Here is a 57,671-nt window from a genome sequence, read left to right on the forward strand (position 1 = left end):
TGGCCATAAAACACACAATTATTAAGCGTTTATTAATTCAGCCACAGCTAAACTATTCCTCACTGATGGAGAGGAGTGATTTACCAATCACTGCAAGAGCAAATGGAAATTAACTAATAAAAACAATCAGGTGTATCGTTATGGATATTGAATATAAATTTATTTTAATACTAATCTCAGTGGCAATGATCAATCTAATGGTGGCATACCACCTCATCTAATCATTACGCCAGCAATAAAAAAGCCCCATAACGGGGCTTCTTTATTGCATCAAATCAAAGGAGTCATTACTTTGATTGTGCAACCATGAAGTCAACGGCTGCTTTCACTTCTGCATCAGACAACGCTGGGTTGCCACCTTTTGCTGGCATCGCGCCTTTACCATTGATGGAAGTAGCATACATCGCATCATTACCAGTAGCGATACGTGGTGCCCATGCAGCTTTATCGCCTAACTTAGGTGCGCCAGCAATACCCATGTCATGGCAACTGAAGCACAGACCTTTGTAAATTTTTTCACCATCAACCGCACCTGCCGCTACTACCGCGCCGGTTGCCGCTGTAGCTGTAGCATCAGCCGCTTTATTAGCAGTATCACCGACTGCTTTAGCAGCATCGCCCGCTGCCGCCGTCGTAGCGTCAGCCGCCTTAGTGGCTGCATCGCCTGCTGCTTTAGCGGTATCACCGACTGCTTGAGTCGTCGCATCAGCCGCTTTTGAAACCGCGTCACCGGCTGCTTTAGTAGCATCAGTCATGGCAGTCATTGGATTAGCCATTGCTGGTGCAGTCTCCGCCGCTGGGGCTGGCGCTGCTGCTGGAGCAGTTGCTGCTGCTGGAGCTGCTGGTTCAGCAGGTTTTTGTGCAGCCGCAGGCGCTTCAGCTTTTGGAGCCTCAGCTTTTGGCGCTTCTTTTTCGCCACAGCCGCTCAGAACGCCCAGCGTTAAAAACAGAGCAGAAATACTGATGGTGATTTTTTTCATGACTAGCGATCTCCTGATTTGTCGTATAGGACTTTGAATTACATTATTGTGAAAAGAATATCAATGGTCGGGCATCGTAATAGACGCTCATAGCGATGTCAATTAAGTGTATTCAAAAACGTTTTCTGGCTTGAGTATCCCCCCGCTGCGAATTATGCTGACATTCTTTAAAAGAGCGGCAAGTCAAAACATCATGAGCGAAACACACCCTTTTTTACAAGCCTTCCGGGGCAGTTTTTTCGGCGTATTGCGCTGGCATCAATTGGATGAACTCTGGCTACGGGTGCTCATGACCAAACAAGAGGGTTGGTATATTTACGCAGTGGGGGAAACACCACCCAGCACCCCGCAAACTGACACCGCGTTAGAAACCATCATCCACGAGCTGAACATCTTGTTGCACCGCGAACACCAAGAAGATTATTGCGGCATTGTGTATACCGATGATATGCAACAACCCCGTTATATTAAGGTGTTTGATCCGAATCATCTGGGGTCTGTGTGTGGCTCCAGTGGCAACCCACCGTTGCCGGGCTGGATACTCTCTAAAATGCAGCCAATCGACCTACCTGCCGCACTCCCACAACCCACTAACCGCCGCCACTGGTGGCAAAAGCTGTTTACCCATGCCCACTAAAAACCCGATTACTGTTATTGGCGTGCTGACCTCACTCCTATTGCTTGTGGGGGGCGTCATGCTGTATTTACCACCCGCCGAGCCAATCCATCAAGAACAGGCACAGGTGCTAACCAGCCCCTTCAAAGAACCAGACCCCGCGCCAAAAGCAGCACCTGAACCCGCAGTAACTGCTGCCCCGACAGTAGCGACGGAACCTACCGCATCACCGTTCAGCATTCCCGACATGACACCGGAGGATCTGGCAAAGTTGCCCCCGGAGGAACGCACCCGCTACGACAAGATGCGCGAATCCCTGCAAGAAATCGTGCAGCAAGTACAAGCGCTGGAGCAAGAAAACACGCGCCTGCAACAAACCCTGATTGAAGGTCAGGCCAGCAATCAAGCGCTCGATACAGAGATCGACAAATTGCGCCCACCGCAACACGTCGCCAAGCCCGCCGAACCTTAACCGCGTTTCAGCGCACGCATCAGAAACCGTGCCGGATGCAAATGGCGATACAAGGTTGCCTGCACCGGCAACGGTTCCCCCGTCAGCAACGCCGCCAACAATTCCGCACCCAAACCGCTGGTGGTAAGACCACGCGAACCGAAACCCGCTGCTATCCACACACCCGACTGATAACGCGCCAGTGGAAACGACTGGTTCGCCCGACCATGCCGTAACTCGGCGTAGGTTTGCTGGAAAAATGCCGTATCCGGCAACGCTCCCACCACTGGGTAACGATCCGGCGTTGTCATGCGAATTGCCGCGTGGCTGGACACCACCGTACCGAGTGAGGCGGCAAACTCAGGCAGATACTGCGCCAATTGCTGGTGATTCACGGTATCGGCGGCAACATCCAGCTTCGGTTCGCGCACATGGCGCACAAACGTTGCCCCGAAAATATGTTGCCCCGCCAACGCTGGGGTCAGGTAGCCTTCGTGCCCTAAGGTGGTTTTCAATTGCTGGCTAAACGCTGAAGCGCTCGCTACGCTGGTTTGCCCCAATACCGGCATAAAGGGCAGAAACTGACTCGCGGCAAATTGATCCGCCTCACGCCCGCTGGCAATAATCGTCACACCATCCACCGGCAACGTGTTGGCATCGGTCAGGGTGCGCACGTCAATATTGGGGTGCGCCACCAACGCCGCACACAAACTGGCAGGATTCAGCCAACCTGCTTGCGGGAAATAACTCGCGCCGCTCGGCAACGGAATCCCCGCCACTGCGGAAGCCTCCGCCTGATCGAGAATCTGGATGAAATCGGCAGGCAATTCACGCGCCTGAATCGCCTGCTGACGCGCCGCTTCACGCGGTTCGTGTGCCAGTTGCAACGCGCCGCATTGCGCCCAGTCGATCACCTGCCCCGCTGCTTGCAGTTGGCGAATTTGCTGCATGGCAAACACAAACGCTTGGCGGTAAAAGGTTTCGCCCCAGCCTGCTTCCGCTGTCATTTTCGGGGTTAGCACGCCTGCACGGTTGCCGGATGCTTCCATCGCAAGGCGGGCGTGGCGTTCGTACACGGTGACTTGCCAGCCACGTTGTGCCAGCGCGTGCGCGATTTGGCAGCCTGCGATTCCACCGCCAATGACGGTGGCGTGAGTGGGTGTGGCGGGTTCTGGCAGGGCGTACCAAGGTTCAAGGTCAGCGCTGAGGTGTTCCGCAGGCAAGGTAGCGGTGAGCATTTCGCGTTTTTTGCCAAAACCTTTGCACTTGGTGACGTGAAAACCGGCGGCTTGCAGGGTGCGGCGTACTTCACTGGCGGCGGTAAAGGTTGCCAACGTGGTGTCAGCATGGCTAAGGCGGGCAATGCCTTGCATGACAGGTAATGCCCACATCGCGGGGTTGCGGGCGGGGGCAAAGCCATCCAGATACCATGCATCGACGCGGGCGACGAGTTCGGCGAGGGCGGCTTGCACGTCCATAAAACACAGGGTCAACGTCAGGCGACCTTGCGCGAAATGCAGGCGATGGAATCCGGCAAGCAGTGGGGGGTAATGGGCGAGGAGTTCGCGGGCGTAACCCTGTAATTCTGGGTAGTTTGCCAGTAATTCACGCAAGGTCGCGGGTTGAATCGGGTGCTTTTCAATGGAAATGAAATGCAAGCGGGGGCAACGCTGTGGGTCGGCTTGCCATGCCTGCCAAGTGGCGAGGAAGTTTAAACCCGTGCCGAAGCCGGTTTCGGCGATGGTGAATTGCGCCTTGCCTTGCCAACGTTGCGGGAGTTGGTTGCCTTGCAGGAAGACATGGCGGGTTTCTGCCAAGCCGTCTTGCAGGGAACAGTAGCAGTCGGCGAAGGCGGGCGCGTAGGGTGTGCCGTTGGGGTCGCGTTCGATGTGGGCGGGGGTTAGTTCATGCATAGGAGTAATGTTACGGGCTAAACAAGTCAGCCATGAGGAAACAATAGGTTAGTGAAGGGTTGGTAGTTCTTCCAACGGTATGTGTTGAAATCACGCTGATCGGTGGAAAGGATGTGCCCATGCCCCAGCTCTTCTGCCAGAATCACCAGCGAAGCATCCGCCAAATCCATTGGAAGGTTTTGATATTTGTACATCAATTCGCGAATACGTCGCAGATGCCAAGGCTCGACCAAATGAAAAACATCCGAGCCTCCTTGCTCAATATTGTGCAAAAACAACATCTGTGCATCAAAACCGACCCGCCCATACAGCAAATGACTGGCTTCCGCCAACACAGGCCACGTTGTCAGGAATCGATACTCTTCATAACGATCCAGTGCATCCAAAGCCTCCGCATGGAATTTGTCTTTCTGGTTATGCAGAGCTACCCAAAAACCGCTATCGGCGATAATACTATTTCTCGGATGGGTATTTTGCATCGAGCATACTCGCCAAATACTGTTTGTAATTGCTCGACAAGTCTTCAGGCCCATCAAACGCACCAATGAAACCGCTGTCACGCCAAATCTGCTTCTGACGCTTTGCTTCCGCCCGATCACGCAAATCTTGCGCCACCTGTTGCAGCGAATATTTCAGAACTTCGGTAATGGATTTATCACCCAACATTTCGCGCAAAAACTGCAAATCGTTAGCCGTTTGTTCATCCAATCGTGCACTGATTCTTAGCTCGTTCATTTTGTCATACCATTAGTGATAACACGTCATACATCATAACATGACCATTACCACCTGTCACCGTCCAGCCAAAAATCCCCAATCCCCCGCCAAAACCATCTACACTCCCCCCAACAAAACAGGAATCCCCCATGCAAACCACCTACAAACCCCGCAAACCCCTCCTCGCCGCACTCTTATCCCTGCTATTACCCGGTTTAGGGCAGCTTTATAACGGCGAATGGCACAAAACCGTCTGGTTGTTGCTAGGTTTCGGGCTGCTAAGTGTGTTGGGCATTGTGGTAATCGGACTATACCTGCCCATCAGTTGGACACTGCCCGCGCTCATCATCGGGGTATTTTCGCTCCTAATACTCTGGCTCTATAGCATTACAAATGCTTTCCGCAGCGCTCGCTGTCAGCGTGAATACACCCTCAAAAGCTGGCAAAGCGCAGGCGTATACGGTTTGGTGTGGGTGGTGTGCAGCCTAATCGCCCTGCCAATGCTCAGTGATTACGTGCAACGACACCGCGTCGAAGCTTTCCTTGTCCCCTCTAACAGCATGAATCCCACTGTGCTGAAATACGATCTATTGTTTGCCGACAAGCGCTACAACCGCATCGGTGCAACGCACCCCGTGCAACGCGGCGACATTGCCATTTTCATCTACCCCGACAGCCGCAATACCTATTTCATCAAACGCATTATCGGACTACCGGGGGATAAGGTGAAAATCAAAGGCGCGGATGTTGCGGTGAACGGCAAATCGCTGCGCCAACACATCACCACGGGCGCACACGGTTTACTCGTCACCGAAACCAGCGGGGAACACAGTTGGCAAGTTTTCTGGAATAATCAGCAGGCGCAACTGCCCCAAACGGATCTAACAGTTCCGCACGGAAAAGTGTTCGTATTAGGGGATAATCGCACGGATAGCAACGATTCACGCTTTTTCGGCACAATCCCCTTGCAGGACGTAATCGGCAAAGCGCGGCAAATCTGGTTTTCAGCCGAAGGCAATACGATACGCTGGGAACGCATCGGCAAAGCGCTGCATTAAAACGGCATGAACGACTTAAACACTTTCATAAACGGGCTGACCGTCGCAGCGGCTTCCCCCATCGGCGCGGCGGCTTGCGCCAATGTGCCCACTTGCTGGTTCATTTGCGCCACATTGCCACTCATATAGGCGACATTATTATTCATGTAATACATCGACTGGTTCATCGACTGGGTGCTGTACGCCATGGTTTGCGTATCGGTTGCCATCGTGCCGATGTGACCGTTCATGGTGTTGATATTGCCCGACATCGTGATCATCGAAGCTTGCATACTGCTCATAATGTACATCATATAGCCACCTGCCGCCCCTGCCACCAATACCAGCGGCACTAACCAGACTTGGCGTTTGGTTTTGGTCGCTGCCAAGGTTTGCTGTACGTGCTGCAACTCATGCATTTTGGCTTCGAGTTTTTGCTCACGTTCATTGAATTCGTGGTGCAAGCGTTTGAAAGCGTGTTCCAAACGTTCGTTTACCCCATCGACCGCTGGCGGGTGTTCAAGCGCTGGCTTGGCTTGCACCCACCAAGGCACTAAACGTTCCAACAGATTGGGGGTAACGGCTATCAAGGCTTTGGAAGTGGATTTTTTTACCCGCGTCGCTGCGCGTACCCGTTTCGGGCTAGGCTTCAGCACCATGTCTTGGCGTTTGACAATGCGCATGGCGATAGCTTTGCCCGTCCCTTCCACCTGTGCGGATTTTATTTCAGGAATGGCATTGCCGAAGACATCCAGTCCAACATTCACGTGGTGAGCTGATTTGCTCTTGGTGTTAGTATGTTTCATGCCGTGAGTATATAAGTGGTTCCTGATACACACAAGCAACAGAGCGGGCAAATTTAGCCCACTCTGTCAGACTGCGGTTTAACCCAGCATGTAAGACACCACGCCATCCGCCAGTTTCGGCTCAAACCAAGTGGACTTGGGCGGCATTACATCATTGTTATCGGCTACCGCCATCAGGTCTTGCATACTGGTCGCGTAAAGCGAGAAAGCGACTGCCATTTCACCACTATCCACGCGCTTTTCCAAACCAGCCAAACCGCGAATTCCGCCCACAAAATCAATGCGGTCATCGCGACGCGGGTCGCTAATGCCCAAGATCGGGTCGATTAAATAACGCGCCAAGCGGCTTACATCCAAACGCGCTACCGGATCGTCATTGGGCATCAGTTCAGGGTTAAGCGTCAGTTTGAACCACTGCTTATCCATGTACATCCCAAAAATACCGGGTGCATCCGGCTTAACCGGCGTGGCAGAAGGCTCTAGCGCAAAATGTTCCTCAACCGCCGCCAAGAATTGCGTGGGGTCAAGCCCGTGCAAATCCTTAATCACGCGGTTGTAGTCGAAGATTTTCATCTGATGCGCGGGGAAAATCACCGAGAGGAAGAAATCAGACCCTTGCTGATTGTTACGCATTTTCGCAATCCGCGACGCTGATGCCGAACGGTGATGCCCATCCGCAATATACAGCGCGGGCATCGCATTAAACGCCGCCGTCAATTGCGCAATGGCTGCCGCATCATCAATCACCCACAGCGTGTGTTGAATACCATCATCAGCCGTCACGTCCAACGCCGGTTCCGCTTGCGAAGCCGCCGCCAAAATTGCGTCCACTTCAGGGGTATCCGGGTAAGCCAGCAATACCGGCCCGGTTTGCGCATTCACCGCATCAATCTGGCGTACCCGATCATCTTCTTTCACCGGGCGGGTAAATTCGTGCTTGCGAATTCGATTGGTATCGTAATCCGCCACCGACGCACCTGCCACCAAACCGGTTTGCGAATGCCCGTTCATAATCAAGCGGTAAGCGTAATAGCAAGGCTGTGCGTCCCGCACTAACAGGCCCGCATCAATGGTACGCGCCAGATTTTCAGCAGCTTTGGCATACACGACAGGGCTATACGGGTCGGTATCTACCGGCAAATCAATTTCCGGCTTAGAGACATGCAAAAAACTCCAGGGTTTGCCTGCTGCCCGCTCGCGTGCTTCCGCAGAATTCAGCACATCATACGGCGGGGCAATCACTTCAGCGGCACGACCCGGTGCTGGGCGCAAGCCTTTAAATGGCGCAATCAGATTCATCTTGGAACACTTCCTACAACGCTAAAAGATCGCCGCATTATAACGGTCATTGCCAGTGGCGGCTATGCAATCGCAACGTTACCGTCATTTCACTTGAGGCTATCCATCAGGTTGGCTAGACTCTGGCGCTTATCTTATGGATTTGACCGGATTGAGGAACGCAGGGTGAAACAACCTATTGTCATTATCGGAATCGGCGAAATCGGCAGTGTTTTCGCACAAGGTTTACTGCGTATAGGGCACCCGGTTTACCCGATCACCCGCAGCATGGATATGTCCGTCGAAGCCGCGCAAATCCCCGAACCCGCGCTCGTCATCGTTGCCGTGGGCGAAACCGATTTACACCCCACTTTGGCACAACTCCCAGACGCTTGGAAAACGCGGGTAGCCTTGCTCCAAAACGAACTGTTACCCCCAGACTGGGAACGGCATGGGCTAACTGACCCCACCGTGATTTCTGTCTGGTTTGAAAAAAAACGCGGACAAGCAGTGAAAATTGTGGTTCCCTCACCGCTATACGGACATAATGCCACGCTATTGGCTTCCTGTCTGAATGCACTGGATATTCCCCATTATCTGATGCATGATCACGCGGAATTATTATTCGAGCTGGTACGCAAAAACTACTATATTCTGGTCAGCAACATTGCGGGGCTACGTGTTGGCGGAACAGTAAGCACACTTTGGGCGCAACACCCCGCCTTGGTTGAAGCAGTGGCGCGTGATGTACATGCCCTGCAAGAATATCTAACGGGCAAAACCTTAGATCATGCGGAACTGTTACAAGCCATGCTGGTCGCATTTGCAGGCGACCCCGAACACCAATGCATGGGGCGCAGTGCTCCAGCACGCTTGCAACGTGCTTTAGAGATTGCGGATACTGCGGGGCTTGCCGTACCAACCTTGCGGGACATTGCCGCCAGCCGATCGTAAACGGATACAGGTTTTTAATGAAATCGCACAACAACAAACGCAGTTCCTTTTTTTCCGGCAGTCTACTGGCTTGCTCGCTGTGGCTATTAACCACCAGTGCTGCATTAAATGCCGAAGACGCCACCCGCATTAATCTGCAAGACACGGAAATCCGCCAATTGATTGACATTGTTGCCAAGACCACCGGCAAGAATTTCATAGTCGATCAGCAAGTGCGCGGCAAAGTCACCTTCATTTCCGGCAACGGTCTGGACAAAGACGGGCTGTATGAAGCCTTCCTGTCGGTACTGCAAGTCCACGGTTTTGAAGCTGTCGAAACAGGCGACCTCATCAAAATTGTTCCCGCTGGAAAAGCACGCGGCAATGTCGCGCCGATGGTTGCCAACCCTGCGGAAAGTGATGCCGATGCGACGATTTCCCAAGTGGTTAAACTGGAATACATCCCCGTTACCACCGCGATTCAAACCCTGATGCCACTCAGCGGTCAGGGCGAAACCAGTATTCTGCCCAACCAAGCGAGTAACACTATCGCCTTAAAAGGCAAAGCCCAAAACGTTGCCCGCCTGATGGACGTGATTGCCAGCGTCGACAAACCCAATAACGAAGACTTTGAACTTGTGCCACTCGAATACGCGGTGGCTTCACAAGTTGCCTCCACCTTACAGGGCTTAGTCGGTGGTAACGCTGCTGCCGCAGCAGCGGGCGGTATGATGCCTGCTGGCGGCAAAATTTCAGCCGATGAACGTACCAACAGCGTATTGATTTCCGGCGACCGTCAAACCCGTGAACGCATGAAAAGCGCCATCGCCAAACTGGATGTCAAACGTGCCATTGAAGGTGACACCAGAGTCATCCAACTGCGCTACGCCAAGGCTGAAGATGTTGTCAACGTACTCAATGGCGTTGCACCCAATCTCCAGCAATACGGCGGGAGTGCTTACTACAATTATATGCCCCCCGGTTCAGACGGAAGTGTCTCCCCCGATGGCACACAGCCCTCCAGTGGCAGTGGTAGCAGCAATGTCAAAGTTCTAGCCGATAAAAGCAGCAACTCCATTATCATTAGTGGTCCGCCGACTTTGCAGAAAAACATGATCGCCGTGATCAACCAGCTTGACCGCCGCCGCGCCCAAGTCTTGGTCGAAGCCGTCATCGCTGAAGTCTCCACCGACCTTTCCAACCAACTTGGCGCAACCCTGCTGGCTAATGGTGCAAATGACGGTAGCGGCCCGGTTGGCTACAGCAATTTTGGTGGCATTGGCACACTTGCGGGCATTATTGGCGCGGTTCAAACCAGCACTATCCCCAGTGTTCCTAACGGTCTATTGCTGGCGGGGGGAAATAACAGCTTCGGTGCGATTGTCGAAGCGCTCAAAGGCGATGCTGCCACCAATATCCTTTCCACCCCAACGCTGGTGACGATGGATAACGAAGAAGCCGAAATCACCGTCGGACAAGAAGTCCCCTTCATCACTGGGCGTTCCACCAATGCCGCGAACGACACCACCAACCCGTTCACCACGATTGAACGCAAAGATGTCGGTTTGAAATTCAAAATCACCCCACAAATCAACCGGGGCGAAACCGTTAATCTCAAAATTGAACAGGAAACATCCAACGTCGCCTCCAGCAGTTCCGGCGCATCGGATTTAATCACCAACAAACGCCGCATTACCACCAATGTCATGGTCGAAGACGGGCAAATTCTGGTACTGGGCGGATTGATCGAAGACAATTACCGCGATTCTGAAAGCAAAGTGCCGTTATTGGGCGATATACCCGTGATTGGTGGCGCTTTCCGCAATAACACCACCAATAAAACCAAAAACAACCTAATGGTGTTCATCCACCCCATTATTATGCCAGATGGCAAATCCGCCGATGCTTACACCCGCATGAAATACCAAACCATGCAGCAACAGCAGCAGCGCAGTAAAGTATTGCAACGTGATCGCCTCTCCGAAGGTGCTTCCACCCTGCCACCGGATATGAATCGCGTCATCAATGGCTCGGCTGACAGCTTGCACAATCCGCCGCCACGCCCCCCTGCTCCCGTGAAAAAAGTGACACAAGGTCAAGGCACATGCAACAAATCCGACCCATTCTGTAGCGGGGCATTATGAGCGGGCAGGATGCACTAGCCACTGCCGAAGAGCCACTCAGCCTTGCGCTGAGCTTGCCGTACAGCTTTGCCAAACGCCACGGCATTTTGCTGCAAACCAGCGGGCAACAACCGCTGGTGCTGTGCCGAACTGGGGTCACGCCGTTAGCCTTGGCAGAAGTGCAACGCCTAAGCCCAGCCGATTTGCAATTTCAAACGGTTGACAACGCCACTTTTGACCGCTTGCTGGCAGCGCATTATGACCGCAGCCAAGTTGGCGCGTCGATGATGCAAGACATTGGTGACGATGCCGATTTGCAAGACATTGCCGGGTCATTACCCGAACCGGAAGACTTGTTGGAATCCGAAGACGATGCCCCCATCATCCGCCTGATCAATGCGCTATTGACCCAAGCGGTGAAAGAAGGTGCATCCGACATCCACATCGAAACCTTTGAAACCCGTATGTCGGTACGAATGCGCGTCGATGGCATTTTGCGCGAAATCATCGAACCACCGCGCAAACTCGCGCCGGTGATTATTTCGCGGATCAAAGTCATGGCACGCTTGGATATTGCCGAAAAACGCCTGCCGCAAGACGGACGCATCTCCCTGCGCGTTGCCGGACGCGGCGTCGACGTGCGGGTTTCCACCCTGCCCTCCGGTCACACCGAACGGGTGGTATTGCGCTTATTGGACAAGCAAGCCGGGCGCTTGAATCTGTCGCATCTGGGCATGGATCCCAAAATTTATGACCGCCTGCAAGCCCTGATCGAAAAGCCACACGGCATTATTCTCGTCACCGGTCCCACGGGTTCAGGAAAAACCACCACGCTGTACGCCGGTCTGACCCACTTAAACGACCAACGCCGCAATATCCTCACCGTCGAAGACCCTATCGAATATTACATTGACGGCATTGGGCAAACCCAAGTCAATAGCAAAGTCGACATGACCTTTGCACGCGGCTTACGCGCCATTTTACGCCAAGACCCGGATGTGGTGATGGTCGGCGAAATCCGCGATCTGGAAACCGCTGAAATTGCGGTGCAAGCCAGTTTAACCGGGCATTTGGTGTTTTCCACGCTGCACACCAATACTGCTGTGGGTGCTGTCACCCGACTGCAAGACATGGGCGTCGAACCTTATTTGCTCGCCTCCAGCTTGCTCGGTGTAGTCGCACAACGGCTGGTACGGGTGCTTTGCCCCGAATGCAAACAAGCTTCGCCTGCAGATGACGGTGAAATGCAAATCCTCCGCGCCGACCCGCACACTGCCCGCCCGATTCTCTACAAGCCGGTCGGTTGCCCTGCCTGTAACCATCGCGGTTTCGTCGGGCGCTTGGGGATTTACGAACTGGTGGCGTTGGATGACGGTTTGCGTCAAATGATCCACGACCACAAAAGCGAAATGCAACTCGAAGCCTATGCCCGCCAACACAGCCCCAGCATCCGCGAAGACGGTATTCGCTTGGTCTTGGAAGGTCGCACGTCGCTGGATGAAGTCTTGCGCGTCACCCGTGAGGATGCGCAGTAATGCCCGCGTTTGAATACCTCGCCCTGAATGCCGCCGGTAAAGAAGAGCGCGGCATTATGGAAGCGGATACCCCGCGCCAAATACGCCAGTTATTGCGCAATGGCGATTTGATTCCGCTGGAAGTCAATGAAGTCGCGCAAAAGCAGAAAAAAACCGAAGGTCGTTCCCTGTTCGGTGGCGGGCGGCTCAATCCCGCCGATCTTGCACTGATGACGCGCCAACTTGCCACTTTAGTACGTGCGGGTTCACCGATTGAGGAAGCTTTGGGTGCGGTCGTGCGCCAGACCGAACGCAATTCATCACGGCGCATTTTTTCCGCCATCCGCTCACGGGTCATGGAAGGTCACACGCTGGCAGGCGCGTTAGGCTTGTTTCCCGGTGCGTTTCCGGTGTTGTATCGCGCAACGGTGGGCGCGGGCGAACAATCTGGGCATTTATCCGAAGTCTTGGAACGCTTGGCGGATTACACCGAAAATCGCCAGCACAACCAGCAAAAAGTCACCACAGCGCTGGCTTACCCCTTGATTTTATTGCTGGTTGCGATTGGTGTGGTATCCGCCTTGCTGCGCTTTGTTGTCCCCAAAGTCGTGGAAGCGTTTTCGACGTTGGACATTGAGCTACCGCTGCTCACGCGAATGCTGATTGCTGCCAGCGAATTCCTGCAAAATCACGGTTTGACCTTGCTCATTAGCATTATTTTGGTGATCGCGGGAATCGTGTGGCTATTGCAACGCCCCGTGTGGAAAGCACGTTACCACCGCCTGCTATTGCGCTTGCCGGTCATCGGACGCATTACCCGTGGCATTAACACCGAAAACTTTGCCCGCACCTTCAGCATACTCAGCAGCAGTGGCGTAACGGTATTGGATGCGATGAAAATTTCGGCGGAAGTCGTCATCAGCATTCCCATGCGCCGCTCGGTGCTGGAAGCGGCTGAAAAAGTGCGCGAAGGGATGCCGATTCACAAAGCGCTGGAACGTTCCGGCTATTTCCCGCCGATGATGGTCTACCTGATTGCCAGCGGCGAAGGCAGCGGCAAACTCGATGAAATGCTGGAACGTGCCGCCATCCAGCAAGAGCGCGAAGTGCAAACCAAAATTGCCACCATGCTCAGTTTGCTCGAACCCGGCTTAATTTTGGTGATGGGCGGTATCGTTACTTTAATTGTCCTTTCTATCATGCTCCCGGTCATGGGCGGCATGTCGCAGATCATGCGTTAATTCCCATTAATTTTTCTCATTAAGCATTTCGTCAGCTAAATAGCCGCGATTATAGGTCATGGCGTTGAGGCACACCTGCGCCCGTCGCATAGTATCCACAAGCAAGAAATATTTCGTATTAACCAATATTAAAAATAATGACCTGTGGAAAAGTGTCCCCGCACGGTCTTTGTGGAGCAAGCGTCATGCCAGATACTACTAGCCTAGAATTTCGGGCAACAGTGCCTAGATTTTTTCAAGACAGCACCCGCACCGCAGCAGATACATCGGTTAATACTGCCAATCTACTGTATGTGTACGCGCCTGCCCATGATGTCGAGGCCATTCAAGCCGTGCTCGAACGCAATGCAATACCACACGTTATGAATCATTACGGTATCCGTGATTATCAACATAAAACCCTGTGTTTTTGCGGATTGTCCGCGCTCAGTGACATCCAGCTCAGCTTTTTAGTCAACGCAGCGAATAGCGGCGCACGGGTAGAAGCTTTACTGGATCGCCTGGATAAACGCCTTAACTTTGTGGAAGTCGACTTATTAAATGCAGACTATTTATTGGACAATGACAAACACCAATATGCTACTGGCTACCAACACCTACTGAAACGCGGTCTGGATGTGGGCGTATCCTTGTTATTGCTAGCCCTGACCCTGCCCATTTGGTTGATCACGGCTATCGCGATCAAATGGGAGTCGCGCGGTTCAATATTTTTCCAGCAGCGTCGCACTGGATTATTTAATCAGGAATTTAATATCCTCAAATTCCGCTCCATGTGTGAAGATGCTGAAAAAGACGGGGCGCGTTGGGCATCCAAAGAAGACAGCCGCGTGACACGGGTGGGCAAGTTCATTCGCAAAACCCGCATTGACGAGTTACCCCAACTGCTCAATGTGCTCAAGGGTGAAATGTCAATCGTCGGGCCACGCCCAGAACGTGAAGTGTTTATTCGTGATTTGGAAAAGCAAATTCCGTTTTACCGCTTCCGCCACACGGTCAAGCCCGGTGTGACTGGCTTGGCACAAGTACGTTATACCTATGGCGCATCGGTGGAAGATGCGATGCATAAACACCGTTACGACATTTATTACATTAAGCACCAAAGCGTGTGGATGGATATGCGGATTCTGTTCGATACCGTGCGGGTCGTGCTGACGGGTCAAGGGGTCTGATGTATCATGCACTCCTTTGTTTCGCCAAGGATTGCCCCACATGGACACCCCCATCCGCATGACCGAATACAGCCACGGCTCTGGTTGTGGCTGTAAAATCGCCCCCGCTGTACTCGATGTCATCTTACACAGCCAATTGCCACCCGATGTCTGCGATGCTTTGCTGGTCGGCAACAGTTCCCGCGACGATGCCGCCGTTTACGATTTAGGCAATGGCACGGCGGTTATCAGCACCACCGATTTTTTCATGCCGATTGTGGATGATCCGTTCACGTTTGGGTGCATTGCCGCCACCAATGCCATCAGCGATGTCTACGCGATGGGCGGCAAACCCATTATGGCAATTGCAATTTTCGGCTGGCCGCTCGACAAATTGCCGCCGGAAGTCGGGCGCGAAGTGGTCGAAGGCGGGCGCAAAGCCTGTCAGGATGCCGGTATTCCCCTCGCAGGCGGACACAGCATCGACGCCCCCGAACCCATTTTTGGCTTAGCCGTGACCGGCATTGTGCAAACCCGCCACCTCAAGCAAAACAGCACCGCACAAGCCGGATGCAAGCTGTACCTCACCAAACCGCTCGGTATCGGCATCCTCACCACCGCTCAAAAACGCAAAGTCTTATTGCCGGAACACAGCAATCTTGCGATTGATACCATGTGCCAGATGAACAGCATCGGCGCACAATTCGGAGAAATGCCAGCCGTCACCGCGCTTACCGATGTTACCGGCTTTGGGCTGGGCGGGCATTTGCGTGAAATGTGCGAAGGCAGCGGCTTGCAAGCAGTCATCCAATTCGATCAAGTACCAGTTTTGCCACACATCCCGCAATATCTGGAACTGGATTGCTCACCGGGCGGCGCAAAACGCAATTTCGACAGCTACGGCTACGCGCTCGGTGCAATGACAGAACGCCAACGGCAAATCATCTGCGACCCCCAAACCAGCGGCGGCTTGTTGGTAGCACTTGCGCCTGAGGGCGAGGCGGAATTCTTAGCCGTGTGTCGACAGGCGGGCATGGACTTACAACCGATTGGCTATTTGCGCGAACCCGTTGCCGGTAGCCCTCTGATTACGGTGGAATAACCCATGTCACTGCTGAACGCTGATAAAGACTTACCTGTCATCGACGATTTATTGAACTTGTTTTTGCAAGACGTGCCGCTCTTGGATGTACGCGCCCCCGTGGAATTTTTTGAGGGTGCGTTCCCGTGCAGCACCAACCTACCCTTAATGGATGATGCGGATCGGGTCGCGATTGGCACACGTTACAAACAACAAGGGCAAGATGCGGCTATCGAACTGGGCTTGCAGCGGGTAAGCGGTGAGATTAAGGCGGCACGGGTGGCAGCATGGCAGCAATTCGCCGAACGACACCCAGACGGAGTGCTGTATTGTTTTCGGGGTGGGTTACGCTCACGCACGTCGCAACAATGGTTGTATGAGCAAACGGACATTCGTTATCCGCGTGTTCACGGTGGTTACAAAGCGATGCGCCGGTTTTTGCTGGAGCAGTTGGAAACCTTACCTCATTTGCTTCAGCCCATCATCCTCAGTGGGCGCACGGGTTCAGGCAAGACGCGGTTTTTACGTGCTTTTACGCAGCAAATTGACCTCGAAGCCTGCGCCAATCACCGTGGCTCCGCGTTTGGCACTCAACCTACCCCGCAACCACCGCAAATTGGGTTTGAGAATACGCTTACCATTCAATTGCTGCGCAAATTCCATCAGGGGCAAACGGCACTGCTGTTTGAAGACGAAAGCCGCACCATCGGCTCACTGCATTTACCCGACACTTTTTTTGAGACCTTACGCACTGCCCCACTGGTGTTGATGCAAGTCCCTAATGAAGAGCGCGTTGAAATTAGCTATCAGGAATATGTCGTGGACAATACTGCCTCCTTCATTGCGGTGCATGGCGGGGATACGGAAGCGGGGTTTGCGGCATTCAGTGCGTATCTGCTCGGCAGTTTGGCGAAGGTGCAACGCCGCTTGGGTGGGGTGCGTTACCAACAAGCGCGGGAAATGATGGAACGTGCTTTGCAACAACAAGCGCGAGACCAGTCGACTACCGCGCATTACGATTGGGTGCGTTTCATTTTGTTGGATTACTACGACCCGATGTATGACTATCAGATCAGTAAGAAGCAGGATCGGCTGGTGTTTACGGGTTCACCAGCCGAGGTGCGGGAATACCTCAACGCGCAAGGCATTCACTAAGTATCAAGTCACCACATCCGCCGCTTCGCGCCCAGTAAAGTGCTCAATTCTGGCAACTTGTTGCACGATGGCGAGAAGATCAGCCAGCGCGTCTTGCACCTCCTGATCGTGTTTGCTGACATCCGCTTCGTAATTTTCGAGGTAAACACGCAAAGTTGCGCCCTGTGTCCCCGTACCCGATAAGCGGAAGATAATGCGCGAACCGTCGGTAAACAGGATGCGAATTCCCTGATTCTTGCTCACTGAACCATCGACCGGATCGGTGTAAGTGAAATTATCGGTTGCTCCGACCGTCAAAGCACCAAACTGTTTGCCTACCAAACCCGGCAACTGTGCCTGCAACGCATCCACCAGAGCATTGGCGTCTTTCAGCTCAATCGCTTCGTAATCGTGGCGTGAATAGTAATTGCGCCCGTATTCCGCCCAATGCTTGCGCACGATGTTTTCCACCGAATCCTGCTTTTCTGCCAGCAAGTTCAACCAGAACAACACTGCCCACAACCCGTCTTTTTCGCGCACATGATCAGAACCTGTACCAAAGCTCTCTTCGCCGCACAAGGTGATCTTGCCTGCATCCAACAAATTGCCGAAAAACTTCCAGCCGGTTGGGGTTTCAAAGCACGGGATACCCAGTTTCGCCGCGACCCGATCCGGCGCTTGGCTGGTCGGCATGGAACGCGCAATGCCCGAAATGCCATCTTTGTAACCCGGAATCAAACGCGCATTCGCCGCCAAAATCGCAAGGCTATCGCTAGGGGTGACAAAAAAACGCTTGCCCAGAATCATATTACGATCGCCGTCACCATCGGAGGCTGCGCCGAAATCAATGTCGGAATTCCGCGCATACAGCAGTGCCATCAACTCATGGGCGTGCGCTTGATTCGGGTCAGGATGCCCGCCACCAAAATCTGCCAACGGTTCGCCCTGAATGACAGAGCCAACAGGTGCGCCCAAACGTTCCTCCAGAATACGATGCCCGTAAGGCCCCGTTACCGCGTGCATTGCATCGAAACGCATCTTGAAATGGTCGGATTTCAGCAATGCGGCAATCTTGTCAAAGTCGAAAATGGTTTCCATCAGCGCCAGATAGTCACTAACCGAATCCACCACCTCCACCTGCATTCCAGCAAGCTGGTACGTCCCCAGCTTGTCAACCGGAATCGGGTTGAGCGGCACAATGTGGTATTCGTGGATTTGTTTAGCGGCGGCAAACATCGCTTCAGTCATGCTTTCAGGAGCAGACCCACCGTTTGCGCCATTGAATTTAATGCCGAAATCACCTTCGGGACCACCTGCGTTATGGCTGGCGGAGAGAATAATCCCCCCCAATGCCTGGTATTGGCGAATCAGGTTCGACGCTGCCGGAGTGGAAAGAATGCCGCCCTGCCCCAATATAACGCGCCCGAAACCCGCTGCGGCTGCCATGCGCAGAATGATTTGAATCGCCTCGCGGTTAAAATAACGCCCGTCACCGCCGAGAATCAGGGTGCTCCCTTGTACATTGTCCAAGGTATTGAAAATGGCTTGTACAAAGGTTTGCAAATAATCAGGCTTCTTGAATTGCTTGACGCTTTTCCGTAAACCGGATGTCCCCGGTTTTTGGTCATCGAAAGGTGTGGTTTTAATGGTCTGGATAGTCATGAGAGTACGCTTGCCAGTAGGTTTTTGTTAGGATTCGAGACTTCATCTGCACAGCATTGCAGCCGCACAAATCATGTAGTCATTATGGATTTATGTTAGTCAAAGAACAACCCGCCACCTTCGCGCCACGCCCAAAATCTTTCGCGGCGCTGATGGAAATGTATGAAATAAATTATATCCAGTTGCGTCTATTGTGTGGCGACATGCGTATCTTACCGCAACAAACAGTATCACGGGTAGCAAACGGCATTCCGGTATCGCTTACGATTCTCGACCACACGACGCATACCAGCACCTTGATGCTAACGTATTTGTTTGATGAAAGCCGTAATGCCAAAGACAACCGCCCGGATATGCTAATTCGGGTTTACCACGATTCACGCCAAGCCGAAGTGGTGAGTCATCGCTGCCGCCTGACTGAAGATCCTGTACAATATTGGAATAAAGAGTTAGATACGATGTTATTGTGCCGCTGGCGCATGAACAGATTCTTATACAAATGGACAAATTATCTACGTAGGCAAGGTCATTGCTTTACCTAGGGTCAACACCATAAAAAGCTTTGTACAACTTATTGCAGTAAACTCCACGCATACCTATACTGGAAACACATCATTAATGTTCACCTATTGTACAACTTAAGTCTGCAAATATTCTTGACTAATACACTAGGTTTATTTAAGATACTGAGTAATTCAGTCGGGAATTAACACGCAGCAACACTGCAAAGGAGCACCCCCATGAAACTGTCAACGAAAGGTCGGTATGCGGTCACTGCCATGATGGATCTAGCGATTCACGATCATCAAGGTCCCGTCACGCTGGCAGATATTTCACAATGCCAAGGTATCTCCCTGTCTTATCTTGAGCAATTATTTGCCAAGTTACGTAAAGAGGGTTTAGTAGAAGGGGTACGCGGGCCAGGCGGTGGTTATCGTTTAGGTCGCCCCTCTAGTCAAATTAGCATTGCAGAAATCATCAATGCGGTAGACGAAAACATTGACGTAACCCGTTGTCTTGGCAGCAAAGATTGCCACGGTGGCGAGAAATGCTTAACCCATCAATTATGGGAAGATTTGAGCGGGCGTTTATATGAATTTTTGGACAATTTAACATTAGCCAGCTTTATCAATCGCCCCGAAATACGTGAAGTAGCACGTCGTCAAGACACAATTGCCAGCCGTATTGCAACCATGTTCCCCCCGCGTCCTACGATTGGCGTAGTGGCAAATGCCAGTTGCTAAGAGGTACACGTACTTGGTTAATGGTCAACAAAAAAAGGCGAAGAGTGGTTCGCCTTTTTTTGTTCCGGTTTAGCTGATATTCACGCCGCAGCGTGCATATCTTCTTCTGTGCGCACATCCAACTGATGCAACTCCATCACCGGATGAATTTGCAACAACGTCAACTTACCTAACGCCTTGTCATCTAACAACGCCGCACCGGTATCAATGTAATAAAAGTTTGCCGTGTGTAACGGTTTACTGACCGGCGTATGCCCAAACACCACCAAGTCAATGCCCTCGACAGGCACAGTACGCCCCATCATCTTGAAATGCTTATAGCGATTGCGCGACCACAGCGCGTACTCTTCCATATCCGGGTCTGATTCCAACGAACGTATGAATTGATGCCAAGGAATTCCCGTTGGAATATCCGCATGTACAATCCCGACATGACCATTCGCAGTGTAAATCTCGAAAGCAAGCGGCAATTGCGCCAACACATTACGAATACGCGGGCGGATGTGTTCAGGAACACGCTTCCACCATGCGCCGCCATTGTAACGGGTCCAGTTTTCCAACACTGCTGCGTTATATTCCGAATCCAGCAACATGCGTTCATGATTGCCCATAATCGCATGAAACCAATCATGGTTAAGAAACTCAATCACGCGATGCGACTCCGCGCCACGGTCAATCAAATCCCCTACTGAAAACACCCGATCAGCATCAGGATCAAAATTAAGACGCTGTAACAGCCGCTCTAAGGCTGAAAAGGAGCCATGAACATCACCGACGACGAAATCGCGTCCGCGTGAATTTTTACCGAAAAACTTAAAAGGCGCATAACTCATGGTCATATTCCAAGAACAACCTAACTAAAGTTAGCCAGTTAGTACAGGGTTTGCTTATCTATTTCGTTGTGACACCCACGCTACCAGCACCCATCCTAAAAAAATCTTAACTCAATTGCTGGTAATAAGAAATAAATTTATCTTATCTTTTTTCTAAGTAACTGCTGTTTTTTGCGGAAAAAGCCAGTAGCCCCCATCCCACAATGAAGCTAAGTCCACCTAGGGGAGTTACCAGTGCGAACCCCTTGATTCCTGTTAAAACATACAGATAGAGACTACCAGAGAATAAAACCATGCCTAACAAAAATGCATAACCGGCATAAGCAACATACTTATTTTTTATAAGTTTATTTAAAATACTAATAAATAATAATGCTAATGAATGGTAAAACTGGTACTCGACACCCGTATGAAAACGTTGCAACATCTTGGCATCGACTAATTTTTCCAAACCGTGCGCTCCAAATGCCCCCAAGATGACTGCGAGCATTCCTGACACACTGGCGATTAGCAGAAAATGATTCCTTTCCACAACGATACGACCTTATGAATACACATGAAAAACGTCAATTGTACCGCGTCATTCTCAGAATCATGGCATGGTTAGGTATTTTATTCCTGATGGGCGTGTTCTTGCGCAGTTGCCTTGCCTAGGTAGACATCATAACGCACCGCTTTACCACTGATGACAAAAGCCGGTTTACACCCGTGTAGTTCAGGGGCGTGACGCGGGCGCTTAACAACCACTCGCCGCTTGGAACGTTCCTGAGCCAGTGCCAACAGTGCATCACTGTCAGTATCGGCACCCACCACTTCGTGGAAAAAACGCATCTCTTTTTGTACCAAAGCGGACTTTTGCCGATCGGGAAACATAGGGTCGAGGTACACTACATCAGGCAATGCCGCTGCGGGAAGCTCCGTTAGCCATACGTGCGCATCTGCCAGATGCAAGGTCATACGTGCAGCAATTTCCACTGTTTCCTGATCATCACTTGCCAACGCACGCTGCAAACCGTCAGCCAATAAAGCATGAACAATCGGGGAACGTTCCAACAAGGTCACGGTGCAACCCAAGGTCGCCAGCACGAAGGATTCGCGCCCTAAACCTGCGGTCGCATCAATCACTTGCGGGTGTTTGAACTTGTGTAAGCCAATCGCTTTGGCAATGTCCTGCCCCTTTCCACCACCGAACTTGCGGCGGTGTTGGGCTTTGCCTTCCACAAAATCGACGTACACCGCACCCACTTTGGGGTCGTGGGTGTCGTGCAGTTCCAGTCGTGCAGGCGTTTGCACCAGTTGATAGCGCTCAGGCATCAATAATGCGGGGGTGGAGTTTCATCGGCTTGACTACCGACAGCAGACGGGGTGATGGATTTAAGCTTCTCATTAAGCCGTTCAATTTCCAGCAACGCCGAGGCTATATCTTTTTGTTGCAGGTAAAGCTGATGGCTCAAGGTTTCCAGCATTTGCTCCTGTTCCATGAACAGGAGTTCCAGTTTTTCCAAGCGTGCTTCCATCAGGAATTAACGCCCCGCCATTGCCGCAATTCGCATCCGCAGCGCATTCAGCTTGATGAAGCCTTCCGCGTCTTTTTGGTTGTACGCGCCGCCGTCATCGTCAAACGTGGCAATGCGTGCATCAAACAAGCTATCGTCGGATTTACGACCGGCAACAGTGACCGCGCCTTTGTACAATTTCATGCGCACTGTGCCATTCACGAAGGCTTGGGATGCGTCGATCATGGTTTGCATCATTTTGCGCTCAGGACTCCACCAGTAACCGTTGTAAACCAGCTCGGCGTATTTAGGCATCAGGCTGTCTTTCAGGTGGGCGACTTCGCGGTCGAGGGTGAGGGATTCAATCGCACGGTGCGCAGGCAACAAGATTGTGCCGCCGGGGGTTTCGTAGCAGCCGCGTGATTTCATGCCGACGTAGCGGTTTTCCACCAAATCCAAACGACCGATACCGTTTGCGCCACCCAGTTTATTTAGGGTTTCGAGGATGGCGGAGGCGGACATTTCCTGACCGTCTAACGCTACCGCATCACCGCCCTTGAAGGTGATTTCGACGTAGGTAGGCTTGTCTGGCGCAGTTTCCGGGGAAACGCTCCAACGCCACATGTCTTCTTCCGCTTCAAACCACGGATCTTCCAACGGGCCGCCTTCGTAAGAAATGTGCAGCAGGTTAGCATCCATTGAATACGGGGATTTCTTGCCCGCTTTTTTGAAATCGACCGGAATATTGTGCTTTTCCGCATACGCCATTAAATCAGCGCGGGAATTCATGTCCCATTCACGCCAAGGGGCAATCACTTTCACGCCCGGTTTTAGCGCGTATGCACCGAGTTCAAAGCGCACTTGGTCGTTGCCTTTGCCAGTCGCACCGTGCGAAATCGCATCCGCTCCGGTTTCATTAGCGATTTCAATCAAACGCTTAGCGATTAACGGGCGGGCGATGGATGTGCCCAGCAGGTATTCGCCTTCGTAAATGGTATTGGCGCGGAACATCGGGAACACATAGTCGCGCACGAATTCTTCGCGCAGGTCTTCGATGTAAATTTCTTCCGGTTTAATGCCCATTGCCAACGCTTTGGCACGGGCGGGTTCGACTTCTTCGCCTTGACCAATATCAGCGGTGAAGGTGACGATTTCGCACCCGTAATTTTCTTGCAGCCACCGCACGATGATGGAGGTATCCAAGCCGCCGGAGTAGGCTAACACGACTTTGTTGACAGACTGTGTCATGTATTAAGTGTTCCCGTTGTGGTAATCGAAACCGCGCATTATATGCGCTACACTCACGCCTTGCACTACAAACGAGAGAGAGGAGAACCTATGGAACGCCGTTCATTCTTCAAGCACGCTGCTGCCAGCACTGTTGCTTTAGCCGCTGTACCTGCCACCCTATTAGCCGACGAAGCAGCCAAAGCCGCCGCATCCAGCGATTTACCCACCATCAGTTGGCGGTTAACGTCCAGTTTCCCCAAATCACTTGACACCATTTACGGCGCATCCGACGTACTCGCTTCTGCCCTTTCCAAAATCACTAGCGGTAAATTCACCGTGAAAGTCTTCGCAGCGGGAGAAATCGTCCCCGGCTTGCAAGTGCTGGATGCGATCCAAAACGGCACGGTCGAAGCCGGTCACACCGCCTCCTACTACTACTTCGGCAAAAACCCCGCCCTCGCCTTCGATTGCGCCGTACCGTTCGGGCTGACTTCACGCCAGCAAACCGCGTGGATGTTGCACGGCAACGGTATGAAACTGATGCGCGAACTCTTCGCCGAATACAACGTGGTCAACTTCATGGGCGGCAATACTGGCGTACAAATGGGCGGCTGGTTCAACAAAGAAATCAACACCGTTAAAGACTTGGAAGGCTTGAAATTCCGCGTCGGTGGTTTCGCTGGTCGCGTCCTTAGCAAACTCGGTGTAGTGCCGCAGCAATTACCCGGTGGTGACATTTACCCCGCACTGGAAAAAGGCACGATTGACGCTGCCGAATGGGTCGGCCCTTACGATGACGAAAAGCTCGGTTTCGCCAAAATCGTCAAAAACTACTACACCCCCGGCTGGTGGGAAGCAGGCCCGCAACTCTCCTTCTACGTCAATAAAGAGCAGTGGGAAAAACTACCGGATGCCTACAAAGCCGCGTGGGAAGCCGCTTGCCAACAAGCTCACAATGACATGCAAGCGAAATACGACGCACTGAACCCACAAGCACTCGCTAATTTGATGGGTAGCGACGTGAAATTGCGCTCGTTCAGCGACGAGATCATGGAAGCCTGCTTCAAAGCCACGCTGGAAACTTACGACGAAGAATCCAAAGCCAACCCCAAATTCAAAAAAATCTACGACGACTGGAAAGTGTTCCGCAATAACCAAGCGCAATGGGGAACCTCTAAAAACCCACTGATACCCACACAAATGTGAGAAAATGCTCATCTGAGCCACCGCCCCGTTACTAGCCATGCCCAAGAAAAGTGCCATCAAAACCAGTCTGTTTGCCGCCGAAGAGCGTGAACAGAAACTCGACCGCAAGGGCGACCTGCTGTCCACGCTGAACCAGCACGTCAACTTTGTCGCCTTGGCAGCAGAAATCGACCACATCGCCCCACGCCCAAGTGACAAGCGAGGAGGCCGTCCACCCTACCCAACGGAACTGATGGTACGGGTCTTGGTGTTGCAACACCTGTACAACCTGTCGGACGAGGCATTGGAATACCAATTGCTTGACCGGCTGTCGTTCCAACGGTTTTGTGGCCTGCGTCATTCCAGCACGATCCCGGATGCCAATACCTTGTGGGTATTCCGTGAACGGATCAGCGCGGCAGGTGGTGCGGATGCCCTGTTTGATGCCGTCCAACGGCAATTACAACAACACGGTTTTATTGCCCGTGGTGGTCAAATCGTCGATGCCACGCTGGTGGAAGCCCCTAAACAACATTTCCACAAAGAAGAAAAAGCGCTGTTGGAACAAGCGGCAACACCCGCTGGCTGGACACCTGCCCAACGTCGCCAAAAGGATACGGAAGCAAGCTGGACGAAAAAACACGGCAAAAGCTACCACGGCTACAAACTCAGTATCAGTGCCGATCGGAAATACAAACTCATCCGCAAACGCCACATCAGCACCGCCAAAGAGCATGACACCAACCATTTTGAAGCGGTGCTTGACCGAGCCAACACCAGCCGTGACGTATGGGCGGACAAAGGTTATGAAGACCAATCCCGTGAACAACGCCTCAACCAAGGTAGCTGGCGGTTACACATCCAGCACAAAGCCAAGAAAGGCAAGCCGCAATCCGACTGCCAGAAACGCCGCAACACCCGCATCGCCAGACCCCGCGCACGGGTTGAGCATGTGTTTGGGTCAATCTGTGCGATGGGTGGCAAAGCCATCCGCAGCATTGGGTTGGCACGGGCAGTATTCGGCCTCAGCATCAAAGCAACCGTGTATAACCTGCGTCGGCTCTGTTCGCTCAGAGAGGGCGGAGTTGTGCCCATTTGATGGAGAAATTCCCGAAAAAACAGCAAAAATGCGGAAAAACAACCTGATTGTGGCTTGGTGTGCTAAAAATTGAGATGGGTTGGTGTTTTTTTAACAAAATGCCGATAGGCCAACGCTAACCGTTGCAATACGCCGGGTTTTTAGAGGTTCCCAATGGTTCAGCGTGGCAGAACAATCCTACGCCAAGTTCGCATTCGCCAAAAAACTCTAACGTTTATTGCACTCAGGCTGGCGGTGACAGTACTGCCAGCAATTGCTCACATTCCCACAATACCCGTTGTGCTGCCGAATGCCAGCCACCTTGTAACAACATCTGTGGCGTTCCATTCAACAAAATACGTTCTATTTCAGCTAATACCTGATACTGAATTTCTTTGGTTTTTAATGCACCTTGCTTCCATTCATCACCTGTTTGCATCAGCAAAATAAGATCAGAAAGTGCCGCCCTACTGGATTCAAAAGACTCATTATTATCAGAGAGTAATAACGGAATCAGCAATAGATGATGATTTTTCATTCCCCATAATATGGGTTGCGCTTGTTCATCATCGCGTTCAACCGATTGAATGGTTTCCTCAATAAGTTGAGCGCTTTGCTGCCACTGCTGTGGGTGCATTATCGCCAAATTACCGATGGATGACCAAAATAAGGGTTGAGCACGTAACAACAATAAGCGATGAATCGGTAGATTTTCATCCAAGGCATCATCCAAAATGCGGGCGTACAGATGAACTCTAGCGCAGTGTATTAAAGTTGTTTCAATGTCTTGACCCCACCAGGGTTCTGCCAACCACGCTAACAATAAGGGCGAGTTATCCGCTAACGCCTGCAAACGCCGACGCGCTAATATGGCACTCGCGCCACTCTGAGTATCCGACATGAGTTTTTCGATGTCGTCACTTAAAGTTTTACGCAATACTTCGCTTACATTCACATTCATTTAACTTTTTCTTTTAAAAATAGTCGATACTTTACCAACGCTACTTTTATACAATGACTTTGTGCCAGTGGCTATTTTATTAGGTTTTTCATAACGTTTTTTAATAAAAAACCAATATTCATTACAATGTCAGTCCCCACTGGAAGTTGTCTTCATCTCCAAAATCACATTTTATGAATCCTTCTATGGATCCATCTATATATCCATGATGATCATCACCACTCCATGAATAATACCCATCTTCTGACACAGCATAAATATAAAAAAAACTATTTGTTGAGGGATGTGCATCTCCAAGTATATAAGATTTCTCTTTAGGAGAGTAACGCCACCAGTACAACGTATGCCACATTTCATCTATTCCATAATAAATAACGGCAACTTTAATAGGTTGGGAGGTTGTATTTTCTATTGTTATTGTTTTATAGTTTACACTATTATCTTCGATAAGCTCGGTCAATTCATTCAGTTCTTGTGTTAGATTATAATTTTCTAATCTCAATGAATCTATTTCTATTTTTTTTGCGGCTATTGTTGCTTTTTCCCTAGCGGTGGATTCATGTATTTTTTGTTTTAAATCAGAGTTTTCTAGTCTCAAGGATGCTAATTTCTTTTCGCCATCGGCTATTATTGATTTTTCATTAAATGCCGACTTATATAGTTTTTGTTTTAGATCAGCATTTTCTAATTCTAATAAATTTTTTCCTTCCGCAGTAAAAGCGAGTCGCTTTAGATAATCATCCAAAATCAGCTCATCACGTTTTTTTATCAAAAAATCAGTATTCATTGTTTAGTTTTTCTTACTGCCATGCTGCCAATTATTTGACAAAGCTCATTATACCCTTGGCATGGTGCGCTCCATCAAATGCCTACATTTAGCTCGCTTCCCGCGCTAAGATTTTGTGGCTGAGCCGCCCTGCTTCGCTCAACTTGACCTAGAGGAGGACAAGCCGGAAGCCAATGCTGGAGTTCCGAATGTCCGGCGGGTTGCTTCGACGGTTAGCGGAACGCACGTGCCGTGCAACGTTGTACCACGAGCCACCGCGCAACACGCGCAACACGCCGTAAATGCCGCTTTCAGCACCCTTCGGATTGCTGACAGGAAAAGAAGGATAGCCACCGTACCAATCCTGACACCATTCCCACACATTGCCATGCATTTGATACAAACCCCAAGCATTGGCTCGAAGCGATTTAACTGACCTAGTTTCCGCACAGTATAAGCCTTCTATACCATTCGCATAGGGATAATTTCCATCGTAATTTACTTCTCCCGGCGTGATATTCGCACCAAATGCAAACGGGGTATCAGTTCCGGCACGGCAAGCGTATTCCCATTCTGCTTCGGAGGGTAGACGCAACACTCCGCCCAAATCAGAATTATTCGCACGTTGTAAAAAGACCTGCACATCCTCCCAACTCACACTATCAACTGGATTTTGAAGATTTTGGGAAAAATTGGATGGATTGCTACCCATCACCGCCAACCACAAAGCTTGGGTACAAGCAGTATCTGCCATCCAAAATCCTTGTGTCAGGGTCACATCATGCTGGTTTTCATCTATATTACGTCCAAATTCTGAGATTGGCGAACCCATTAAAAAGCTCCCCGGTTTTATCCAACGGAAGCGGCTACTCACTCCTCGCAAAACCAATTCTGCATACTCCCCATACTGGTCTTTTTTAACGCTTTCACGCCATAAAAGTTTATGCTGCATACTTGGAGAATTATGCGGAATTTCTGAAAAAGAATTCTTAGTCAAGTCTTCATTATGACGTTCTAGATTAACGGTTTTATCTGCCAATAATCTCAAATAGTTATTAACAACTTTACCATCAACGGAATTACTAAGAAAATTTTCAATTGACATATTATTTATACCTTTAATTTATTGAGCACCGATTGAACTTGAGTCAGTTGCTGTTGAAGTCCTGCCAATGCTGTTTGTTTTTGTTCAGGTGCTTGTGAGAGTTGCTGGGTCAAATCATCAACTGTTTGCAAACGCTGAGCTAACATTCTATCAACGTGGTCTTGCCAAATATTAAGATGATGATTAACTAGATCGTTATTTTCGCCATGAAATTTCCTCGCACTCTTTCTTAACTCTAGTTTTTTAAACCTTAACACCATGAGTGCATGATCACTGTTTTTTTCTTGCGCAGTGAAGGCAAGCATTTTGAGGTAGTTACTCAGAATTTGTTCATCACGACTTTTCAGTAAAAAATCATCGCCCATTGGTTAATGCTCCTTTTGGAAAAATCACATCGGCAGAGGCGCTGCCCCTGCACGAGATGCTTCACCAAACGCCAACGTGCGCCTGCGCACGCCTGCATTTAGCTCGCTTCCCACGCTAAGACTTTGCTGCAGAGCCGCCCAGCTTCGCTCAACTTGACCTAGAGGAGTACAAGCCGGAAGCCTATGTGGCTGCCCCGAAAGTTCGCCGTGCCACTGGAACGGGAAGAGGAACGCACGAACTTCGCAAAGTTGTACCACGAACCACCGCGCAACACGCGGTGAGTACCACTTTCAGCACCCTTCGGATTGCTGACTGGGTTAGAACGATAGGCACCATACCAATCCTGACACCATTCCCACACATTGCCATGCATTTGATACAAACCCCAAGCATTAGCTCGAAGCGATTTAACAGACCTAGTTTCCGCACGGTATAAGCCTTTTACACCATTGGCATAGGGATAATTTCCATTGTAATTTACTTCTCCCGGCGTGATATTCTCACCAAATGCAAACGGGGTATCAGTTCCGGCACGGCAAGCGTATTCCCATTCTGCTTCAAATGGCAGACGCAACACTCCGCCCAAATCAGAATTATTCGCACGTTGTAAAAAGACCTGCACATCCTCCCAACTCACACTATCAACCGGATTTTGAAGATTTTGGGGAAACTTGGATGAATTGCTACCCATCACCGCCAGCCACAAAGCTTGGGTACAAGCAGTATCTGCCATCCAAAAGCCTTTTGTCAGGGTCACATCATGTTGGATTTCATTTATTTCACGTCCAAATTCTGAGATTGGTGAACCCATTAAAAAACTTCCCGGTTTTATCCAACGGAAGCGACTACTCACTCCTCGCAAAACCAATTCTGCATACTCCCCATATTGGTCGTTTTCAACGCTTTCAGACCATAAAAGTTTATGCTGCATACTTGGGGAATTATGCGGAATTTTTGAAAATGAATGCTTATTCAACTGTAATTTCTTAGTCAAGTCTTCATTATGAAGTTCTAGGTTAACAGTTTTATCTGCCAATAATCTCAAATAGTTATTAACAACTTTACTATCAACAGAATTACTAAGAAAACTTTCAATTGACATATTATTTATACCATTAATGTGTTGTACACCGATCGAACTTGAGTTAGTTGCTGTTGAAGTCCTGCCAATGCCATTTGTTTTTGTTCAAGTGCTTGTGAGAGTTGCCGGGTCAAATCGTCAACTATTCGCGATACACTCATTCCATCCTAAGGCTAAGATCAACCTAATACGAGTCGGAATCCATAATTAGAGTACCTCTCATCTGTCTCCTCATCACAGTGGCGCTGAGCAGAACGGGCGAGAGACGCAGGGGTAAACCACGAACCACCACGTAACACATGGTATGTGCCGCTTTCAGCACCTATCGGATCACTGACAGAGGAAGAGGGATAGTCATCGTACCAATCCTGACACCATTCCCAAACATTGCCATGCATTTGATACAAACCCCAAGCATTAGCTCGAAGCGATTTCACTGACTTAGTTTCCTCACGGTATAAACCTTGTACACCATCGACATAGGGATGATGTCCATTGTAATTTATACTTCTCGGTGTGATAGCATCAAATGCAAATGGGGTATCAGTTCCGGCACGGCAAGCGTATTCCCATTCTGCTTCAAATGGCAGACGCAATACTCCGCCCGAATCAGAATTATTCGCACGTTGCAAAAAGATCTGCACGTCCCCCCAGCTCACACTATCGACTGGATTTTCAAGATTTTGGGAAAACACAGACGGATTGCTACTCATAACCGCCAGCCATAAAGCTTGGGTACAAACAGTATCTGCCATCCAAAATCCCTCTGTCAGAGTCACACTGTGCTGGATTTCATCGTCATCACGTCCAAATTCTGAAGTTGGCGACCCCATTAGAAAACTACCCGGTGGTATCCAACGGAAACGATTGATTACATCTTCAAAAATCAAATCAACATAATCTCCAAAGTGGTCTTGCTCAATATTTCCAGACCATGAGAATGGAGTAAGACTTATTAAGTAAGCTAGTTTATAAAGCCTCAATTCATCCGAGATTATCCAGTAGGCTTGTTCTATTTTCAAATAAGAATCTTCATTTGATCTCAATGCTTCAGTCAAATCAGCATTATGCTTTTCCATCTTAGATTTTTCATCAGACAATAATTGCAATCTTTCGGATAAATCAGCATTATAGTTATCTGTCTTGATGCTTTTATCAGCTAAAAACTTCAAGTAGGTATTAATACTATTACTATCAGTCGAATTTTTAAGAGCGTTTTCAAATGACATAATGATTATCCCTTCAACATATTCAGCACAGATTGAATTGTTGTTAATTGCTGCTGAAGTTCAGCTAATGCCTTTTGTTTTTTCTCAGGGGCTTGTTGAAGCTGTTGGGTTAAATCTTCCACTGTTTGCAAACGCTGGGCTAACGTTGCATCAACGTGTTCCGTCCAATAACGTTTGCATGTAGTGCGGAGTAAATCAATCATTGGGCGAGTTTGTTGGTCAAACTGAACACCAGTTTGATTAATCAACTGCTGACGATAATGCTCAATTATTGCTTCTTGCTGCTTAATCGCATCCGCCTGTGCTTCTTGTTGTGCCATTAATGCCCGTTTTTGCAATGATTGGATACTTAACTTTAACTGCTCTTGCTCTTTAATATTTTGTGCTAATGCCCACTCACTATGATCACGTTGTTGTTGCAAATCTTCTAAGCGATGTAATTCTGCTCGCTGCTTGATTATTTGTTGATCGTATTCCTGTAATAATCGTTGTCGTTCAGCTTCAGCATTCGGGTCAATCACCTCAATCGTGCGTGTTGGTTGGTCAAAGCTTTTCCCTAATTGTTCACCCCAATAACTGAGTGACAACTTCTCTGAAAACTTGAAAAATGGTTCTAGTTCTGGCGACTTGATAACGTTGGTAACAGTGTTTACTGTATTCACTACTTTCAATACTTTAGATGTTTCTCCTAGCAGTGATGCAGCTTTAACAGCGGCCAATGGCCCTTGAATAAGAATTAACCCAATATCCAGTAAATGACCAAGACCTTTAAATATGCTTGAACTGTTCTCGTTACCTTCAATGGTTTGTAGTATACGAGGCAGTTCTTGCTTAGCAATATTAGAACGTTCAGTACGCAACTCACTGAGTTGTTGCAATGAATTGTCTACATTAATATTACCTAGCGTCCGAATGACCTCATGATCCTGTTCAGCAATTTTTTCTTTTTGCTTCAAATCATCTTGTAAAGCAGATAATTGACTTATATTGATAAAATCATCCAATTCAATAGGTTCAGGTGAAGGCAAATGCAAATTAAGTTTATTTATTTTAATATCAGAAATTTGCAATTGTCCGTAATTAGCCGATAAGGTTTTTAAACCATCAGCCGTTACTATTACCTGAGCTTTTAGTTGTTGATATGCTGAATCAGTAAATGCCTGCCAATCGTCATCTTTTGTAGCAATGGGTAATTCACACAATTTGGCTATTAATGTTTCACGATGACACTTGGCAAGCTGTTGGGCTTGCTGTTCAAGCTGGGATTGATCATCATTACTACGTGCATACAGATCACTTTTAACGTCTAATAGTGCTTGTCGTTGATCAAGTAGTGTATTATGCAATTTTTGTTGCTGTTCGGCACTATTTGCATTGCAAATTGCTTGTTCGTCGTTAATTTTCCCTAATGCATTTTTTAGTAACGGTACTAATTCAGCCTGAAAACGGTTTTCACGAATTTCACTTTTACATTGCTTAGTCTTTTGTAAAAAATCAATGATGGCATCGCGCCCATGTCCATATTTACTAGCACCGAACAGCACTAAATCCACCCCTGTCTCTTGAGCAATGAGTGCCTGCCATTCTTTTAAATCAGGTGCTTGTTCGCCTTCTTTTATAGATTCTTCAATCTTGTCCCATTGAGCCACAGTAATTGTTAAGTATTTTCCATATTGTTTGATAAGACGCAGCAATTTCAAGTCACCTTGCGTTGTGCCGCGTGGTGATAACAAATAGATAATGGCATCTGCTGCGCTAATCTGTGCATGAGTGTAATCGCTGTGGCGTTGTGATTGACTTCCTAATCCTGGTAAATCAATCAATGTTAAATCACTTAGCCATGTAGCAGGGTAGTGTAATACAGAACACAGCGCATTTTCTGGTGCAACAACAGTATAATTCAAGAATTGCTCTTGCGTAATAGGTGTAATTACGCCATTAGTGTTGATCAATTCAATCCGCAATTCAGATGCATATTCAATAAATGTAGGCAAAGCCGTCGTTTCTTCACGTGCAGTCGGCAACAGAGATTCGCCCAGTAGAGCGTTAATCAGGCTGCTTTTTCCTGTTGAGAACTCACCGACCACACAGACATTTAATGGCTTGTTGACATGAATAGTCTTCTCAGCAAGGGCTTGAACTTCAAGACGCAACTCTTCTGGAATTTGTGCTATCATCGCTTTATAGTTCATAAAATTCACCTTAGTTAGCTAACGCTGTTTGAGTAAAATCCATAACCTCACTAAGCTGTTTTTTAGCTTTACTTAACTCAAGTTTTCGCTGTTCAATTTCATCTTGCTCTCGCTTAAAAATTTCTAAAACTTCTTCACGTTTAGCTTGTTTTGCACGAAGAGGTTGCATGAATTGCTCTTCTACACAAGCAAGTAATACGTCGAGTTGGTCATCGAATAATTTCTCAATACTTTTGCTTACATTTTTTTCCAAAAAACCAATGCGATTATTTAGTTCACCCATAGTACTATTTTGTAAGGCACGCAATGTATCTGCCACTATAGCTTGTTGTTCTTTAACAATTGATGCTTCTTTTTCTTTACGCTGCTTTTCAATTTTTGCCAGTTGTTGCTCTGCCTTACGGCGCATTACTTCAGCGGTTTGACGTTGTTTACTTCTCTCTGCTTCTTCTTGCATGAGTTTCTCTAATAATTTTCCACGGTTATGCATATCATTTTTGAGCTGAGCACGTTCGGCTTGATATTCTTTGAGGTTACTATCGTCATATTGGGTGCGTTGTTCATATTTTGCATCATCCCAAATACCAGGTTCTACAACTTGTTCTCTAACTTGATAAGCATACGGCTCAGGTTGACTACCTAAGTCTCTCAATTGACGTTGAGCCATTTCATATGCAAATTGTGCTGACTTTATTCGTGGATCATCATGCGAAAGCTGAGCACTCTCTACTTCATACTTTTCCATTTCGGTTTCAAGTTTTTCCATATGGTGCTCTAATTCTATTTTCTTTTTTTGAAAAGAAATCACGTTGGACAAATCCAATTTTAAATCAATTTTTATTTCTGGTAGTTCAATATTCATACTTCCAAGAGTTTTTTTCAATCGAATATTGCGTTTCTCCATAGCAGAAACATATTCAGCTTTCAAATTATTTAATGCTAATTCAACCTGCTGTTTTTGTTGCACCCATTTCTCACTAACAGTCTGTGTAACTTGTTGAAACTTGATTTGTGCCTCTTGTGGCAATCCAATATTTTTATGTCCTGCTTCAACCTCATGCCTAATATAATTTTCGGTGAGAATTATATTTATTTCATCACGCAATCCTCGTAATGGCTGCACTAAGTTTTCATTAATTTCCTTAGTCATCACCTGTGCAACACGATGATGCTCATCTTTATGCTCACGTTCTGCTTGTTTTTTCTCTAATGTTTGACTTTTTATTTCTTGCTCCAATAAATCCAATTCACGTTTCTTTTCATCAAGTGTACGAGAATCATTTAATACATTGATTTCATCATCTAATGCTGCCGCCAAAGTGGTTTGAATATGACTAAGCTGCTTAAGAGGCTTATAAAAAACTTCTTGTTGTGCTTCACCAGAATTGCATAAGTCAGCAATACGTTGTACTAAATGGTCAATACCTGAACGTCTTTTTTGTTCATCATCCTTACTTAATGCCCATTTAGCACTCACACCCATTAGGTGCTGATCATTTGTCATCTGTGCCAATTCTGATTCGGACAAACCTTTTAAGTGTTGACGAAAGTTTTCACGTACAGTATTCAATTTTTCATCAACTCGCTCTGATTCTGGCTTGGCTTTATCATGATCATCTTCAGGCTCTAACACCTGATCCCACATATTGACGACTGTTAAAAACTTGCGGAAATTTTGCCGAACAGTAGCAGTCAAAAACTGCCATTCACGGCTATTTCCACCCAATTGTTCAACACTTTGTACCCAAATCGCAATGTGAGCACCTGCAATAGCTTTACGGGTTATTTCCTCATGATGTGCGACGACTGATTCTAACCCTGGTGTATCAATGATAACCAAACCTTTATTCAGTAGATCGTGTGCAGCAAATACATCAATACGTTGCAACTGACTCCGTGCACTTTTATTATTTTTGTCGAGTTCTGTTCCCCATTGTTTAAGAACGCCATCATTATCCCAATTTAACTCTTGATCTGGGCGCTCCTTATCAATGAAATTAAGGCGAATATATTTATCATTTTCTCGCCCGACAGGTGGAGACTGAAGAAAAGTATTAATAGCGGTGGTGGCTTCTTTAGCTGAAGGTAATAAATCAATACCAAGTAACGCATTGACTAAACGCGACTTGCCACGAGAAAACTCACCGATCACAACTATCCGCACTTTATCAGACTCCAAGCCTTGAATCAGTGGCTCAAAACGTCCATGTGCAGCTTTCAATTCTGAACTGGCATATTTTTCAAAAATATGTTGAGTTTGACGAATATAGTCAAGTACTTTTCCGATACGAGCTTCACGCTGTTCCAATGTTTGATTTAAAATATGCATACTAATCAAATCCCCTGAGATTTTTTGAAAAAATTATAATAATCTGAATATTTAGCATCGAGGTGAGAAACTGATAACAATGTTGCAACTACTTTTGCTTGGTCTTGATCATTTTTTATTGCTTCGAGTGAATCCGCGACACAATAAAAACTACTGTTCAATGCTCTCATCGCTTGACAATAACTGCCCTCAACTTGATCGTGGAAATAGTCTTGCAAATCAGTGGTACTCAATGGCAATATTTTTATCGTCAGTTCCATTTTTAATGCCAACTCATCAACTTTTTTGGTAATATCACTTAGTCGTTTTAACCAATAATTATTCCAAAAGTGTGCTAATGGATGATCATCGCCCAATGTCAATTTTGATATAACTTCTTCGGATTGTTGCCAGAAACCCACTTGTTTCCTCCAAGTGCTGTGAACTTTTGAACAACGCTCTTCCTTAGATAAACCTAATAAGCGTGTGCTGTTCATATAGGCAACAAACTGACCTTCTTTCTTAAATCCCTCAACCCAATGTCGCGCTGCCGACATCAACGCTAACGAACCCATGAGCTTAGCTTGAATAAGCCAATCTTTTTTCCAGTGCTGTAAGCGACCTGCTAAACCTAAAGGACTTATTAAAGATTTTTCTTTAGCAATCGGAAGGAATATCGCCTTCCAAAACTTTTCAATAAATAGCTTATGATTCAGCGCATCTTGTTCTTTGCCGAAATCCACACACAATACGGTCAGCTTGAAATCATCCTCAATACCCACTTCTTCAGCCAGTTGAAGTAAGCGCTCAGTAATGCGGCTAGTGATAGCTGCATGTTCACTGACATCATCACAGCGCGTAACAACAACGACTAAGTGGAAGCCGTTATAGAAAAATGCATCGCCTGTTTCAACGGCAGTGAAAATAGCACGTAAACGACTTAAATCATCTTGACTGTCAACGCCGTTGGCACGTACCACATATACCAAGCTGATGTTATCTGCACCGACCAAACCGTTAGCTAATGCATTTTCTGCAACAAAGGAATCGCCTGAGTTCCAACCCGGCATATCCTTTACTACCAAACGCTTGATACCCTCTTCTGCACTGCATAACACCATGTCACCCAATAATAGCGCCGGTTCAGGCAACTCAAGTCTTAGGCGGTATTGACTAGCATCAAACCGTCGCTGTTCACCACGCTCAGGAAAGGCAGACAACATTACCGCATCATGCTTTTCACCAACGCGAAGCAAACGTGATACTTCACCGTAAGTAATTTCCAGTGGTAATGCACTTTGCCGTTCTTGTGAGCTGATGGGCAGTAGGTCATGTGCCGCATGATGGCAACGCAACAATTCACGTATTAACCGTGACTTACCAGCAGAAAATGCACCGATGATATGTACCACCGCCATTTCATCAACTATTTTTTCTGCCATTTTATCGTTAAATAATTGAATGGCTTGCTCGACCAGTTTTGTATTTTTCCCGATATTTGCCGATTGATCTTGGGGTAACGGAAAAGACATGACGCGATACCTTTATTGTTAGTGTTTAAATATTTTACTCAATAGCCTAAATCCAACCTCCACCCCTGGATTAAATTTTTTAATTTCAATGACTTAGCATTACATGCTGAGCAAGAATCATAATAATCACCCGGCATCAACACATCGCTTATAGGGGAAATAACTTTACGCCATCCGCAGGATTCGCAGACATAGACACGTGGTTTAGGTTTGATCATGATAAACAGACTTGCCATTATTATTTTAAACATTATGATATAAATTATTTATTAATTGGTCAATCACCACCCATCAGATTGCCACTAAATCATACTGTGACTGAGAGAAGTCACATGAGCCAGCCGCCAAAGCACTGAACGCCTGTTGTGTTTACGCTATCATAAGCAATCCGTCACTTTCTCCGGTCAATCAAATGGAGGATAACAATATGTTGCTTAAACCCGACCACGACATTATCCACAGGATTGAAGTCCTGCCGGTAGCTACCACTATTTCTACTCCCAATCCATTAGCCGTATTAGCAGGTTGCTGGGAAAACGAGTTGATACGTGAACCGCAAGGAACGTCAGAACATTCAAGGATAGCCTCACCATGCTACTAACATTCTCCCGCACCGTTGACGCAATGAACGCCAAATTCGGGCAACTCGCCAACGTCCTAATCCTGCTTGCCTGCGTGGTCAGTGCAGGCAACGCCATCCTGCGTTACAGCCTCGACATCAGCGACAACTGGCCGCTGGAATTACAGTGGTACTTATTCGGTGCTGCGGTAATGCTGGGCGCATCTCACACACTGGCGCAAAACGGGCATGTGCGCGTTGACATCATTTACGGCAATGTCTCCGATCGCACCCGCTTGTATATCGACATTTTCGGTTTGCTGCTATTCCTGTTACCTGCCTGCACCCTGTTTGCTTGGCTGTCATGGAAAACGCTGTTTTTACCCTCGTGGGACATTCTGGAACATTCCAGCAATTCCGGCGGCTTACCGCGCTACCCGATCAAATTCATGTTGCCGCTCGGCTTCGGTTTACTGGTTCTGCAAGGTTTGTCAGAGCTGATAAAACGCTTTGCCGCACTAAAAGGCGACATCCAACTTGACACCCACTACGAGAAACCTGCGCAATGATTACCTTGGAAATGATGCCCTTGCTCATGTTTGCGGGGCTGGTGTTGTTCATGCTGGTCGGCTTCCCAGTGGCATTTTCACTGATGGCGGTTGGGCTATTTTTTGGCTTTATTTCGATTGAAATGGGCTTTTTCACCCTGCCGTTTTTGCAGGCCATTCCGCAGCGGATTTTTGGCAGCGTGATTGCCAACGAGTTATTGCTGGCGATACCGTTTTTCACGTTTATGGGCGCGGTACTGGAACGTAGCCGCCTTGCCGAAGACATGCTCGATTCAATGGGGCAACTGTTTGGGCGGGTACACGGTGGCTTGGGTTATTCGGTGATTCTGGTGAGCTTTGTGCTGGGGGCAATTACTGGCACTGTCGCTGCGCAAGTGATTGCAATGGCCATGATTTCCTTGCCCATTATGATGCGCTACCGCTACAACATGCGTTACACCACGGGCGTATTGGCGGCTTCAGGCACGATTGCGCAAATTGTACCGCCGTCACTGGTGTTGATCATTATGGCAGATCAGTTGAAAACGCCAACCGCGAGTGCCGATGTTGGCAGCATGTATTTAGCCGCATGGATTCCCGCCATGCTACAAATCGGCTTATTCATGGCATACACTTTTTTACTCACCCGCATTCGCCCCGATTGGTTGCCGCCGATTCCCGAAAACGAAATCACGCTAAGGGGCACTGCTCTGTTGAAGAAAGCTTTGCTCGGCATTATTCCCACGGCGGTACTGATTTTTTTGGTACTCGGTACGATTATGCTCGGTATTGCCACCCCGACCGAATCCGGTGCAATGGGGGCAATGGGCGCGGTATTGCTGGCATATTGGCGGCGCAAACAGCTCGGTGGCACGGCAGAGTGGTGGAGTTTAATCAAGCAAGCGTATAGAAATACTGCTCGGATTACCTCAATGGTCATTTTCATCCTGATCGGGGCAACCACGTTTTCAGTGGTGTTCCAAGGCGTGGATGGCGGGCATTGGGTCGAAGGCTTGTTCTCGGATTTGCCGGGGGGCTGGATTAGCTTCTTAATTAACCTGAGTTCGGGATAAGGTAAGGCGCAGCCTTTCATGGGAGAATGTGAGTAACCACACACAACATTGACCCCACCAAAGGCTGCTACTGAGATGCTAACACGGTTATTCTGTGCCATTGACGATTTTTGTCAGGACTTTCATCCCGAATGGAACAAAACGTTATTGACCCCGAAAGGCGGGCATCGTCGTCGCCACAGTGGTCTTGGCGATAGTGAAATCATGACGATTTTGGTGCATTACCACCAAGTGGGGTATCGTACTTTCAAGTGGTATTATGAGCGTCATGTCAAAGTATTTCTTAAGGGTCATTTCCCGCAACTCCCTAGTTATCAACGTTTTATTGAGTTAATGCCGCGTGTTCTTTTGCCACTAACCCTGTTTATGCAGCAACGCTGTGAAACGGGGCGAGGTATTGCCTTCATAGACTCTACCCCCTTGAAAGTCTGTGAAAATTTGCGTATTCCACGTCATCACACCTTTCGCAAAGACGCAGGGCGGGGTAAATCGTCAACAGGCTGGTTTTATGGGTTCAAACTTCATTTGGTCGTGGATGACTGCGGCAATATTTTATCGTTTGCCATTACTTCGGGTAATACCGATGACCGTAAGCCCGTTCCCACGTTGCTGAAAAAAGTGGTCGGCAAAGTCTTTGGTGATCGTGGCTACATTTCCAAGGCATTGACAGAATCGTTGGCAGAGCAAGGGGTTGAATGGATTACCTCGCTGAAGAAAAACATGAAACCCGTGGCGCGTGACACGTTCGATACACTGATGTTGCGTAAACGGAGCATCATCGAAACCATCAATGATCAGTTGAAAAATATTTCACAAATTGAGCATTCACGCCACCGTTCACTCACTAACTATATGATTAACATCATTGCTGGCTTGGTGTCATATGCCTATCAAGATAAAAAACCAGCACTGGATTTAAAAACATCAGCATTGGTTGTGATCTAAATTGAGGGATGGCTTATCCCGAACTCAGGTTAATTATCGTCAATCTGTTTATTTTCTTTTTGGCATTCTTCCTCGATTTCTTTGAAATTGTATTTATCCTCGTGCCATTGCTTGCCCCTGTTGCCCAGAAAATCCTTACCCCGGTATTGATGACAATGGGCTTTAGTGAACCTGCCGCTGCCACCGCTGCGCTGGTGTGGTTTGGGATTATTTTGAGTGTGAATATCCAAACTTCGTTTATGCACCCACCGTTTGGATTCGCGCTGTTTTACTTGCGCGGGGTTGCGCCCAAAGAAGTGAAAAGCAGCGATATTTACTGGGGTGCAGTGCCGTGGGTCGGTTTGCAAATGATCATGACGGTCATTGTGATGTTCTCACCGGGGCTAGTGACAACGTTCTTGGATAAGGGCAAAGCACCGGTTGAACACAGTCAGGAAATCAATTTCCAGATGGAAAGCAACCAACCAGCGGTTAGCTCAGGTAGCGGGGAAATCCAGTTCAATTTGGATGGGCAAGCTCCGGCACAAACGCCAGAGCCAGCCAAAAAGGATAGTAACGAGCTGAATTTCCAGTTGGATAAATAGAGAAGGCGGGTGGGATTGTAGGGGCGGTTCATGAACCGCCCCTACGGTATAATTATTCACCGAGCAAAGGGACGGGGGACACGATCATCCCGTCCTCATCCGAGTACAGGTATTGACCGGGGGTGAACGTCACATCGTGGAAACGCACCACTTCGTTACGCAAACCTACGCCACGCTTGACGCTTTTCAGCGGCAATGTGCCAAGAGCTTTTACACCGATGTCCATTTGACCAATATCCACGGAATCGCGGATCAGACCGTAAACGACAATGCCGTTCCAGCCGTTTTTCACCGCTTTTTCAGCGAGCATATCGCCCAGCAGGGCGCAACGGGTAGAACCACCGCCATCAACCACCAGCACTTTGCCCTTGCCATCTTCGGCAACCAGCTCACGTACCAGTGAGTTATCTTCGTAAATCTTAATAGTGACGATTTCGCCAGAGAATTTGGGACGACCACCGTAGTTGTTGAAACCCGGTTGTACCACTTGCAGTGGCTTGTCTTCGTTGTCGTCGAGCAGGTCGGCTGTTTTGAATGTCATGGGGAAGTCTCTCAAGAGGGGAAATCCCCTCACCCCCCAACCCCCTCTCCCAGAGGTAGAGGGGGAGCAAGAGGGAGAGATTATCTTAAGCCCCTCTACCTTTGGGAGAGGGGTTGGGGTGAGGGTCTTTCAGATTAATGGAATTGCTCTTCTTCAGTAGAGCCAGTCAACGCTGTTACAGATGAAGCACCACCTTGGATAACAGTGGTAACGTCATCGAAGTAGCCAACACCAACTTCTTGCTGGTGAGAAACGAAGGTGTAACCTTTGTCACGTGCAGCAAATTCAGGTTCTTGAACCATGTTGACATAGTGCTTCATGCCTTCGCCGCGTGCATAAGCGTGTGCGAACTGGAAGGTGTTGAACCAGTTGACGTGGATACCCGCCAAGGTAATGAACTGGTACTTGTAGCCCATTGCAGACAGTTCGTCTTGGAACTTCGCGATGGTTTTGTCGTCCAGATTCTTCTTCCAGTTGAAAGACGGTGAGCAGTTGTAAGACAACAGTTGACCTGGGCAAGCAGCTTGAACCGCTTGTGCGAATTCACGCGCAAAGCCAAGGTCAGGCGTACCGGTTTCACACCACACCATGTCAGCGTAAGGCGCGTAAGCAACGCCACGGCTGATTGCTTGTTCCAGACCGTTTTTAACGCGGTAGAAACCTTCAGCAGTACGCTCGCCAGTCAGGAATGGCTTGTCGTTAGCGTCATGGTCAGAAGTGATCAGGTTAGCTGCTTCAGCGTCAGTACGCGCCAGAATAACGGTAGGAACGCCCATTACGTCAGCCGCAAAACGTGCAGAAATCAGCTTTTCAACCGCTTCAGCCGTTGGAACCAATACTTTACCGCCCATGTGACCGCACTTCTTAACAGCAGCCAATTGGTCTTCAAAGTGAACGCCAGCCGCGCCTGCGGTGATCATGTTCTTCATCAGTTCAAATGCGTTCAGAACGCCACCGAAACCGGCTTCTGCGTCAGCAACGATAGGCAGGAAGTAGTCGATACCGCCTTCGTCAGTTGGGCTGATGCCACGACCCCATTGGATTTCGTCAGCACGCTTGAAAGTGTTGTTGATACGGCGAACCATGGTAGGTACGGAATCGTATGCGTACAGGGATTGGTCAGGGTACATGGTTTCTGAGGTGTTGCCGTCAGCAGCAACTTGCCAGCCGGACAGGTAAACTGCTTCCAGACCTGCTTTAGCTTGTTGCATCGCTTGACCCGCGCTGATCGCGCCGAAAGCGTTAACGTAGCCTTTTTTCGCGCCGCCGTTAACCAGATCCCACAGTTTCGCAGCACCGCGTTTTGCCAGTGTGTGGTCAACTTGCAAAGAACCGCGCAGGCGTACTACGTCAGCCGCAGAATAAGTACGCTTAACATTTGCCCAACGTGGGTTTTCTGCCCAGTCTGCTTGCAGAGCTGCAATTTGTGCTTCACGAGTTGTCATGTAGTGTTCCTCAGAATCAATAAAAGTGAACGAAACCGGTAAAATGTCGGCAATTTGCCTTTATTTGCCTAGGGCAATCCTTTATTCCTCTCTCTGCTCGCTGCTGCGAATCTTGCTTTTTCATGAAATGCCGGACAATCATTTAAATTATCCGGGATTTGGATAGTAATGAACCGATAATCTGTCGACAATAAAATTAATTCAATCTTTACCATTGCCTGAATCAATGATTGGCATCTATTTTGATTAATCCCAATGTCGACAATGTAAATGAGCGGATTTGTTGAAGCAAAGCGACATCATTGAGCAATGACACCCCATACGACGGGATCATGACTTTTAACTTGCTGCGCCATTCCTCAGAAGCCATTTCTGTGGCAAAACACTTTTCTAACACTTGCAACATCGCCGTCACCGTTACCGAAGCACCGGGAGAAGCGCCCAATAATCCAGCCAGTGACCCATCTGCTGCGGTAATCACTTCCGTACCAAATTCCAGCTTGCCGCCTTTCACCGGATCTTTCTTAATGATTTGCACCCGTTGCCCGGCACTCGCCAAGGTCCAGTCCTCATTACGCGCCTCTGGGAAATATTCACGCAACGCATCCATGCGTGAATCATGGTTTTGCATCACTTCAGAAACCAGGTAACGGATCAGGTCAAAGCTGCTTAAGCCCACCTTCGCCATCGGCAATAAATTATTGGGCTTAATAGACTCTGGCAAATCCAGAATCGAGCCTTCTTTGAGGAATTTGGTGGTGAAACCCGCAAAAGGCCCGAACAACAGCGCTTTTTCGCCATCAATAATGCGCGTATCCAAGTGCGGTACTGACATTGGCGGCGCACCAATAGACGCTTTGCCATAAACCTTAGCAAAGTGTTGGCTCACAATTTCCGGTTTTTTACAGACTAACCATTGACCACTAACGGGGAAACCGCCATAACCCTTGCCTTCCGCAATGCCGGATTTTTGCAACAATGGCAATGCGCCACCGCCAGCTCCCAAGAATACGAAATCCGCCGTCAAGGTTAGCGTATCCAAAATGCTATCGGTTTCTTGCGTCACAATGCGCCATTTACCATCAGCTTGCTTACGCAAGCTTTTGACTTCGTGTTTCAGCAGCAAATCGACATTATCAAAGCTTTGCAAATAACCAATCATGTTGCGGGTCAAAGCGCCGAAATTGACATCCGAGCCATGCATAACCCGTGTCCCGGCTACGCTTTGGGCAGGGTCGCGCCCATTCATGACCAATGGCATCCAAGTTTTCAGCACAGCGGGATCGTCACTGTATTCCATCCCCGCAAACATTGGGTGTTGGCTAAGCAGTTCAAAACGCTTTCGCAAGAATGCAACATTCTTCTCGCCCCACACAAAACTCAAATGCGGGGTCGGGTTAATGAAGGAAGACGGCTCCGGCAGGGCTTGTTGTTGCACCAGATAAGACCAAAACTGCAAGGTACGCTCAAATGACTCATTGATGGCAAACGCCTTACTAGCGTCCACCGAGCCATCGGCTTTCTCCGGGGTATAGTTGAGTTCGCAATAGGCAGCATGACCGGTACCGGCATTATTCCAGCCACTGGTGCTTTCCATTGCGACATCTTCCAGACGCTCAATGATGCTGATTGTCAACAATGGGTTTAACTGTTTCAGCAACACGCCCAAGGTAGCACTCATTGTGCCTGCGCCTACCAGCACCACGTTTACATTCTTCGCAACCATATTCACCTTCAAAGAGCTAAGGATAAGGAAGTACAGATAATAGAACGGGAAGGACGGTAATTTCTAGCAGTGCTTCACGGATTTTTAACAAGATTGTCGACAATCTTGTTAAAAGCTGCCGACAAAGTGAGGTGTGATGCGGCATTGCAGCATTTTACCCGAATGAAATATTTTTTGCACACCTCAAAGCATATCCATAAAATTTAATTATTAAAGAAATTAATTTATTATCAATAAATCAGGAAAATAGAGAATAAAAAACTTTTGAGCAAAAAAAGAAAAAGTGTGTTCGCTATCACATTCTGCTGACGGTTTTTTAAATATTCTGCACCTACAGGAAACGACACGACGGGAGCTAACACGATGTTTAAAGTCTATATCAACGGGAGTTTTGACTCCACACACGAGACACTCAGCAACGCTTGCCGCTATGCACGGACGCAAGCCATTCTTGATCAACGCGCCTACGTCACTGTGTTTGCAGAAGGCAAAGGCACTAAACCAACGATTGATACCGAAAGAGCGGTGATGAAAGGCGTCCCAGCGTACATTATCACACCTCATGTGCGTACCATCACGGAAAACCGTGAAGAACAGCGTAGTGCAGGAATCGGCAATCTGGTTGCCGCAGCAGCACGGCATTCCACAGGGGTCTCTAGGGGCTATTAAAAAACAACGCAATAAAAATAGGGCTAAACGAACAGTAGGTTGTTCGTTAAACAGTCTTTGTTTTTTCAGCAGATGGGGCTACCTGCTGAATACGCAAAGCATCTTTAAGCGGGGCATGTCCCCGCTTTTTCTTTGGGGCTAACGCACCCGCACAAAACTCAAAACGTCATAAATAAAAATCAAAATAAACAAAAAATATTTGATTAACGTTTTTTCCATTGTGTGTCCGCTATCACATATCGACACCCATAATTCCCCTACTCTTACCTCATAGCAACATGAACGGCAGACAGGAGTTTTCACATGTTCAAGGTTTTTCTTGATGGCACATATCATTCAACACACAAGACTTTTGCGGAAGCCTGTCGTAACGCACGCATCCAGGCTGAGCGCTACCAAAACGCTTATTTTACGGTGTTTGAGGCGGGCGATGACATTGATCGGGCGTTCCATGCCAACAGCGATACATTGTGTGGCGTACCCGATTACATTATCTCCCCGAATGACAGCGTGGCACATGGGGCGATCTCATTAGTAACCGCATCATCCCTATTAAGGGTTCGTCTGCCGTCACATACCTTTGGGTCTTATGAACACCCACTGATATAACTTTATTTAATATTTAATTGGTTAAAAAAAACCTTGAGATGATGATCCACCTATTTTAAGGGCTGGTAGTTGGATCATCATGAACAGTTGAGTTCGGGCTTTCTTGGCTGTTCGTCTCAAGGCATAAAAAGAAAAGCGGGGCTAAGCCCCGCTTTTCAACTTTTCTTACTGATGATTCTGTTTGCTCAGAACTCGACGCTGTAGGCAACCCCTACAATATCCTGCTTCATCGTCAAGTCATAAGCATCCATAGGAACAGGACCCGGTGGCGGCACGGTTGCCGTACCTTCCACTGTATTTTCAAGTGCATGAATGTATGAACCCACAATTTTGGATTTTGGTGTCAGCCTCTTCTCAAAACCAAGGGAAACATGCTCTTCCACAACGGCTGGAGCCAGCACGTTAAGCGTTGTCACACCACCAGACACGGGGCTATCACCACGGTTGTATCCAGCCATCAGCGCTAAACCATCATTCAACTGCTGTTTTACACCAATTTTATATACTGTTTGATCTTCCCAACCAAACCCAGGACCATTATCCGCACCAAAGGGCAGTGGTGTCGCAGGTGAATTTCCGATCGCATCAACGCCAGAGTATTCGATTTTCTGAACATCAGCGGCGATTAATGTTTGCGGTGTTGCCTGAAATGCGATACCTGCGGTAGTCGCTGCGGGTACATCGAACTCACCAGCATTGGGGAACAAACCGCTATATTCATCCAGCTTACTCATGCCCACTTTGGAACGGTAAGCAAGACCTGCCGATAATTTGTCAGACAACTTACCCTGGACACCGATAGTTGCCCCAACCCCAGTAGAGTTAGCACCGCCATTATTGCTTAGACCAGCGGGGTTACTAGTAAAACCAGTAAATGCCCCCAAACCTTCAGCTTCAAAACGCTGAGCCACTAAATTGACCGATGCGCCAATGGCTACATTCTCATTCACCTTATAGCTCGCAGTCGGTGCAATAAACATTTGCTTGAGGTCAATCCTTGTGGCAGTACCTGGCAAACCACCAAAAGAACCTGCGCCGAAAGGCACACCGCTCTCGTAAGAGGTATTCATGCCACCATTACCATAAGCAACAACACCAACGGACAAACCACCCTTCATATCACGCTTATAGCCAGCTTCGGGGATCAGGAACATTTCATCGCCGTTACCATCGGCGGTCACATCCGCAGGCGCACCAAAAGCTGTTCCTTTGAACGTTGCGGAACGATCCGGTTTGAATATTTCCAAGCCCACATCATAACCATCAGGCGCAAAAGATGCCGCTGCCGGGTTAGTCGCCATACTCATAGGGCTTGTTGCAAAACCAGCAGCCGCACCGCCCATCGCTTTGTGGGTTTGCCCCAAACCGGTCGGCGCAAGACCATTGGTTGCGAATGCCGATTGAGCGCCTAATGCCAACAGCACCGACACAGCAAGGGTAGTTTTTCTGAACATAAATAATCACTCCTCCATTATATTTTTGCGATTTCTCAACATTTGTTGCGAAATAGTGACAGAGGAGTATTAAGCTGTCAAATGCTTATTATTAAGCAAAACAACAGTTTATAATTATATTATAATATGCGACTTTATGAATGCGCGACTATCCATCACCAAGGATTGCAGCGACTCTCAACGCATCGTCTTCGGTATCCACCCCTGCCCCCGGAATTTCCGCTGCAATATCAACATGAATCCGATAGCCATGCGCCAATGCACGCAACTGTTCCAGCTTTTCCAACTGCTCAATTTGTGCGGGTGGCATCCCTGCAAAGGCTTTCAAAAAACCCGCGCGGTAAGCATACATCCCAATATGCCGCAGCGCGTAATCGTACAAAGCAACTCCCGCATCACGCTGCAACGGGATCGGCGCACGGCTGAAATACAATGCCATGCCCTCTGCATCCCGCACGACTTTCACAACATTCGGGTTAAGAAACTCGGCTTCGCTGAAGATCGGTGTCGCCAAGGTTGCCATGCTGGCTTGCGGGTATTGCGCTAGATTACGCGCCAATTGGTGCAAATTTGCCACAGGCGTGAGCGGCTCATCGCCCTGCAAATTCACCACGATGGTGTCATCTGCCCAACCTTGTTGTTGCACCACTTCCGCGAGACGATCGCTGCCGGTTTCGTGGGTACTGGCAGTCATGGCAACCTGTGCACCGAAAGCGCAGCACACGCGCTGGATGCGTTCATCATCCGTCGCCACTAGCACTGTGGCAAAACCAGCCGCCATTGCCCGCTCGTGGACATGCTGAATCAAAGGTTTGCCTGCCAATTCGCGTAAGGGTTTGCCCGGTAAGCGAGACGAGGCATACCGCGCTGGAATCACCAACACTGTGTTCATTCGTGCAATGCTTCCACTTCTTCTTGAGTCAACACGCGGGCTTCTTCTTCCAGCATCACCGGAATCCCATCCCGAATCGGGTAAGCCAACCGCGCCGATTTCGACACCAGCTCTTGTTTAGCCTTGTCATAAATCAGCGGGCCTTTGGTGACGGGGCAGGCCAAAATTTCCAGCAATTTCTTATCCATGTTTGAATCCTTGTAAACGGGTAAGGAGAGCGTGGGCAAGCGTTTCGTCCAGCACTGCCTCAATCGGCAGATACCATGCGTTTTGCCCAGCGAATTGACGGCATTTTACCGCATCTTTTTCCGTCATGATGATTGGATGTGTGTCGTCAAAGCATAATTCGGTGCCAGTAAAGGCGTGATGATCGGGGTAAAGGTGGGGAACGACCAGCAAACCCGCCTGTTCCAGCGACTGGAGGAAGCGCTGCGGATTGCCGATGCCGGTAACAACATGCACGGTTTTGCCTGCCCATGCGGTTAACGGTTGTGCTTCCACTGTTGCCAAATTCACCAAGATATCACCACGCATTTGCATGGTATCGCCGTTGACGATCACAAAATCGCAGGACGTTAGACGAGAAATAGATTCACGCAATGGACCAGAGGGAAGACACCAACCGTTACCAAAGCGCCGTTGCCCATCCACCACACAGATTTCCAGGTCACGCCCCATGCGGTAATGCTGTAAGCCGTCATCAGCAATCACCATGTCGCAAGCGTGTTGTTGCAACAAAGTAGCAATCGCTTGGTTGCGGTCGCTGCCAATCGCAATAGGAACTTGAGTACGTTGCTTAATAAGTGTTGGCTCGTCACCAAGGTCATTCCCTTGACGTTGATACCCCCGACTCACCACGCCCGGCTTAAATCCCGCCTCGCGCAGCCGTTCCACCAACCAAATGACCAACGGCGTTTTCCCAGTGCCACCCACCGAAATATTGCCAACGACGATGACAGGCACGGGATGTTTGACTTGCTGGCGTTTATGTTGCCACCGCCGCACTGCTGCTAAGACGCAAAACAGCCCCGTGAGCGGCAATAGCATGTACTTACCCAGCCGATCATTGCCATACCAAACGTTTAGCAGCCAGCGTTCAAGTTTCATCATGGAATTGCAGCGTGTGCAAACGTGCGTACTGCCCATTCAATGCCAGCAATTCGCCATGTTTGCCGGATTCGATGATTTCACCGTCTTGCATCACCAAAATACGATCCGCATTCTCAATCGTCGACAAACGGTGCGCAATCATGAACGTGGTACGGTTACTGAGCAAATTATCCAGCGCCGCTTGAATATGGCGCTCGGATTCGGTATCCAACGCCGACGTTGCTTCATCCAAAATCAACACCGGCGCATTCGAGAGAATCGCTCGCGCAATCGACAAACGTTGGCGTTGCCCACCGGATAACATCACCCCATTATCGCCAATCAGCGTATCGAAACCTTGCGGCAACTTTTCAATAAATTCCAACGCAAACGCGGCTTCGGCAGCGGCACGGAGTTGTGCGTCATCTATGCCTTGCATAGCGCCGTAAGCAATATTATTCCGCACGCTATCATTAAACAGCACCACATCTTGCCCAACATACGCAATATGACTGCGCAAATTGTACAAACTCAATTCGGTTAAACGCACCCCATCCAACAGAATTTCGCCCTGTTGCACATCGTAAAAACGGGGCAATAAGTTAACCAGCGTGGTTTTGCCACTGCCTGACTTGCCTACTAAAGCAATTTTTTCACCGGGATTCACGCGCAAATTAATATCACGCAACACCCATTTGTCGGTGTTCGGGTAACGGAAGGAAACGTTATGAAACAGCACTTCACCCCGGCATTGAGTGAGGGTTTGCTTGCCGGTATCGGCTTCGGTAGGGCTATCCAATAATTCAAAAATACCCTCACCGGCAGCAATCGCGGTCTGCAATTGCGCATTCAACTGCGTCAGATTGCGGATGGGGGTAAGCATCAGAATCATCGCCATAATGAAGGAGATAAACGTACCCGGCGACAAGGCTTCCAGCGTCGATTCGCGGGTCGCCATAAACACAATCGCAGCGAGTGCCACCGCTACCATGAATTGCACCAACGGCGTACTGAGCAATTCTGTCACCATGCGTTTCATGTGCAGCTCAATATTCTGCTCATTGGCAGCCCCAAAGCGGCGCTCTTCATACGGTTCGCCATTGAAAATCCGCACAACTTTGTAACCACGGATCATTTCATTGGCAATCTGGGTCACATCCCCCACCGAATCCTGCACTTTATGGCTCAAACGGCGCAAACGGCGCGTGGCATACACCACAATCAGCGCAATCAACGGCACTACCACCAAAATACCCAAGGTTAATTGCCAGCTATACCACAACATCAAACCCAATAAGCCGAGGATAGTGACGGAATCTTGCACCAACGTCGTCATGCCGCGAATGCTGGCATTCGCCACCTGATCAATGTAATAACTGACGTAAGCCAATAATTTGCCCGACTGGGTATTCTCAAAAAAGCTGACCGGCATCCGCAATAACTGGTTAAACACCTGATTACGCAAGGTTTTGGTCACTTGCCGCCCAATCATGCCGATGTAATAACCCGACAAAAACATGGCAGCACCGCGCAATAAAAACAATGCCAAAATACCGACTGGCAACCACAAAATGGTATCAGGGTCACGTTGAATGATTGCCTTATCCAGCAAGGGTTTCAGACCCCACGCAAAAAAGGGCTGCGTCGCGGCGCTGATCACCAAACCTACCGCTGCCAGCGCCAAGTAATGCCAGTAGCTCAGCGAATAAGCAATCAGCCGTCGATAAACCTGCCAGCCCGTCGTGCGTGGTATTGTCATCCTATTCCTGTGGTTTGCGTGCCGATTGTGAGGTAGCCATCGAGAAATTGGTCAACCCCAAGCGCCCGGCGATGTCCATTGCCGTCACGACTGCCTGATAATTGACACTGGCATCCGCCGAAATGACCAGTGGCGGGGTATTATTACCCATTTCTTCCAAGGTCATGCTCATGGCTTGAAACAGCGTTTCAGGCTGATTATTCAACACTTCACGCCCATTAATATAGTAACGCCCTTGCCCGTCAATCAACAGTTCCAGCTTATCTTCCTGGGAAGCCGCCGCCACATTACTGGCAGTCGGTAACTCGATCTTGAGTTCAGCGTTCTTGTCAAAGGTAGTCGTGACCATGAAAAAAATCAACAGCATGAATACCACATCAATCAACGAAGTCAAGTCGACCTTACTTTCACTGCGTTCACGGGTACGGAATTTCATGCAGGCTTACCCCCGCGTGGCAACGGTGCTTGCGCAGGTGCTGGGCGTGCTGGCGACGCGGCAGGTGCACTGGCGGCTGGACGTGCTACGGCTGGTGCAGGCACAGACGCAGAGCTTGCTGCCGGTAAGGTTTTGCGGCTGGAATTGGCAATTTCAATCAAACGTAAAGCTTCACGCTCCATAATCGCCACATAGCCATCAACTTTGGCTTTGAAATAGCGCTCGAATACCAAGGTAGTAATCGCAATCAGCAAACCCACGACTGTCGTGACTAACGCTTCGGAAATGCCCCCCGCCATCTGCTGCGGATTGCCCACCCCGGCAGTATTGATCGCACTGAACACCCCAATCATGCCCAGTACCGTTCCCAACAAACCCATCATTGGTGCAATCGTAATGATCGTACCCAAAGCTGGCAGGTAACGTTCTAATTCTTGCACCACGTGCCGCCCGGCTTCTTCGACGTTTTCTTTCATAATATGGCGAGGCAATTCGCGGCTTTCCAGCCCTGTCGCTAACACGCGCCCCAGCAATGAACCGTTGCGCAATTCATCGACTTGCGCATCCGCCAGCTTATTGATACCGGCGAGTTTGCGGGCGCGTTCAATATCGCTGGCAGGCACAACCTTATTGACGCGCAATGATAAAAAACGCTCAATAATAATCGCTAATGCAATAATCGAACTCAGAATCAGGGGGAACATCATAATCCCGCCAGATTTGACTAATTCAAACATATCTAATCATGCCTCATTTTTTTATGATTCAGCCCACATGGTGTATGATCGGTGACTGTCTTATACAACTATACCAACAAAACCATAACATAGTGTACTGTCGATCATGAGAATAATAACAACCGCCCCTGTCAACCTACCGCCGTTACCGTTGCGCTATTTTTGGCGTTTGGGTGAAGATGACCATATACGCATAGACTGTCATCAAACTGTCACATCTTACAACTATGGTTACACACCACCGCCCACAATACCGGACACGGAACAGGATGTTATCATGCAGGAAAATGCTGCACCCGACCTGAATAATCCCGATTACTACCTCAATCGTGAACTCAGTCTGCTAGCCTTTAACCGCCGCGTCATGGAGCTGGCGCAAGACCCGCGTGTACCGCTGTTGGAACGCTTGCGTTTTCTGTGTATTTCCAGCGCGAATATGGATGAGTTTTTTGAAGTCCGCGTCGCCAGTCTCAAGCAACAATTGCAACTGGATGTCGCCTCGATTGGTGCAGACGGCTTAACCCCAACGGCGGCTTTGAAGCAAATCACGACCACGGCGCACGCGCTGGTTGACTCCCAATACAAACTGTTGAACGAAGCCATCATCCCCGCGCTGCGCCAGGAAGGCATTTACTTTGTACGCCGTACCCATTGGGATGAACGACAACTGGCGTGGCTATCGGATTATTTCGATCGCGAACTCATGCCCTTATTGAGTCCGCTGGGGCTAGACCCCGCGCACCCTTTCCCAAATGTCATCAATAAAAGTCTGAATTTTATTATCAGTTTGCAAGGCACGGATGCCTTCGGGCGTGAAATTGACACCGCCATTGTGCAAGCACCGCGCAGCCTGCCACGCATTATCCGCTTACCCGAAGGCATGGCTGCCAGCAATGACAGTTTCGTGTTCCTCTCCTCCATCTTGCACGCTTTTATAGATCGGCTATTCCCCGGCATGGAAGTGTTGGGCTGCTACCAATTCCGCCTCACCCGTAATAGCAATATGTACGTGGATGAGGAAGAAGTCGACGATCTGTTGCAAGCCATGCAAGGCGAATTACCACAACGCAATTACGGCGCGGTGGTGCGTTTGGAAGTCGCCGACCATTGCCCACCGGACAATATCGAATACCTGATGGAACACTTTCACCTGTGCGAACAGGATGTTTACAACGTCAATGGCCCGGTCAATCTCAATCGTTTAATGGCGATTGCGGATCTGGTGGATCGCCCTGACCTGCGCTTTCCACCGTTCCGCCCTGCCCCATCGGTAGCTGAGCGCCACCCGGATTTGTTTGAACGCATCAAACACAGCGATGTCTTGGTGCATCACCCCTACCAAAGTTTCCAAACGGTGCTGGACTTTATTGAGCAAGCGGCAAAAGACCCCGACGTGTTGGCGATTAAAATGACGCTGTACCGCACTGGTAAGCAATCCGAACTGGTTAAACACCTCATGCGTGCTGCACGTTTAGGCAAAGAAGTCACTGTCGTGGTGGAATTGCGGGCGCGTTTCGATGAAGAAGCCAATATCGGTCTTGCCAATCAATTGCAGAATGCCGGAGCGCATGTGGTGTATGGCGTGGTGGGTTACAAAACTCATGCAAAATTGTGTCTGGTAGTGCGGCGCGAAGGCAAACACTTACGCCGTTACGCCCACCTTGGTACGGGCAATTATCACCCCGGCACAGCACGCATTTACACCGACTTTGGCCTGCTCACCTGCCAACCGGACATGACCGAAGACGTGCATAAAGTCTTCCATATGCTCACCGGGCTGGGGCGAATGCGTGACCTGAAATATTTATTGGAAGCGCCGTTCAACTTGCACCAAGCGGTGATGGATAAAATCCAGCGCGAAACCCAACACGCACTGGCGGGCAAACCGGCATTAATCCGCGCCCGCATGAATGCCTTGATTGAGCCGCAAACCATCAGCGCCTTGTACCAAGCGTCACAAGCGGGTGTCACCGTGGAACTGGTGGTGCGCGGAGTGTGTTGCTTGCGCCCCGGCATTGCGGGCATTTCCGAAAACATTCATGTGCGCTCGGTCATGGGACGGTTTTTGGAACACCCACGGGTGTTTTATTTTCAGAATGCTGGGGATGAGGAATTGTATTGTTCGAGTGCGGACTGGATGCCGCGCAATTTCTTCCGCCGCGTCGAAGTGGCTTTCCCCATTTTAGACAAAGTGCTGCGCCAGCGGATTATTCATGAAGCATTTGAATTGCACTTGCAAGACAATACGCAGGCGTGGGAATTGCAGGCTGATGGCACGTACTTGCGCCAACAACCTGAAAATGACGAGGTAGAAAGCATCAACGCGCAACAACAACTGTTGAAGCTGCTGGCTAATGTTTAATGCTTGAACAGATGCGGCGCTTTGGCTTTGGCAGCCTGCCAACCAGAGCGCCCCGGTTTACCGGCTGGGAATACTTGCTTAGCCGTAGCGGTAGTTGCACCGTTGCTGCCCTTCCGAGGGGTGGTATTAACGACGGGTAACGCAATTGCCTGCCCGCTCAAACCGTTATACACCGCCAATACTTTGCGCACATAATGCTGGGTTTCGTTATACGGTGGAATGCCTTTGTATTTGTCGACCGCGCCTTCGCCCGCATTGTACGCCGCAACCGCTTTGTATAAATCACCGTCATAACGCTTCATTAACCAGCTCAGGTAGCGTGTGCCGCCGTGAATATTTTGGCTGGTGTTAAACGCATCATCGACCCCGAAACGTTCGGCAGTCGCGGGGATCAATTGCATCAAACCCTGCGCCCCTTTGGGTGACACGGCGGTACTATTGTAGCAGGACTCGACAGCGATCACGGCTTTCACCATATCCGCACTAACCCCATACTTTTCCGAATATTTTTGGATGGATTCCTGATGTGCTTCTGCCCTTTTATTAACCGCATTGGCATTGGTGCCGCAGCCTGATGCCTGGGCTGTTTGCATGAAAGCAAACCCCAACAAGCTGACAAAAATAGCACTGTTCAAACGTTTCATGTGTTTTCCCCAAATCAAACTACCACCCAGTATATTAGTAAAAACTTATAATTCAAGTTTCCTTTTTAGGGCAAGGTGATAAGCAAAAGTTCCGTTAATCGTTGATGCCACGCATTCTAGTGCGAAGTCCCCCCCAAAGAAGTGATGAACATCACGCATCCTGCTATAGTTTCACCACGCTAATACACTGCATGGAATTGGTTGTGACCGTAATAAAAAAATCTGTTTGGCATATTATTTTTGGCATTTTTTGTATCATATCTACCACACTGCCAGCATACGCCGCTAACCTACCAATCGGCATGAATACCAACGAAGTGATGCAAGTCGATTCCAGCGTTCCGTTCGTCAATGTATTCAAAATGGCGCTACCGTTTGCCGAAGCCAAGCTCACGCATGGTAACATTGTTTACGATACTGACGGCTGGCCGCAACAGCTCAATGGCGGGCGAGCAGGTACTAATCTTTTGCACTGGTTGCCTGTGGGTACATTACCAGAGGGGCAGTACACGGTGTTGTACGACGGTGAGGGCGAATTGGTCTATGGTGATGATGCCAAACTCATCAAACGCTTACCCGGCAAAGACCTCATTCAGATTGCTGCCGGTGCTGACAAGTTTTTCAAAGTCACGCTGACGATTCAACAATCTAACCCCGATAACTATTTGCGTAATATTCGCGTACTCCTACCGGGTGGCATTTGTGCCAACAATCCGTTCCAGCGCGTTAACAGCGCCCAACAGTGTGACGGTGACTACCGCGATTTTACAACACATTACGATAGTATTGTGTTTAATCCCGACTACCTGAATTTTATGCGCGATTTCAAAACAATCCGCTTCATGAATATGTCGGGCATTACCCGCAACCCGCTCAGCCAGTGGGAACAAATGCCACGCCTCAGCCAAGCCACCTGGGCAGGGGTAGAAGGCAAACGCGGCGCACCATTGGAAATCATGGTTGCGTTAGCGAATCGCCTGAATGCCGATGCATGGTTTACTATTCCCCATGCTGCGGATGATGACCTCGTGCGCCAATACGCTGATTATGTGAAACAACATCTGCGCCCCCACCTAAAAGCTTACGTGGAATACACCAATGAAGCGTGGAACCCGGCTTTTAGCCAAGCGCATTACACCAAGCAAATGGGACTGCAACAAAAACTCGACACCGACCCGCCGCAAGCCAGTCACAAATATTACGTCAAACGTTCGCTAGAAGTGTTCCTGCTCTGGGAACAAGCCTTCGGTAACACCAAACGCTTGGTGCGCGTGCTGAGCGGTTGGTCAGCAAATCCCCGTTTAAGTGAAATATTGCTCAGTTATAACCAAGCCCACCGCCACATAGATGCGTTTGCCATCGCACCGTATTTCTACGTTCACGACCGCCAGCAAGCCGAAGTCCGCAGCACCGAAGATGTCTTCAAGCTGTTAAAAGACGACCGCAATGCTTATTCCATTCAAAACGTGCTCACCATGGTGCAAAAGCAGGCTGATCTTGCCAAACAATACAATGTGAAATTGATTGCTTACGAAGGCGGGCAACACTTGGTAGATCGCAAAACCCGCTCCATCCGCGACTTTCCCAACCCGCAATACATCGGCGCAAACCGGGCGCAACCGATGGAAGCAATGTACATCGAATTTCTGGAAGGCTGGCAGAAAATTACCGGAAATAGCTTGTTTGTGGCGTTTTCAGCACCGCGCACCTATCAGGCTTACGGCAGTTGGGGGGTGAAAGAGCATATTAATCAGGCGGCTGGAGAAACGCCCAAGTATCGGGCGCTGCTCCAGATGTTGCGTTAAGCGCCTGTGAAATGGAATCCAAGCTTATTGCATTTTATGCTACTTGAACAGCCAAGCTAAATCACTAAGCAACTCTGTCCTCCTGATAAACGCTTGACTTGCACCTGTACCCCGATTCGTTCAGTCATTTCCTGTACGTGGGAAATGACGCCAACTTTACGCCCCTGAGCTTGCAAGTTGTCGAGTGCATCCATTGCCACTCTCAGGGAATCAGCATCCAGACTGCCAAACCCTTCGTCAATAAATAATGATTCCACCCTGACACGTTGAGAAGAGAGCGATGCCAACCCCAAAGCCAAGGCCAACGACACTAAAAAGGACTCACCGCCAGATAACGAATGCACTGAGCGATACTCATCCCCAAGATCCTGATCCACCACTAGCAAAGCTAAGCTATTCTTGACGCGTTTGAGAACGTAACGACGTGACAACTCAACCAGATGCCGGTTAGCATATCCTAATAACACATCGAGACTGAATTGCTGAGCAAAATTGCGAAATTTCTTGCCATCGGCTGAGCCAATCAGCTCATTGAGTTGTTCCCAAACTTTAGC

Annotated in this window: 55 protein-coding genes (1 of these 55 cut by a window edge); 22 read left to right on the plus strand and 33 right to left on the minus strand. The window is 49.0% G+C overall.

The features are described 5' to 3' along the window. Positions 1–287: 287 nt before the first annotated feature. Positions 288–980, minus strand: coding sequence for a c-type cytochrome (locus L2Y54_RS19245; RefSeq protein ID WP_236498300.1), 693 nt, complete (start codon positions 978–980; stop codon positions 288–290). 193 nt (positions 981–1,173) lie between these two features. Here L2Y54_RS19245 and L2Y54_RS19250 point away from each other — a divergent pair, with 193 nt between their 5' ends. Together L2Y54_RS19250 and L2Y54_RS19255 are read left to right on the plus strand one after the other, a co-directional pair. Continuing rightward, the gene (locus L2Y54_RS19250; RefSeq protein ID WP_236498301.1) at positions 1,174–1,617 is read left to right on the plus strand and encodes a hypothetical protein; all 444 of its coding nucleotides are present in this window, start codon (positions 1,174–1,176) and stop codon (positions 1,615–1,617) included. Beyond that, positions 1,607–2,068, plus strand: coding sequence for a hypothetical protein (locus L2Y54_RS19255; protein WP_236498302.1), 462 nt, complete (start codon positions 1,607–1,609; stop codon positions 2,066–2,068). The genes L2Y54_RS19250 and L2Y54_RS19255 overlap by 11 nt, the downstream gene beginning before the upstream one ends. Here L2Y54_RS19255 and mnmC read toward each other — a convergent pair. Genes mnmC through L2Y54_RS19270 form a run of 3 tightly spaced genes read right to left on the minus strand, consistent with a single transcriptional unit; the run spans position 2,065 to position 4,695 of the window. Then, complete coding sequence (mnmC, locus tag L2Y54_RS19260) at positions 2,065–3,960, minus strand: bifunctional tRNA (5-methylaminomethyl-2-thiouridine)(34)-methyltransferase MnmC2/FAD-dependent 5-carboxymethylaminomethyl-2-thiouridine(34) oxidoreductase MnmC1 (protein ID WP_236498303.1); 1,896 nt, start codon at positions 3,958–3,960, stop codon at positions 2,065–2,067. The genes L2Y54_RS19255 and mnmC overlap by 4 nt on opposite strands. 26 nt (positions 3,961–3,986) lie before the next feature. Then, positions 3,987–4,439 carry a type II toxin-antitoxin system VapC family toxin gene (locus tag L2Y54_RS19265; RefSeq protein ID WP_236498304.1) on the minus strand — a complete coding sequence of 151 codons (453 nt, stop codon included), beginning with the start codon at positions 4,437–4,439 and terminating at the stop codon, positions 3,987–3,989. Next, positions 4,414–4,695, minus strand: coding sequence for a hypothetical protein (locus L2Y54_RS19270; RefSeq protein WP_236498305.1), 282 nt, complete (start codon positions 4,693–4,695; stop codon positions 4,414–4,416). The genes L2Y54_RS19265 and L2Y54_RS19270 overlap by 26 nt, the downstream gene beginning before the upstream one ends. Before the next feature lie 131 nt (positions 4,696–4,826). On the opposite strand from L2Y54_RS19270, the gene lepB reads away from it, so the two are divergent. Further along, on the plus strand, positions 4,827–5,735 hold the full coding sequence (gene lepB / locus L2Y54_RS21780; RefSeq protein WP_311196207.1) for a signal peptidase I: 909 nt from the start codon (positions 4,827–4,829) through the stop codon (positions 5,733–5,735). On the opposite strand, the gene L2Y54_RS19285 is transcribed toward lepB, so the two are convergent. Both L2Y54_RS19285 and L2Y54_RS19290 read right to left on the minus strand, forming a co-directional pair. Then, complete coding sequence (locus L2Y54_RS19285; protein ID WP_236498306.1) at positions 5,732–6,520, minus strand: hypothetical protein; 789 nt, start codon at positions 6,518–6,520, stop codon at positions 5,732–5,734. The two genes, lepB and L2Y54_RS19285, sit on opposite strands and share 4 nt — an antisense overlap. 78 nt (positions 6,521–6,598) lie before the next feature. Then, positions 6,599–7,819 carry a DUF1015 domain-containing protein gene (locus L2Y54_RS19290; protein WP_236498307.1) on the minus strand — a complete coding sequence of 407 codons (1,221 nt, stop codon included), beginning with the start codon at positions 7,817–7,819 and terminating at the stop codon, positions 6,599–6,601. 165 nt (positions 7,820–7,984) lie between these two features. Between L2Y54_RS19290 and L2Y54_RS19295 the strand changes: the two genes are divergently transcribed. The 7 genes from L2Y54_RS19295 (at position 7,985) to mnmH (ending at position 16,993) form a co-directional block, all read left to right on the plus strand. Continuing rightward, positions 7,985–8,752 carry a hypothetical protein gene (locus L2Y54_RS19295; protein WP_236498308.1) on the plus strand — a complete coding sequence of 256 codons (768 nt, stop codon included), beginning with the start codon at positions 7,985–7,987 and terminating at the stop codon, positions 8,750–8,752. A gap of 17 nt (positions 8,753–8,769) precedes the next feature. Further along, entirely contained in the window at positions 8,770–10,875 is a 2,106-nt protein-coding gene (gene gspD / locus L2Y54_RS19300) for a type II secretion system secretin GspD (RefSeq protein ID WP_236498310.1), read from the plus strand. Beyond that, positions 10,872–12,389, plus strand: a complete 1,518-nt coding sequence (gene gspE / locus L2Y54_RS19305; RefSeq protein WP_236498311.1) for a type II secretion system ATPase GspE — start codon at positions 10,872–10,874, stop codon at positions 12,387–12,389. The genes gspD and gspE overlap by 4 nt, the downstream gene beginning before the upstream one ends. Continuing rightward, positions 12,389–13,609, plus strand: coding sequence for a type II secretion system inner membrane protein GspF (gene gspF, locus L2Y54_RS19310; protein WP_236498313.1), 1,221 nt, complete (start codon positions 12,389–12,391; stop codon positions 13,607–13,609). Before gspE ends, gspF begins: the two co-directional genes overlap by 1 nt. 185 nt (positions 13,610–13,794) lie before the next feature. Next, a complete protein-coding gene (locus tag L2Y54_RS19315; protein ID WP_236498314.1) occupies positions 13,795–14,778 on the plus strand; it encodes an exopolysaccharide biosynthesis polyprenyl glycosylphosphotransferase in 984 nt (327 codons plus the stop codon). A 40-nt stretch (positions 14,779–14,818) separates the two neighbouring features. Beyond that, positions 14,819–15,859 (plus strand): selenide, water dikinase SelD, encoded by a 1,041-nt coding sequence (gene selD, locus L2Y54_RS19320; RefSeq protein ID WP_236498316.1) that lies wholly within the window; start codon positions 14,819–14,821, stop codon positions 15,857–15,859. Positions 15,860–15,862: 3 nt separating this feature from the next. Beyond that, on the plus strand, positions 15,863–16,993 hold the full coding sequence (gene mnmH, locus L2Y54_RS19325) for a tRNA 2-selenouridine(34) synthase MnmH (protein WP_236498318.1): 1,131 nt from the start codon (positions 15,863–15,865) through the stop codon (positions 16,991–16,993). A gap of 3 nt (positions 16,994–16,996) precedes the next feature. On the opposite strand, the gene L2Y54_RS19330 is transcribed toward mnmH, so the two are convergent. After that, positions 16,997–18,634, minus strand: a complete 1,638-nt coding sequence (locus tag L2Y54_RS19330) for an alpha-D-glucose phosphate-specific phosphoglucomutase (protein WP_236498320.1) — start codon at positions 18,632–18,634, stop codon at positions 16,997–16,999. A 92-nt stretch (positions 18,635–18,726) separates the two neighbouring features. On the opposite strand from L2Y54_RS19330, the gene L2Y54_RS19335 reads away from it, so the two are divergent. Continuing rightward, a complete protein-coding gene (locus L2Y54_RS19335; RefSeq protein ID WP_236498322.1) occupies positions 18,727–19,176 on the plus strand; it encodes a DUF1249 domain-containing protein in 450 nt (149 codons plus the stop codon). Between the two features lie 198 nt (positions 19,177–19,374). After that, a complete protein-coding gene (locus tag L2Y54_RS19340) occupies positions 19,375–19,878 on the plus strand; it encodes a Fe-S cluster assembly transcription factor (RefSeq protein WP_236498323.1) in 504 nt (167 codons plus the stop codon). Between the two features lie 80 nt (positions 19,879–19,958). On the opposite strand, the gene L2Y54_RS19345 is transcribed toward L2Y54_RS19340, so the two are convergent. From L2Y54_RS19345 to L2Y54_RS19365, 5 genes are all read right to left on the minus strand, one after another. Beyond that, positions 19,959–20,711, minus strand: coding sequence for a metallophosphoesterase (locus L2Y54_RS19345; protein WP_236498325.1), 753 nt, complete (start codon positions 20,709–20,711; stop codon positions 19,959–19,961). 142 nt (positions 20,712–20,853) lie between these two features. Then, positions 20,854–21,201 (minus strand): DUF423 domain-containing protein, encoded by a 348-nt coding sequence (locus tag L2Y54_RS19350; RefSeq protein ID WP_236498327.1) that lies wholly within the window; start codon positions 21,199–21,201, stop codon positions 20,854–20,856. Positions 21,202–21,323: 122 nt separating this feature from the next. After that, positions 21,324–22,025: a class I SAM-dependent methyltransferase gene (locus tag L2Y54_RS19355; protein WP_236498329.1), complete on the minus strand. Its 702-nt coding sequence runs from the start codon at positions 22,023–22,025 to the stop codon at positions 21,324–21,326. Then, the gene (locus L2Y54_RS19360; RefSeq protein WP_236498330.1) at positions 22,025–22,228 is read right to left on the minus strand and encodes a SlyX family protein; all 204 of its coding nucleotides are present in this window, start codon (positions 22,226–22,228) and stop codon (positions 22,025–22,027) included. Before L2Y54_RS19360 ends, L2Y54_RS19355 begins: the two co-directional genes overlap by 1 nt. Before the next feature lie 6 nt (positions 22,229–22,234). Further along, entirely contained in the window at positions 22,235–23,455 is a 1,221-nt protein-coding gene (locus L2Y54_RS19365; RefSeq protein ID WP_236498332.1) for an argininosuccinate synthase, read from the minus strand. Between the two features lie 90 nt (positions 23,456–23,545). Between L2Y54_RS19365 and L2Y54_RS19370 the strand changes: the two genes are divergently transcribed. Further along, a complete protein-coding gene (locus tag L2Y54_RS19370; protein WP_236498334.1) occupies positions 23,546–24,643 on the plus strand; it encodes a TRAP transporter substrate-binding protein in 1,098 nt (365 codons plus the stop codon). Between the two features lie 37 nt (positions 24,644–24,680). Next, entirely contained in the window at positions 24,681–25,721 is a 1,041-nt protein-coding gene (locus tag L2Y54_RS19375) for an IS5 family transposase (RefSeq protein WP_236497348.1), read from the plus strand. A gap of 223 nt (positions 25,722–25,944) precedes the next feature. Here L2Y54_RS19375 and L2Y54_RS19380 read toward each other — a convergent pair whose 3' ends face one another. The 9 genes from L2Y54_RS19380 to L2Y54_RS19420 all read right to left on the minus strand — a co-directional run bounded on the left by L2Y54_RS19380 (position 25,945) and on the right by L2Y54_RS19420 (position 37,240). Next, positions 25,945–26,661, minus strand: coding sequence for a hypothetical protein (locus L2Y54_RS19380; protein ID WP_236498336.1), 717 nt, complete (start codon positions 26,659–26,661; stop codon positions 25,945–25,947). 121 nt (positions 26,662–26,782) lie between these two features. Beyond that, positions 26,783–27,448, minus strand: coding sequence for a DUF1036 domain-containing protein (locus tag L2Y54_RS19385; RefSeq protein ID WP_236498338.1), 666 nt, complete (start codon positions 27,446–27,448; stop codon positions 26,783–26,785). Positions 27,449–27,596: 148 nt separating this feature from the next. Beyond that, complete coding sequence (locus L2Y54_RS19390; RefSeq protein WP_236498340.1) at positions 27,597–28,532, minus strand: formylglycine-generating enzyme family protein; 936 nt, start codon at positions 28,530–28,532, stop codon at positions 27,597–27,599. A gap of 5 nt (positions 28,533–28,537) precedes the next feature. Continuing rightward, positions 28,538–28,897, minus strand: coding sequence for a hypothetical protein (locus L2Y54_RS19395; RefSeq protein ID WP_236498342.1), 360 nt, complete (start codon positions 28,895–28,897; stop codon positions 28,538–28,540). A gap of 158 nt (positions 28,898–29,055) precedes the next feature. Continuing rightward, positions 29,056–30,000: a formylglycine-generating enzyme family protein gene (locus tag L2Y54_RS19400; RefSeq protein ID WP_236498343.1), complete on the minus strand. Its 945-nt coding sequence runs from the start codon at positions 29,998–30,000 to the stop codon at positions 29,056–29,058. A gap of 158 nt (positions 30,001–30,158) precedes the next feature. Then, a complete protein-coding gene (locus tag L2Y54_RS19405) occupies positions 30,159–31,208 on the minus strand; it encodes a formylglycine-generating enzyme family protein (protein ID WP_236498344.1) in 1,050 nt (349 codons plus the stop codon). Positions 31,209–31,213: 5 nt separating this feature from the next. After that, positions 31,214–33,400, minus strand: a complete 2,187-nt coding sequence (locus L2Y54_RS19410) for a dynamin family protein (protein WP_236498345.1) — start codon at positions 33,398–33,400, stop codon at positions 31,214–31,216. A gap of 10 nt (positions 33,401–33,410) precedes the next feature. Continuing rightward, on the minus strand, positions 33,411–35,729 hold the full coding sequence (locus tag L2Y54_RS19415) for a dynamin family protein (RefSeq protein ID WP_236498347.1): 2,319 nt from the start codon (positions 35,727–35,729) through the stop codon (positions 33,411–33,413). Between the two features lie 5 nt (positions 35,730–35,734). After that, on the minus strand, positions 35,735–37,240 hold the full coding sequence (locus L2Y54_RS19420; protein WP_236498349.1) for a hypothetical protein: 1,506 nt from the start codon (positions 37,238–37,240) through the stop codon (positions 35,735–35,737). Positions 37,241–37,831: 591 nt separating this feature from the next. Here L2Y54_RS19420 and L2Y54_RS19425 point away from each other — a divergent pair. The 4 genes from L2Y54_RS19425 (at position 37,832) to L2Y54_RS19440 (ending at position 40,949) form a co-directional block, all read left to right on the plus strand. Next, positions 37,832–38,368: a TRAP transporter small permease subunit gene (locus L2Y54_RS19425; RefSeq protein ID WP_236498351.1), complete on the plus strand. Its 537-nt coding sequence runs from the start codon at positions 37,832–37,834 to the stop codon at positions 38,366–38,368. After that, positions 38,365–39,420 carry a TRAP transporter large permease gene (locus L2Y54_RS19430; protein WP_236498353.1) on the plus strand — a complete coding sequence of 352 codons (1,056 nt, stop codon included), beginning with the start codon at positions 38,365–38,367 and terminating at the stop codon, positions 39,418–39,420. Before L2Y54_RS19425 ends, L2Y54_RS19430 begins: the two co-directional genes overlap by 4 nt. 75 nt (positions 39,421–39,495) lie before the next feature. Continuing rightward, entirely contained in the window at positions 39,496–40,365 is an 870-nt protein-coding gene (locus tag L2Y54_RS19435) for an IS982 family transposase (protein WP_236496529.1), read from the plus strand. 8 nt (positions 40,366–40,373) lie between these two features. Then, positions 40,374–40,949 (plus strand): TRAP transporter large permease subunit, encoded by a 576-nt coding sequence (locus L2Y54_RS19440; RefSeq protein ID WP_236498354.1) that lies wholly within the window; start codon positions 40,374–40,376, stop codon positions 40,947–40,949. Between the two features lie 52 nt (positions 40,950–41,001). Here L2Y54_RS19440 and rraA read toward each other — a convergent pair whose 3' ends face one another. From rraA to mqo, 3 genes are all read right to left on the minus strand, one after another. Further along, positions 41,002–41,490 (minus strand): ribonuclease E activity regulator RraA, encoded by a 489-nt coding sequence (gene rraA / locus L2Y54_RS19445; protein WP_236498356.1) that lies wholly within the window; start codon positions 41,488–41,490, stop codon positions 41,002–41,004. A 134-nt stretch (positions 41,491–41,624) separates the two neighbouring features. Beyond that, positions 41,625–42,935, minus strand: coding sequence for an isocitrate lyase (aceA, locus tag L2Y54_RS19450; RefSeq protein WP_236498357.1), 1,311 nt, complete (start codon positions 42,933–42,935; stop codon positions 41,625–41,627). A 223-nt stretch (positions 42,936–43,158) separates the two neighbouring features. Further along, the gene (gene mqo / locus L2Y54_RS19455; protein ID WP_236498359.1) at positions 43,159–44,661 is read right to left on the minus strand and encodes a malate dehydrogenase (quinone); all 1,503 of its coding nucleotides are present in this window, start codon (positions 44,659–44,661) and stop codon (positions 43,159–43,161) included. A gap of 363 nt (positions 44,662–45,024) precedes the next feature. Here mqo and L2Y54_RS19460 point away from each other — a divergent pair, with 363 nt between their 5' ends. Together L2Y54_RS19460 and L2Y54_RS19465 are read left to right on the plus strand one after the other, a co-directional pair. After that, positions 45,025–45,330, plus strand: coding sequence for a hypothetical protein (locus L2Y54_RS19460; protein ID WP_236498361.1), 306 nt, complete (start codon positions 45,025–45,027; stop codon positions 45,328–45,330). Between the two features lie 303 nt (positions 45,331–45,633). Continuing rightward, positions 45,634–45,939 carry a hypothetical protein gene (locus tag L2Y54_RS19465; RefSeq protein ID WP_236498363.1) on the plus strand — a complete coding sequence of 102 codons (306 nt, stop codon included), beginning with the start codon at positions 45,634–45,636 and terminating at the stop codon, positions 45,937–45,939. A 185-nt stretch (positions 45,940–46,124) separates the two neighbouring features. On the opposite strand, the gene L2Y54_RS19470 is transcribed toward L2Y54_RS19465, so the two are convergent. From L2Y54_RS19470 to L2Y54_RS19500, 7 genes are all read right to left on the minus strand, one after another. Continuing rightward, positions 46,125–47,393 carry an OmpP1/FadL family transporter gene (locus L2Y54_RS19470; protein ID WP_236498365.1) on the minus strand — a complete coding sequence of 423 codons (1,269 nt, stop codon included), beginning with the start codon at positions 47,391–47,393 and terminating at the stop codon, positions 46,125–46,127. A gap of 148 nt (positions 47,394–47,541) precedes the next feature. Continuing rightward, positions 47,542–48,285, minus strand: a complete 744-nt coding sequence (gene kdsB / locus L2Y54_RS19475) for a 3-deoxy-manno-octulosonate cytidylyltransferase (RefSeq protein WP_236498367.1) — start codon at positions 48,283–48,285, stop codon at positions 47,542–47,544. After that, positions 48,282–48,473 (minus strand): Trm112 family protein, encoded by a 192-nt coding sequence (locus L2Y54_RS19480; protein WP_236498368.1) that lies wholly within the window; start codon positions 48,471–48,473, stop codon positions 48,282–48,284. Before L2Y54_RS19480 ends, kdsB begins: the two co-directional genes overlap by 4 nt. Next, a complete protein-coding gene (gene lpxK, locus L2Y54_RS19485; RefSeq protein ID WP_236498370.1) occupies positions 48,466–49,395 on the minus strand; it encodes a tetraacyldisaccharide 4'-kinase in 930 nt (309 codons plus the stop codon). The genes L2Y54_RS19480 and lpxK overlap by 8 nt, the downstream gene beginning before the upstream one ends. Then, positions 49,382–51,133, minus strand: coding sequence for a lipid A export permease/ATP-binding protein MsbA (msbA, locus tag L2Y54_RS19490; RefSeq protein WP_236498372.1), 1,752 nt, complete (start codon positions 51,131–51,133; stop codon positions 49,382–49,384). The genes lpxK and msbA overlap by 14 nt, the downstream gene beginning before the upstream one ends. 1 nt (position 51,134) lies before the next feature. Next, positions 51,135–51,569 carry an ExbD/TolR family protein gene (locus tag L2Y54_RS19495; protein ID WP_236498374.1) on the minus strand — a complete coding sequence of 145 codons (435 nt, stop codon included), beginning with the start codon at positions 51,567–51,569 and terminating at the stop codon, positions 51,135–51,137. Beyond that, entirely contained in the window at positions 51,566–52,306 is a 741-nt protein-coding gene (locus L2Y54_RS19500; RefSeq protein WP_236498376.1) for a MotA/TolQ/ExbB proton channel family protein, read from the minus strand. Before L2Y54_RS19500 ends, L2Y54_RS19495 begins: the two co-directional genes overlap by 4 nt. 277 nt (positions 52,307–52,583) lie before the next feature. Here L2Y54_RS19500 and ppk1 point away from each other — a divergent pair, with 277 nt between their 5' ends. Next, a complete protein-coding gene (ppk1, locus tag L2Y54_RS19505) occupies positions 52,584–54,668 on the plus strand; it encodes a polyphosphate kinase 1 (RefSeq protein WP_236498377.1) in 2,085 nt (694 codons plus the stop codon). Here ppk1 and L2Y54_RS19510 read toward each other — a convergent pair. Continuing rightward, positions 54,665–55,312, minus strand: coding sequence for a lytic transglycosylase domain-containing protein (locus tag L2Y54_RS19510; RefSeq protein WP_236498379.1), 648 nt, complete (start codon positions 55,310–55,312; stop codon positions 54,665–54,667). The two genes, ppk1 and L2Y54_RS19510, sit on opposite strands and share 4 nt — an antisense overlap. Before the next feature lie 302 nt (positions 55,313–55,614). Between L2Y54_RS19510 and L2Y54_RS19515 the strand changes: the two genes are divergently transcribed. Next, a complete protein-coding gene (locus L2Y54_RS19515; protein ID WP_236498381.1) occupies positions 55,615–57,117 on the plus strand; it encodes a hypothetical protein in 1,503 nt (500 codons plus the stop codon). A gap of 56 nt (positions 57,118–57,173) precedes the next feature. On the opposite strand, the gene L2Y54_RS19520 is transcribed toward L2Y54_RS19515, so the two are convergent. After that, positions 57,174–57,671 carry the end of an AAA family ATPase gene (locus L2Y54_RS19520; protein WP_236498383.1) on the minus strand. It continues 4,668 nt past the right edge of the window, so 498 of the gene's 5,166 nt are visible here — the last part of the coding sequence; the start codon falls outside the window, past its right edge; it ends in the stop codon at positions 57,174–57,176.

Source organism: Thiothrix winogradskyi (assembly GCF_021650935.1).
Taxonomy (GTDB): Bacteria; Pseudomonadota; Gammaproteobacteria; order Thiotrichales; family Thiotrichaceae; genus Thiothrix; species Thiothrix winogradskyi.

Excerpts from the sequence above, each read along its gene's own strand:
- lepB (WP_311196207.1), top strand. The coding sequence starts at position 4,827 with ATGCAAACCACCTACAAACCCCGCAAACCCCTCCTCGCCGCACTCTTA.
- L2Y54_RS19345 (WP_236498325.1), bottom strand. The coding sequence starts at position 20,711 with ATGAGTTATGCGCCTTTTAAGTTTTTCGGTAAAAATTCACGCGGACGC.
- kdsB (WP_236498367.1), bottom strand. The coding sequence starts at position 48,285 with ATGAACACAGTGTTGGTGATTCCAGCGCGGTATGCCTCGTCTCGCTTA.
- L2Y54_RS19285 (WP_236498306.1), bottom strand. The coding sequence starts at position 6,520 with ATGAAACATACTAACACCAAGAGCAAATCAGCTCACCACGTGAATGTT.
- L2Y54_RS19355 (WP_236498329.1), bottom strand. The coding sequence starts at position 22,025 with ATGCCTGAGCGCTATCAACTGGTGCAAACGCCTGCACGACTGGAACTG.
- L2Y54_RS19335 (WP_236498322.1), top strand. The coding sequence starts at position 18,727 with ATGTTAGTCAAAGAACAACCCGCCACCTTCGCGCCACGCCCAAAATCT.
- L2Y54_RS19340 (WP_236498323.1), top strand. The coding sequence starts at position 19,375 with ATGAAACTGTCAACGAAAGGTCGGTATGCGGTCACTGCCATGATGGAT.
- L2Y54_RS19390 (WP_236498340.1), bottom strand. The coding sequence starts at position 28,532 with ATGTCAATTGAAAATTTTCTTAGTAATTCCGTTGATGGTAAAGTTGTT.
- L2Y54_RS19440 (WP_236498354.1), top strand. The coding sequence starts at position 40,374 with ATGGCTTATCCCGAACTCAGGTTAATTATCGTCAATCTGTTTATTTTC.
- L2Y54_RS19515 (WP_236498381.1), top strand. The coding sequence starts at position 55,615 with ATGAATACCAACGAAGTGATGCAAGTCGATTCCAGCGTTCCGTTCGTC.
- L2Y54_RS19370 (WP_236498334.1), top strand. The coding sequence starts at position 23,546 with ATGGAACGCCGTTCATTCTTCAAGCACGCTGCTGCCAGCACTGTTGCT.
- gspF (WP_236498313.1), top strand. The coding sequence starts at position 12,389 with ATGCCCGCGTTTGAATACCTCGCCCTGAATGCCGCCGGTAAAGAAGAG.
- mqo (WP_236498359.1), bottom strand. The coding sequence starts at position 44,661 with ATGGTTGCGAAGAATGTAAACGTGGTGCTGGTAGGCGCAGGCACAATG.
- lpxK (WP_236498370.1), bottom strand. The coding sequence starts at position 49,395 with ATGATGAAACTTGAACGCTGGCTGCTAAACGTTTGGTATGGCAATGAT.
- mnmC (WP_236498303.1), bottom strand. The coding sequence starts at position 3,960 with ATGCATGAACTAACCCCCGCCCACATCGAACGCGACCCCAACGGCACA.
- L2Y54_RS19270 (WP_236498305.1), bottom strand. The coding sequence starts at position 4,695 with ATGAACGAGCTAAGAATCAGTGCACGATTGGATGAACAAACGGCTAAC.
- L2Y54_RS19405 (WP_236498344.1), bottom strand. The coding sequence starts at position 31,208 with ATGTCATTTGAAAACGCTCTTAAAAATTCGACTGATAGTAATAGTATT.
- L2Y54_RS19255 (WP_236498302.1), top strand. The coding sequence starts at position 1,607 with ATGCCCACTAAAAACCCGATTACTGTTATTGGCGTGCTGACCTCACTC.
- L2Y54_RS19245 (WP_236498300.1), bottom strand. The coding sequence starts at position 980 with ATGAAAAAAATCACCATCAGTATTTCTGCTCTGTTTTTAACGCTGGGC.
- L2Y54_RS19290 (WP_236498307.1), bottom strand. The coding sequence starts at position 7,819 with ATGAATCTGATTGCGCCATTTAAAGGCTTGCGCCCAGCACCGGGTCGT.
- L2Y54_RS19360 (WP_236498330.1), bottom strand. The coding sequence starts at position 22,228 with ATGGAAGCACGCTTGGAAAAACTGGAACTCCTGTTCATGGAACAGGAG.
- L2Y54_RS19425 (WP_236498351.1), top strand. The coding sequence starts at position 37,832 with ATGCTACTAACATTCTCCCGCACCGTTGACGCAATGAACGCCAAATTC.
- mnmH (WP_236498318.1), top strand. The coding sequence starts at position 15,863 with ATGTCACTGCTGAACGCTGATAAAGACTTACCTGTCATCGACGATTTA.
- L2Y54_RS19350 (WP_236498327.1), bottom strand. The coding sequence starts at position 21,201 with ATGCTCGCAGTCATCTTGGGGGCATTTGGAGCGCACGGTTTGGAAAAA.
- msbA (WP_236498372.1), bottom strand. The coding sequence starts at position 51,133 with ATGACAATACCACGCACGACGGGCTGGCAGGTTTATCGACGGCTGATT.
- L2Y54_RS19250 (WP_236498301.1), top strand. The coding sequence starts at position 1,174 with ATGAGCGAAACACACCCTTTTTTACAAGCCTTCCGGGGCAGTTTTTTC.
- gspE (WP_236498311.1), top strand. The coding sequence starts at position 10,872 with ATGAGCGGGCAGGATGCACTAGCCACTGCCGAAGAGCCACTCAGCCTT.
- L2Y54_RS19480 (WP_236498368.1), bottom strand. The coding sequence starts at position 48,473 with ATGGATAAGAAATTGCTGGAAATTTTGGCCTGCCCCGTCACCAAAGGC.
- L2Y54_RS19435 (WP_236496529.1), top strand. The coding sequence starts at position 39,496 with ATGCTAACACGGTTATTCTGTGCCATTGACGATTTTTGTCAGGACTTT.
- L2Y54_RS19365 (WP_236498332.1), bottom strand. The coding sequence starts at position 23,455 with ATGACACAGTCTGTCAACAAAGTCGTGTTAGCCTACTCCGGCGGCTTG.
- L2Y54_RS19460 (WP_236498361.1), top strand. The coding sequence starts at position 45,025 with ATGTTTAAAGTCTATATCAACGGGAGTTTTGACTCCACACACGAGACA.
- L2Y54_RS19420 (WP_236498349.1), bottom strand. The coding sequence starts at position 37,240 with ATGTCTTTTCCGTTACCCCAAGATCAATCGGCAAATATCGGGAAAAAT.
- L2Y54_RS19395 (WP_236498342.1), bottom strand. The coding sequence starts at position 28,897 with ATGGGCGATGATTTTTTACTGAAAAGTCGTGATGAACAAATTCTGAGT.
- L2Y54_RS19500 (WP_236498376.1), bottom strand. The coding sequence starts at position 52,306 with ATGTTTGAATTAGTCAAATCTGGCGGGATTATGATGTTCCCCCTGATT.
- L2Y54_RS19415 (WP_236498347.1), bottom strand. The coding sequence starts at position 35,729 with ATGCATATTTTAAATCAAACATTGGAACAGCGTGAAGCTCGTATCGGA.
- L2Y54_RS19330 (WP_236498320.1), bottom strand. The coding sequence starts at position 18,634 with ATGACTATCCAGACCATTAAAACCACACCTTTCGATGACCAAAAACCG.
- L2Y54_RS19410 (WP_236498345.1), bottom strand. The coding sequence starts at position 33,400 with ATGAACTATAAAGCGATGATAGCACAAATTCCAGAAGAGTTGCGTCTT.
- gspD (WP_236498310.1), top strand. The coding sequence starts at position 8,770 with ATGAAATCGCACAACAACAAACGCAGTTCCTTTTTTTCCGGCAGTCTA.
- L2Y54_RS19465 (WP_236498363.1), top strand. The coding sequence starts at position 45,634 with ATGTTCAAGGTTTTTCTTGATGGCACATATCATTCAACACACAAGACT.
- aceA (WP_236498357.1), bottom strand. The coding sequence starts at position 42,935 with ATGACAACTCGTGAAGCACAAATTGCAGCTCTGCAAGCAGACTGGGCA.
- selD (WP_236498316.1), top strand. The coding sequence starts at position 14,819 with ATGGACACCCCCATCCGCATGACCGAATACAGCCACGGCTCTGGTTGT.
- ppk1 (WP_236498377.1), top strand. The coding sequence starts at position 52,584 with ATGCAGGAAAATGCTGCACCCGACCTGAATAATCCCGATTACTACCTC.
- L2Y54_RS19400 (WP_236498343.1), bottom strand. The coding sequence starts at position 30,000 with ATGTCAATTGAAAGTTTTCTTAGTAATTCTGTTGATAGTAAAGTTGTT.
- L2Y54_RS19495 (WP_236498374.1), bottom strand. The coding sequence starts at position 51,569 with ATGAAATTCCGTACCCGTGAACGCAGTGAAAGTAAGGTCGACTTGACT.
- rraA (WP_236498356.1), bottom strand. The coding sequence starts at position 41,490 with ATGACATTCAAAACAGCCGACCTGCTCGACGACAACGAAGACAAGCCA.
- L2Y54_RS19380 (WP_236498336.1), bottom strand. The coding sequence starts at position 26,661 with ATGAATGTGAATGTAAGCGAAGTATTGCGTAAAACTTTAAGTGACGAC.
- L2Y54_RS19470 (WP_236498365.1), bottom strand. The coding sequence starts at position 47,393 with ATGTTCAGAAAAACTACCCTTGCTGTGTCGGTGCTGTTGGCATTAGGC.
- L2Y54_RS19385 (WP_236498338.1), bottom strand. The coding sequence starts at position 27,448 with ATGAATACTGATTTTTTGATAAAAAAACGTGATGAGCTGATTTTGGAT.
- L2Y54_RS19315 (WP_236498314.1), top strand. The coding sequence starts at position 13,795 with ATGCCAGATACTACTAGCCTAGAATTTCGGGCAACAGTGCCTAGATTT.
- L2Y54_RS19375 (WP_236497348.1), top strand. The coding sequence starts at position 24,681 with ATGCCCAAGAAAAGTGCCATCAAAACCAGTCTGTTTGCCGCCGAAGAG.
- L2Y54_RS19510 (WP_236498379.1), bottom strand. The coding sequence starts at position 55,312 with ATGAAACGTTTGAACAGTGCTATTTTTGTCAGCTTGTTGGGGTTTGCT.
- L2Y54_RS19430 (WP_236498353.1), top strand. The coding sequence starts at position 38,365 with ATGATTACCTTGGAAATGATGCCCTTGCTCATGTTTGCGGGGCTGGTG.
- L2Y54_RS19265 (WP_236498304.1), bottom strand. The coding sequence starts at position 4,439 with ATGCAAAATACCCATCCGAGAAATAGTATTATCGCCGATAGCGGTTTT.